42 protein-coding genes and 12 pseudogenes (2 of these 54 only partly in view) are annotated in these 57671 nt (G+C 40.1%); 35 read left to right on the top strand and 19 right to left on the bottom strand.

Annotation, left to right across the window (positions count from 1 at the left end; genetic code table 11):
• A protein-coding gene (locus P4S61_RS18580; RefSeq protein ID WP_220491234.1) for a DUF4826 family protein crosses the window boundary here: on the top strand, window positions 1–111 show its end. Its footprint begins 345 nt before the window's first position; 111 of the gene's 456 nt are visible here — the last part of the coding sequence; the start codon falls outside the window, past its left edge; it ends in the stop codon at window positions 109–111.
• Window positions 112–289: 178 nt separating this feature from the next.
• Here P4S61_RS18580 and P4S61_RS18575 read toward each other — a convergent pair whose 3' ends face one another.
• The 7 genes and pseudogenes from P4S61_RS18575 to P4S61_RS18545 form a co-directional block, all read right to left on the bottom strand.
• Window positions 290–748 (bottom strand): GNAT family N-acetyltransferase, encoded by a 459-nt coding sequence (locus P4S61_RS18575; RefSeq protein WP_145233126.1) that lies wholly within the window; start codon window positions 746–748, stop codon window positions 290–292.
• A 12-nt stretch (window positions 749–760) separates the two neighbouring features.
• Window positions 761–1904, bottom strand: a pseudogene (locus tag P4S61_RS18570) (ribosomal protein uL16 3-hydroxylase).
• Between the two features lie 82 nt (window positions 1905–1986).
• Window positions 1987–3357 carry an adenylosuccinate lyase gene (gene purB / locus P4S61_RS18565; RefSeq protein ID WP_145233128.1) on the bottom strand — a complete coding sequence of 457 codons (1371 nt, stop codon included), beginning with the start codon at window positions 3355–3357 and terminating at the stop codon, window positions 1987–1989.
• A gap of 32 nt (window positions 3358–3389) precedes the next feature.
• On the bottom strand, window positions 3390–3992 hold the full coding sequence (gene hflD / locus P4S61_RS18560; protein ID WP_149982535.1) for a high frequency lysogenization protein HflD: 603 nt from the start codon (window positions 3990–3992) through the stop codon (window positions 3390–3392).
• Window positions 3992–5092 (bottom strand): tRNA 2-thiouridine(34) synthase MnmA, encoded by a 1101-nt coding sequence (mnmA, locus tag P4S61_RS18555; RefSeq protein WP_145233130.1) that lies wholly within the window; start codon window positions 5090–5092, stop codon window positions 3992–3994. The genes hflD and mnmA overlap by 1 nt, the downstream gene beginning before the upstream one ends.
• A 574-nt stretch (window positions 5093–5666) precedes the next feature.
• Window positions 5667–7515 (bottom strand): annotated as a pseudogene (locus tag P4S61_RS18550) (ABC transporter ATP-binding protein).
• A 113-nt stretch (window positions 7516–7628) separates the two neighbouring features.
• A complete protein-coding gene (locus P4S61_RS18545) occupies window positions 7629–7940 on the bottom strand; it encodes a DUF962 domain-containing protein (RefSeq protein WP_149982533.1) in 312 nt (103 codons plus the stop codon).
• A 152-nt stretch (window positions 7941–8092) separates the two neighbouring features.
• On the opposite strand from P4S61_RS18545, the pseudogene P4S61_RS18540 reads away from it, so the two are divergent.
• A pseudogene (locus tag P4S61_RS18540) lies at window positions 8093–10251 on the top strand (prolyl oligopeptidase family serine peptidase).
• A gap of 85 nt (window positions 10252–10336) precedes the next feature.
• Here the strand turns inward: P4S61_RS18540 and P4S61_RS18535 are convergent.
• Window positions 10337–11626 (bottom strand): anti-phage deoxyguanosine triphosphatase, encoded by a 1290-nt coding sequence (locus tag P4S61_RS18535; protein WP_337118856.1) that lies wholly within the window; start codon window positions 11624–11626, stop codon window positions 10337–10339.
• Window positions 11627–11802: 176 nt separating this feature from the next.
• On the opposite strand from P4S61_RS18535, the pseudogene P4S61_RS18530 reads away from it, so the two are divergent.
• The 6 genes and pseudogenes from P4S61_RS18530 to P4S61_RS18505 all read left to right on the top strand — a co-directional run bounded on the left by P4S61_RS18530 (window position 11803) and on the right by P4S61_RS18505 (window position 17243).
• Window positions 11803–12608: pseudogene (locus tag P4S61_RS18530) on the top strand (glucosaminidase domain-containing protein).
• Window positions 12601–13269 (top strand): DUF2987 domain-containing protein, encoded by a 669-nt coding sequence (locus P4S61_RS18525; protein ID WP_337118855.1) that lies wholly within the window; start codon window positions 12601–12603, stop codon window positions 13267–13269. The pseudogene P4S61_RS18530 and the gene P4S61_RS18525 overlap by 8 nt, the downstream one beginning before the upstream one ends.
• A 215-nt stretch (window positions 13270–13484) precedes the next feature.
• On the top strand, window positions 13485–13961 hold the full coding sequence (locus P4S61_RS18520; RefSeq protein ID WP_182757611.1) for a GreA/GreB family elongation factor: 477 nt from the start codon (window positions 13485–13487) through the stop codon (window positions 13959–13961).
• A gap of 256 nt (window positions 13962–14217) precedes the next feature.
• Entirely contained in the window at window positions 14218–15612 is a 1395-nt protein-coding gene (locus P4S61_RS18515) for a RimK family protein (protein ID WP_182819202.1), read from the top strand.
• Window positions 15612–16717: pseudogene (rimI, locus tag P4S61_RS18510) on the top strand (ribosomal protein S18-alanine N-acetyltransferase). Before P4S61_RS18515 ends, rimI begins: the two are co-directional and overlap by 1 nt.
• 10 nt (window positions 16718–16727) lie before the next feature.
• Entirely contained in the window at window positions 16728–17243 is a 516-nt protein-coding gene (locus tag P4S61_RS18505) for an MgtC/SapB family protein (RefSeq protein WP_337118854.1), read from the top strand.
• 11 nt (window positions 17244–17254) lie between these two features.
• Here the strand turns inward: P4S61_RS18505 and P4S61_RS18500 are convergent, their stop codons facing one another.
• Both P4S61_RS18500 and P4S61_RS18495 read right to left on the bottom strand, forming a co-directional pair.
• Window positions 17255–18049, bottom strand: coding sequence for an EAL domain-containing protein (locus tag P4S61_RS18500; protein ID WP_337118853.1), 795 nt, complete (start codon window positions 18047–18049; stop codon window positions 17255–17257).
• Between the two features lie 26 nt (window positions 18050–18075).
• Window positions 18076–18486, bottom strand: a complete 411-nt coding sequence (locus P4S61_RS18495; protein ID WP_259401882.1) for a GAF domain-containing protein — start codon at window positions 18484–18486, stop codon at window positions 18076–18078.
• A 569-nt stretch (window positions 18487–19055) separates the two neighbouring features.
• Here P4S61_RS18495 and P4S61_RS18490 point away from each other — a divergent pair.
• A complete protein-coding gene (locus tag P4S61_RS18490; protein WP_442961581.1) occupies window positions 19056–19667 on the top strand; it encodes a substrate-binding periplasmic protein in 612 nt (203 codons plus the stop codon).
• A 94-nt stretch (window positions 19668–19761) separates the two neighbouring features.
• On the opposite strand, the gene P4S61_RS18485 is transcribed toward P4S61_RS18490, so the two are convergent.
• Window positions 19762–20772, bottom strand: a complete 1011-nt coding sequence (locus P4S61_RS18485; RefSeq protein WP_149982524.1) for a GlxA family transcriptional regulator — start codon at window positions 20770–20772, stop codon at window positions 19762–19764.
• A 126-nt stretch (window positions 20773–20898) separates the two neighbouring features.
• On the opposite strand from P4S61_RS18485, the gene P4S61_RS18480 reads away from it, so the two are divergent.
• The 9 genes and pseudogenes from P4S61_RS18480 (at window position 20899) to P4S61_RS18430 (ending at window position 31906) form a co-directional block, all read left to right on the top strand.
• Window positions 20899–22806 (top strand): beta-ketoacyl synthase, encoded by a 1908-nt coding sequence (locus P4S61_RS18480; RefSeq protein ID WP_149982523.1) that lies wholly within the window; start codon window positions 20899–20901, stop codon window positions 22804–22806.
• Window positions 22807–22991: 185 nt separating this feature from the next.
• Window positions 22992–24795: pseudogene (locus P4S61_RS18475) on the top strand (M14 family metallopeptidase).
• Window positions 24796–24798: 3 nt separating this feature from the next.
• Window positions 24799–25441: pseudogene (locus P4S61_RS18470) on the top strand (MBL fold metallo-hydrolase).
• 89 nt (window positions 25442–25530) lie between these two features.
• On the top strand, window positions 25531–25989 hold the full coding sequence (locus P4S61_RS18465) for an Lrp/AsnC family transcriptional regulator (protein ID WP_016707271.1): 459 nt from the start codon (window positions 25531–25533) through the stop codon (window positions 25987–25989).
• A gap of 123 nt (window positions 25990–26112) precedes the next feature.
• The gene (locus tag P4S61_RS18460; protein ID WP_337118851.1) at window positions 26113–27669 is read left to right on the top strand and encodes a SulP family inorganic anion transporter; all 1557 of its coding nucleotides are present in this window, start codon (window positions 26113–26115) and stop codon (window positions 27667–27669) included.
• 268 nt (window positions 27670–27937) lie between these two features.
• A complete protein-coding gene (locus tag P4S61_RS18455; protein WP_145233148.1) occupies window positions 27938–29551 on the top strand; it encodes an ABC-F family ATPase in 1614 nt (537 codons plus the stop codon).
• Window positions 29552–29875: 324 nt separating this feature from the next.
• Window positions 29876–30393: pseudogene (locus P4S61_RS23030) on the top strand (BCCT family transporter).
• A gap of 121 nt (window positions 30394–30514) precedes the next feature.
• Window positions 30515–31281: pseudogene (locus P4S61_RS23025) on the top strand (BCCT family transporter).
• A gap of 241 nt (window positions 31282–31522) precedes the next feature.
• Complete coding sequence (locus P4S61_RS18430; RefSeq protein ID WP_182757613.1) at window positions 31523–31906, top strand: hypothetical protein; 384 nt, start codon at window positions 31523–31525, stop codon at window positions 31904–31906.
• Here the strand turns inward: P4S61_RS18430 and fghA are convergent.
• Both fghA and P4S61_RS18420 read right to left on the bottom strand, forming a co-directional pair.
• A pseudogene (fghA, locus tag P4S61_RS18425) lies at window positions 31860–32700 on the bottom strand (S-formylglutathione hydrolase). The gene P4S61_RS18430 and the pseudogene fghA overlap by 47 nt on opposite strands.
• Before the next feature lie 59 nt (window positions 32701–32759).
• Window positions 32760–33881 (bottom strand): S-(hydroxymethyl)glutathione dehydrogenase/class III alcohol dehydrogenase, encoded by a 1122-nt coding sequence (locus tag P4S61_RS18420; RefSeq protein ID WP_337118847.1) that lies wholly within the window; start codon window positions 33879–33881, stop codon window positions 32760–32762.
• Between the two features lie 117 nt (window positions 33882–33998).
• Here P4S61_RS18420 and P4S61_RS18415 point away from each other — a divergent pair.
• The 5 genes and pseudogenes from P4S61_RS18415 to P4S61_RS18395 all read left to right on the top strand — a co-directional run bounded on the left by P4S61_RS18415 (window position 33999) and on the right by P4S61_RS18395 (window position 38691).
• Window positions 33999–34868 (top strand): annotated as a pseudogene (locus P4S61_RS18415) (LysR family transcriptional regulator).
• Between the two features lie 137 nt (window positions 34869–35005).
• Window positions 35006–36223 (top strand): lipoprotein-releasing ABC transporter permease subunit, encoded by a 1218-nt coding sequence (locus tag P4S61_RS18410; RefSeq protein WP_145233153.1) that lies wholly within the window; start codon window positions 35006–35008, stop codon window positions 36221–36223.
• Entirely contained in the window at window positions 36216–36914 is a 699-nt protein-coding gene (gene lolD, locus P4S61_RS18405) for a lipoprotein-releasing ABC transporter ATP-binding protein LolD (RefSeq protein ID WP_149982517.1), read from the top strand. The genes P4S61_RS18410 and lolD overlap by 8 nt, the downstream gene beginning before the upstream one ends.
• On the top strand, window positions 36904–38148 hold the full coding sequence (locus P4S61_RS18400; protein ID WP_337118846.1) for a lipoprotein-releasing ABC transporter permease subunit: 1245 nt from the start codon (window positions 36904–36906) through the stop codon (window positions 38146–38148). The genes lolD and P4S61_RS18400 overlap by 11 nt, the downstream gene beginning before the upstream one ends.
• Window positions 38149–38157: 9 nt before the next feature.
• A complete protein-coding gene (locus P4S61_RS18395) occupies window positions 38158–38691 on the top strand; it encodes a DUF924 family protein (RefSeq protein ID WP_337118845.1) in 534 nt (177 codons plus the stop codon).
• Here the strand turns inward: P4S61_RS18395 and P4S61_RS18390 are convergent.
• Window positions 38688–39452 carry a spermidine synthase gene (locus P4S61_RS18390; RefSeq protein ID WP_182730616.1) on the bottom strand — a complete coding sequence of 255 codons (765 nt, stop codon included), beginning with the start codon at window positions 39450–39452 and terminating at the stop codon, window positions 38688–38690. The genes P4S61_RS18395 and P4S61_RS18390 overlap by 4 nt on opposite strands.
• Window positions 39453–39587: 135 nt before the next feature.
• Here P4S61_RS18390 and P4S61_RS18385 point away from each other — a divergent pair, with 135 nt between their 5' ends.
• From P4S61_RS18385 to P4S61_RS18365, 5 genes are all read left to right on the top strand, one after another.
• Window positions 39588–40061, top strand: coding sequence for a DUF1456 family protein (locus P4S61_RS18385; RefSeq protein ID WP_145233406.1), 474 nt, complete (start codon window positions 39588–39590; stop codon window positions 40059–40061).
• Between the two features lie 334 nt (window positions 40062–40395).
• A complete protein-coding gene (gene gdhA / locus P4S61_RS18380; protein ID WP_182757615.1) occupies window positions 40396–41748 on the top strand; it encodes an NADP-specific glutamate dehydrogenase in 1353 nt (450 codons plus the stop codon).
• Between the two features lie 206 nt (window positions 41749–41954).
• Entirely contained in the window at window positions 41955–43352 is a 1398-nt protein-coding gene (locus P4S61_RS18375) for a M28 family peptidase (RefSeq protein ID WP_149982512.1), read from the top strand.
• A gap of 216 nt (window positions 43353–43568) precedes the next feature.
• Window positions 43569–44000, top strand: a complete 432-nt coding sequence (locus P4S61_RS18370; protein ID WP_182717430.1) for a hypothetical protein — start codon at window positions 43569–43571, stop codon at window positions 43998–44000.
• Window positions 44001–44186: 186 nt separating this feature from the next.
• Complete coding sequence (locus P4S61_RS18365) at window positions 44187–44483, top strand: hypothetical protein (RefSeq protein ID WP_337118844.1); 297 nt, start codon at window positions 44187–44189, stop codon at window positions 44481–44483.
• Between the two features lie 147 nt (window positions 44484–44630).
• Here P4S61_RS18365 and P4S61_RS18360 read toward each other — a convergent pair whose 3' ends face one another.
• The 4 genes from P4S61_RS18360 to P4S61_RS18345 all read right to left on the bottom strand — a co-directional run bounded on the left by P4S61_RS18360 (window position 44631) and on the right by P4S61_RS18345 (window position 46732).
• The gene (locus P4S61_RS18360; protein ID WP_337118843.1) at window positions 44631–44801 is read right to left on the bottom strand and encodes a putative zinc-binding metallopeptidase; all 171 of its coding nucleotides are present in this window, start codon (window positions 44799–44801) and stop codon (window positions 44631–44633) included.
• A gap of 65 nt (window positions 44802–44866) precedes the next feature.
• Window positions 44867–45805: a zinc-binding metallopeptidase family protein gene (locus P4S61_RS18355; RefSeq protein ID WP_337118842.1), complete on the bottom strand. Its 939-nt coding sequence runs from the start codon at window positions 45803–45805 to the stop codon at window positions 44867–44869.
• Between the two features lie 128 nt (window positions 45806–45933).
• Window positions 45934–46089: an SHOCT domain-containing protein gene (locus P4S61_RS18350; protein WP_337118841.1), complete on the bottom strand. Its 156-nt coding sequence runs from the start codon at window positions 46087–46089 to the stop codon at window positions 45934–45936.
• Window positions 46090–46279: 190 nt separating this feature from the next.
• Entirely contained in the window at window positions 46280–46732 is a 453-nt protein-coding gene (locus P4S61_RS18345; protein ID WP_337118839.1) for a hypothetical protein, read from the bottom strand.
• Between the two features lie 575 nt (window positions 46733–47307).
• Between P4S61_RS18345 and P4S61_RS18340 the strand changes: the two genes are divergently transcribed.
• From P4S61_RS18340 to P4S61_RS18305, 7 genes and pseudogenes are all read left to right on the top strand, one after another.
• A complete protein-coding gene (locus tag P4S61_RS18340; RefSeq protein ID WP_337118837.1) occupies window positions 47308–47490 on the top strand; it encodes a transglutaminase N-terminal domain-containing protein in 183 nt (60 codons plus the stop codon).
• Window positions 47444–47872 (top strand): transglutaminase N-terminal domain-containing protein, encoded by a 429-nt coding sequence (locus P4S61_RS18335; RefSeq protein ID WP_337118835.1) that lies wholly within the window; start codon window positions 47444–47446, stop codon window positions 47870–47872. The genes P4S61_RS18340 and P4S61_RS18335 overlap by 47 nt, the downstream gene beginning before the upstream one ends.
• Window positions 47866–50617 (top strand): annotated as a pseudogene (locus P4S61_RS23020) (transglutaminase family protein). Before P4S61_RS18335 ends, P4S61_RS23020 begins: the two are co-directional and overlap by 7 nt.
• A gap of 147 nt (window positions 50618–50764) precedes the next feature.
• Window positions 50765–53284 carry a circularly permuted type 2 ATP-grasp protein gene (locus P4S61_RS18320; RefSeq protein WP_145233165.1) on the top strand — a complete coding sequence of 840 codons (2520 nt, stop codon included), beginning with the start codon at window positions 50765–50767 and terminating at the stop codon, window positions 53282–53284.
• Window positions 53281–54159: a transglutaminase family protein gene (locus tag P4S61_RS18315; protein WP_145233166.1), complete on the top strand. Its 879-nt coding sequence runs from the start codon at window positions 53281–53283 to the stop codon at window positions 54157–54159. The genes P4S61_RS18320 and P4S61_RS18315 overlap by 4 nt, the downstream gene beginning before the upstream one ends.
• A gap of 43 nt (window positions 54160–54202) precedes the next feature.
• Complete coding sequence (locus tag P4S61_RS18310) at window positions 54203–55657, top strand: circularly permuted type 2 ATP-grasp protein (RefSeq protein WP_145233167.1); 1455 nt, start codon at window positions 54203–54205, stop codon at window positions 55655–55657.
• Window position 55658: 1 nt separating this feature from the next.
• Window positions 55659–56588, top strand: a complete 930-nt coding sequence (locus P4S61_RS18305) for an alpha-E domain-containing protein (RefSeq protein WP_145233168.1) — start codon at window positions 55659–55661, stop codon at window positions 56586–56588.
• An 82-nt stretch (window positions 56589–56670) separates the two neighbouring features.
• Here the strand turns inward: P4S61_RS18305 and P4S61_RS18300 are convergent, their stop codons facing one another.
• Window positions 56671–57671, bottom strand: partial view of an AMP-binding protein gene (locus P4S61_RS18300; protein WP_182730608.1) — the 3' portion only. It continues 745 nt past the right edge of the window; 1001 of the gene's 1746 nt are visible here — the last part of the coding sequence; the start codon falls outside the window, past its right edge; its stop codon occupies window positions 56671–56673.

The raw sequence follows: 57671 nt of genomic DNA, 5'->3' as shown, positions 1-57671 counted from the left end.
GGTGGACACGATAAAACTAAAGTTGATTTTGCAAACCTACTAATTAATCGTGCGCATGGTATTTATGAAATGTACGAAAAAGAACAGCTGTGGGCAAACGAAGTTAATTGACCTGAAAGCTTATTTATAATTTTAACTTAAAGATTTTAATATAAAGAACAGCTTTAAAAATTAAAAAAGCGAACGTGTTATGTGGAGTTACACATTAATATGTTCGCTTTTTTAATGCCCATTGCGTTAAATTGGTGGTTTTTAACTCGCTAGGATGGCCATTTTTAATAAATTTTTATCAATGCACCAGTGTAAATGGTTTCGTATTGAATTTATTAATGGGGCATTGCATACGAAGCCGTGGAATACCTGCTTCCATAAACACACAACCTTGTTGTTCAAAGCCATTACGTTTAAATCGTTCTACCTCATTTAAAATACAATTAATGCTGACGCAATCACAACCCTGCTGTTGTGCAAGCTCAACAATATAATTCAGCAATGAACGATAGACGGAGCGATTACGGTGCTCTGGCAGCACCGCAATACGGCCAATAAGGCCATCGCTACATAATCGGCCTGTTGCAACTGGGCCTTGGCTGTCATCTGTTACCAGTATATGATGAGCATATCTATCAAGATTATCAAACTCGATATGTTTGGGAATATGTAGTTCACATACAAATACCCGCTCTCTGATCTGTTGTAGTAACTCCTTGCCTATATCCCATTCTACCTTGTTGATATGATAGCCCATACAAACACACTCCTAGCAAAACCAAATCCCCTCATTAATTAGTGTAGTAAAGGTTTGTATAAAAACTAAACTATTTTTTGAACTATTTAGTTGCTCTGCTGTCACCATAGTATGGTCAGTGAGTAATTTAACCGCAGTTAAGTCACTAACAGGGAGTGGGTAGTTTTCACCATTTACGCTGAGAAGTATTTCATTTTCAAAAACTTGATACAATGCACGGGTGCCACCGAGGCGCTCAAAAATCACATCATCATCATTCAATAGCTCAGCTATTTGTTCACTATTAAATAAATCTTCTGGCGGCATTAAATCCATTTCATGCTTAGGTTGACTAAGTGTATTACCTAACCAAGATTTAAGTAATGCGTCGTCATTTAGGGCCGCTTGCATTAATAGTTTAATGTTTTCGACTTCGCAAGCTTGGATCTCACCTTTAGAATCGCGCAGTGTTATTGCAGGGTCTTGATAACGGCTATTTCCCGCTTCTTTATCAATAATGTGATCAGCAAAGTTTGATAATAGATCGCGTTGATTTGGTGCACGAAATCCGATCGAGTAGTTTAATGCGTTTTCTACAGCATAACCTTCATGTGGGCAGCCCGGCGGGATGTATAAAATATCGCCTGGTTCTAGGATGCAATCAATCACGGCTGGAAATTGTTCAACTTGTAATAAACTTTTATTTTGTGCAAATTGTTTTAGTTTATTATCTGGCATACCGACACGCCAATGACGCTTGCCTTCACCTTGAATAATAAATACGTCATATTGATCTAAATGCGGACCGACTCCACCCCCAGGCGTTGAAAAGCTGATCATTAGGTCATCAATACGCCAATTAGGAATAAACCGAAATGGTTCCAGCAGCTGCGCAGCATTAGGATGCCAATGATCGACTGCTTGTACGAGTAGGGTAGAATGTTGCTCGGTTAGTAATTCAAAATCTTCAAATGGGCCATGATGCGCTTGCCAGTCATTATCATGATTAGTGATAATACGCGATTCAATGCTCTCTTCCATGGCAAGACCGGCAAGCTCATTAGCATCAAGCGGGTCGGCAAAGTCTGTAAACCCTTGCTTGATCAAGAGCGGTTTTTTGCCAATACTGTGTTAGAAAGTCTTGCTCGGATAAGTCGTTAATCGTTAATTGATACATGCTGCGCCCATTAAAATGAAAAAAGCGAAAGGCAAGAGCCTTTCGCTTTATAGTGTATATAAAATAAGTTGTCGCAGAAAGCTTAAACTAGGTTGTCGATAAACTCGACAGCACGACCAATATAGTTAGCCGGTGTTAGTTTTTTCATTTCTACTTTTGCTTCTTCCGGTAACTCTAAACCATCGATGAAGTCAGCCATGATCTCTTGATTTACACGTTTACCACGGGTTAAATCTTTTAGCTTTTCGTATGGTTTTTCGATGCCGTATTTACGCATTACCGTCTGAATTGGCTCTGCTAGCAGTTCCCAGTTCTGATCCAACTCGTCAAGTAATCGTTGCTCGTTTACTTCTAACTTGCTTACACCTTTTAGGGTTGACTGGTATGCAATTAGCGCATAACCCATACCAACACCTAAGTTACGCAGTACTGTTGAGTCAGTAAGGTCACGTTGCCAGCGAGATACCGGCAGCTTTTGCGCTAGATGAGCGAAAATAGCATTTGCTAGACCTAAGTTACCTTCTGAGTTTTCAAAATCAATCGGGTTAACTTTATGTGGCATAGTTGATGAACCAATTTCACCCGCAATGGTTTTTTGTTTAAAGTGATTTAGCGCTATATAGCCCCATGCATCACGGTCAAAATCTAATAAGATAGTGTTAAAGCGAGCAATCGCATCAAATAACTCGGCAATGTAGTCATGCGGTTCAATTTGCGTTGTAAATGGGTTGAATGTTAACCCTAGGCTAGTTACAAATTGCTCAGCATGATTGTGCCAATCGTAATCAGGGTAGGCACTGAGGTGAGCATTGTAGTTACCTACAGCACCGTTGATTTTACCTAGCATTTCAACTTGTGCAATTTGGTCACGTTGACGCTTTAAACGCATATATACGTTGGCAAATTCTTTGCCCATAGTTGAAGGTGTTGCAGGTTGACCGTGAGTACGTGTCATCATTGGTACTGCTTTGTACTCAATGGCTTTTTCTTTAATTGCATTAAGTAGTTGATCACAGTAAGGAAGTAATACTTCGTTACGTGCTTCAGTGAGCATTAAACCGTGAGACAGGTTATTGATGTCTTCTGATGTACATGCAAAGTGAATAAATTCATTAATTGCATGTAACTCGGCGTTGTCAGCTACTTTTTCTTTTAATAAGTATTCAACGGCTTTAACATCGTGGTTTGTAGTACGCTCGATATCTTTTACACGTTGCGCATCGGCTTCGCTGAAGTTATCAACAATCGCGTTAAGTAAAGCATTGGCTTCGTCGCTAAATGCCGGTACTTCTTTGATCGCATCAGCTGCTGCAAGGGCTTGTAACCAACGAACTTCGACTGTTACACGGTATTTTATCAAGCCAAATTCGCTGAAAATACTGCGTAGTTCAGTGGTTTTGCTGCCGTAGCGACCATCCACCGGAGAGATAGCTGTTAACGCTGAAAGCTCCATAATAACTCCTAAATTTTAGTTTTGAACGATAATTAAATATGGTTTTTAGCAATGGCGATAATTCTTCTTTTCGCAAAGAAAAAGTGACGGCGTTTACCGCCCATTTGTCGCCATAATACTGCACTGCGAATACCTGCTAATAATAATGCACGTATTTTGTGTTGTACTAATTGCTGTTTTAGTAAGTCAGGCTTGCCATAAACCTGAATTCGGTGCCCTAGGGGGCTAAGCACCTTTGAATAAATATCGGCAAGAGCCGTAATAACAGTGTCATCAGTAATAGCAAAGTGATCAAGACGTCGCTTGATATCATCAATGCTTTTACCAAGCTCTGCTAAGCTACTTGCTTTTGCGCTCAGTGCACGCTCAAGTTGCATTAAACCGCCAACGTATTTGACGATTTCAACATCTTTCTTTTCACCTGCACTGAGTTGATCAAGTAAGATTTTATAACCATCTCTTAGATTCTCAGTGCCTTGATACACATCACTGGGTGAATCAGGGGAGGTTTGTACAATACTGGTTAATAGTTTTTCTAATTCGTAATCGTTGCTACTGCCGTACTGCGCTATTTTTTGAACTTGTTTAGCAACTTGGCACATGGCTGCTAATGCCATGACTTGGTGTTCATTCATTATTTGATCACCGAATCAATAATACCGCCACCTAAACATATTTCGTTGGCATAAAATACCGCAGATTGTCCTGGGGTTACTGCTTTTTGTGGTTCATCAAATAATACTCGGGCAAAACCATCATCGCCAACGAGCAGCGTACAGTTTAGGTCTTCTTGACGGTAGCGAGTTTTTACCGTGCAGCGGGTGGTACCTTTTGGTCCAACACGATCAACCCAGTGTAATTGGTTGGCATTTAGTCCATTGCTGTAAAGACGCGGATGGTCTTTACCTTGACCAACAATCAATACGTTGCGTTCTAAGTCTTTATCTACTACATACCATGGTTCGCCAGAGCCTTCTTTCATGCCACCAATTAGCAAACCTTTACGTTGACCGAGAGTGTGATACATCAAGCCTTCGTGTTCACCAACGTTGTTACCGTCTGTGTCTTCAATAACACCCGGTTGTGCAGGTAAGAATTTTTGTAGGAAGTCTTTAAACTTACGCTCACCGATAAAGCAAATACCGGTACTGTCTTTTTTATCGTGGGTAATTAAGTCTTGTTCTTCAGCAATGCGGCGCACTTCAGGTTTGGCAATATCACCAACTGGGAACAGCGTTTGTGCAATATGTTCATGACTTAATGTGTATAAAAAGTAGCTTTGATCTTTGTTATCATCAAGACCACGACACATAACGTATTTATCATCGCGTAATTCACGGCGTACATAATGGCCCGTGGCTATAAAGTCAGCGCCAAGCGCCGTTGCTGCAAATTCTAAAAAAGCTTTGAATTTGATTTCTTTATTACACATGATGTCAGGATTTGGCGTACGGCCTGCTTTATATTCAGCAAGAAAGTACTCAAATACGTTATCCCAATATTCTGCGGCAAAATTAACTGTGTGTAGTTCAATCCCCAGCTTGTCACAGACTGCTTGCGCGTCTTTTAAATCGTCGGCAGCAGCGCAATATTCATCATTATCATCTTCTTCCCAGTTTTTCATAAACAGGCCTTCAACTTGATAGCCTTGTTGTTTTAATAAATAAGCTGATACAGAAGAATCAACACCGCCGGACATGCCAACGATGACTTTAATGTGACTATTTTCGCTCATGGATAATTTCGCTTATACAGGTTGCTGTCATTTAAACTACTAGCGCATACGCGTATTATAGAGCTAAAAGGAGACACTCTGACAAATTACGCAGGCTATGAAAGGCCGCGATTATAGCAGTATACCCAAACCACCTCAAGGTGCAGAATTCAGCGTTTCACAGGGGCTTAATATCAAGGCGTTACTTTGCAACAATGGCAGTCCCTTTTAAGAAGTAACAACGCTGAGAGTAAGTGCCTGTGAAACTCCCAACAGGTTGGTTTAAAGCGATTTATACTGCGTTATTGATTTTAACAATAGAACCACTATTCCTTGCAAGCAATGCCTTGCCTAAATCGCTTTTAATTCCAACGACGCTCGCATCTTGAGGTGGTTTGGGTATAAAGAGACGGCCAAGCCACCCAAAATATGAGTTTTGTAGGGAACAGTTTCATAGCCAAATTGGCAGGGAAGGTATGGTTTTTAAGTTGTATTAAAACGATAAAAATTTTCGTAATGACACTTGGCTGGTTAAGTTTCAAAAAACAGCGCTTGGATTTTGAAACTTAACTAAGGCGTTATGGCTAGGTAAAAATTATTCTACACCAATAAACCCGCCGGTTTGGTGTGTCCACAACGCGGCATAAATACCATTTTGTGCCAGCAGTTCTTCATGGCTACCTAGCTCTACAATGCCGCCCTCATCAAGTACGATGAGCCGATCCATTTGTGCAATAGTGGATAGTCGATGCGCGATGGCAATGACGGTTTTACCGGTCATTAAATCATCAAGACTAGCTTGAATAGCCGCTTCAACTTCAGAATCGAGCGCGCTGGTGGCTTCATCTAAAATTAATATCGGGGCGTTTTTCAGCAGCACCCGAGCTATGGCTATACGTTGGCGTTGACCTCCAGAGAGTTTTACGCCGCGCTCACCCACTTGAGCTGCAAAACCTTTGTTGCCTTTGCTATCTTCAAGGTCATCAATAAACTCTAGCGCTTTGGCTTGTTTAGCCGCTTTCATCATTTCTTCATCGCTGGCATCTGGGCGGCCATAAAGGATATTTTCTTTGACTGTCCGATGCAGTAAAGAAGTATCTTGGGTAACCATCGCAATGTACTTACGCAGGCTTTCTTGACTCACTTTTGAGATATCTTGGCCGTCGATGTTGATACTACCGCTATCAATATCGTAAAAACGTAGCAACAAATTAACGAGTGTTGACTTACCAGCGCCAGAGCGACCAACAAGACCTATTTTCTCTCCGGCCTTGATGTTGAGATTTAAGCCATTGATAACAGCGCCGCGATTCGTTTCGTTTGCGGCTTTACCGTAGTTAAAATGCACATTATTAAAGTCAATTGCACCTGTGGTTACACTTAATGTGCTGGCATCAGGCAGATCATCGACTTCAATTGGGTTTGATAACGTTTTCATACCATCAGCGACAGTGCCGATGTTTTCAAACAAGCCACTAATTTCCCACATGATCCACTGTGCCATGCCATTTAAACGCAGTGCTAAGCTTACCGCAATTGCAATTGCGCCGGCACTAATGGCGCTCAGAGTCCATAAATACAAAGATAATGCCGCAACACTAAATACTAAAAAGTAGTTAAGCGTTTGAATGGCAAAATTTAAACTGGTAACTAAGCGCATTTGCTTATACACAGGTTGTAAAAAAACATCCATGCTGTCTTTTGCGTACTGCTCTTCACGTTGGGTATATGAGAACAATTTAATAGTCGAAATATTAGTGTAACTGTCGACTATTCGGCCGGTCATCTCAGAGCGAGCGTCTGCTTGCGAAGCTAGCCACTTTTTTGAGCTTAGGTACATAGTACATTTGGATCAAAATATACAGAGCTAACCATACAAGCAAAGGAAGCATTAAGCGCCAATCGGCTTCGGCTACTAAAAACACCATAGCGCCAAAATAAACCACGATATACATTAATACATCAAGTAGTTTCATCACGGTTTCACGCACCGCGAGGGATGTTTGCATTACTTTGGTGGCGATGCGCCCTGCAAATTCATTTTGGTAAAAGCTCACACTTTGGCGAAGCAAATAGCGATGTGCTAACCAACGAATTGACATCGGGTAATTACCTAACAAGGCTTGGTGCAATATCGCAGAATGAAAAAACACCACGATAGGTAGGACAACAAGTAGCACTATCGCCATTTTTATGAGTTCAGATTTTTGCTCAACAAATAATGTTTCAGGGGTGTAGATACTTAGCCAATCAACAAGCTGGCCCATATAGCTAAACAGTGATACTTCTAAAATCGCGAGCAATGCTGCGCTTAGCGACATAAAAAATAGCGAGACTTCCATACCTTTAGTGTAGTGACGACAAAATGCAAATAGCGTCGCAGGAGGCTGGGTTGGCTTTTGTTCGGGAAACGGCTTGATCATCCGCTCAAATAATCGATACATTTTAATATCTTGAATAGCAAAAATGGCGTTAACTATATCACTGAAAAGCGACAAAAACAGGTTTGCATAATGATCTTTTTGCTTGTTTGTCGGTTATTACAAAACAACAGTGACTACCATTTTATTTTGCCAATCAGCATATCTTTAAACATCACCCAGTCTGCCCATAAGCTATAAAACGGGTATTTGAACGTAGCAGGGCGGTTTTTCTCAAAGAAGAAATGACCAACCCAGGCAAAACCATAACCAATAATGGGTAGCAACCACAACAGCATAAATTGTTGGCTATACAGCACATACAAAACGATAATAAGCACCAAAGAGCTACCAAAAAAATGTAACCGTTTGCAGGTAATATTTTTATGTTCTTGTAAGTAGTATGGGTAAAACTTTTTAAAGCTAGTAAATTCTGGTGTACTTTTCATATCACATATCTTGTTAATGCTATTGACTGGTTTTAAATATTTAGTTTTACATTTCTTTACAGATATTAGGCGCTTTGATCTCATACTACTAGACATACTTACGACAAATTTATACCGTTATGAGTCTAACAAATAATTAAAAGATCATAATCATGTTAAAAAAAGCCATTACTTGCGCGGTGTTAGTTGCGCTTTGGGGTTGTTCTGAATCGACATCAATATCAACAAACAATCAAAATAATGCAGCAGCACCGATAACTGCTAACCAATCTATCACTTACCCAGAAACAAAAAAAGGGACTGTGGTTGATCAGTACTTTGACGAGAAAGTGGCTGATCCATACCGTTGGTTAGAAGATGATATGAGCAGTGATACGGCTAAGTGGGTTAAAACACAAAATGAACTGACTTTTTCATATCTTGAAAATATCCCGTACCAGGATAAATTAAAAGCCAGCCTTGAAAAGCTAATGAATTACGAAAAAGTAACGGCTCCATTTACTGAAGGTGAATACACCTACTTTTATAAAAATGATGGCCTACAGAACCAATATGTACTTTATCGTAGTAAAGGCAAGGGCGAAGCAGAGGTTTTCCTCGATCCAAATAAGTTTAGCGAAGATGGTACAACTTCAATGTCTGGTCTGACTTTCTCTGAAGATGGTTCGCTAGCAGCTTATCAGATCTCTGAAGGTGGCAGTGATTGGCGTAAAGTCATTATTATTGATACGCAAAGTAAAGAGCAAATTGAAAGTGCATTAATCGATATAAAGTTCAGTGGTATTGCTTGGGTTGGCAACGATGGTTTTTATTACTCAAGCTACGATAAACCTAAAGGCAGTGAACTCTCGGCAAAAACTGATCAACACAAAGTGTATTACCATAAATTAGGAACTGCACAAACAACCGATGAACTTATATATGGTGGCTCTGAGGAACAAAAACATCGCTATATTGGTGCCTCGGTAACGCGTGATAATCGCTACTTATTGATTTCTGCTAGTGTTTCAACATCTGGTAATAAACTGTTTATTAAAGATTTAACCAAGCCAGACAGCAAACTTGTCACAGTGCTTGATAATACAGATTCAGACACTTACGTTTTAGATAACGACGGCAGTAAGTTATTTTTAGTAACAAACTTAAATGCGCCGAATAAGAAAGTAGTGACGGTAGACGCCGCAAACCCAACTGTTGAGTATTGGCAAGATTTGATCCCAGAAACAGATAATGTATTGAGTATGTCTAAAGGGGGATTTCTTTTGCAAAATACATGGTTGATGCCATTTCTAAAGTGCAACAATATGACAAAGCTGGCAAGTTAGTTCGTGAAATTAGTTTACCCGGTGTGGGTACCGCTCGTGGTTTCAGTGGTAAAAAAGAAAGTAGTACGCTTTATTATTCATTCGCTAATTACACAACGCCGGGCAATACCTATGCGTTTGATGTAAATACTGGTAACTCAGACGTTTACCGTAAATCTGGGGCGCAGTTTGATTCTGCGGCATATACTTCTGAACAAGTATTTTATAGTTCCAAAGATGGCACTAAAGTACCGATGATCATCTCCTATAGAAAAGATTTAAAACGTGATGGTACTAACCCAACTATTCTATATGGTTATGGCGGTTTTAATGCCAGCATGACGCCAAGCTTTAGTTCAACCATTGCTGCTTGGCTTGAGCAAGGGGGTGTCTACGCCGTGGCTAATATTCGTGGTGGCGGTGAATACGGTAAACAGTGGCATGATGCGGGTACACAACTTAAAAAGCAAAATGTATTTGATGATTTTATAGCTGCTGCTGAGTATTTAAACGCAGAGAAATACACATCAAGTGATTACCTAGCCGTTCGCGGTGGTTCAAATGGCGGTTTATTAGTTGGCGCGGTCATGACTCAGCGCCCTGAGTTATTTAAAGTCGCACTACCTGCAGTAGGCGTACTTGATATGTTACGGTATCACACTTTTACCGCCGGAGCTGGCTGGGCATATGACTATGGTACGAGTGAGCAAAGTAAAGAAATGTTTGATTACTTAAAAGGCTACTCGCCAGTTCATAATGTAAAAGCTGGGGTTAAATACCCAGCGACCTTGATCACCACAGGCGATCACGATGACCGTGTGGTGCCAGCTCACTCTTATAAGTTTGCAGCGGAGCTACAAGCCAAAGGTGCAGGGAACAATCCATACCTTATCCGTATTGAAACTAATGCGGGTCATGGTGCAGGTACACCAACCAGTAAAATTATTGATCAATATGCAGATATTTACGGTTTCACCCTTTATAACATGGGTATCAAATCACTGTAATTGAATAATATAAATAAAACACCGAAGCGATTTTTTCGGTGTTTTTAAGGTTGCGCAGTGGGACTTTGCAACGCAAGAGTATTAATTAGCTATTACTTGAAAAAAGGCGTTGGTGTGTTTTAAACGCATATTCGTCAGTCATACCACTTAAATAATCACAAATTACTCTGTGTGTATTACCATTTTGTTGTTGTGCTAGGCGAAACACATTTGCTGTGGTTTCAGGTAATAGTCGTAATGGTTCGCAGGCAAATGCTTCAAATAATTCAATAATTAATTTTTGTCCTTTAAACTCAATTTGCTGCATATGTGAAGCACGAATGAGTCGTTGATAAATAAATGACTTTAACGTCTCAAGTAAATGCTGATAACTGTGCGGTAATTCAACGGTGTAATTTAAAATTGGATTTTCAAACTCAAGTTCTGTGTGCACAATGGATGATTGAGTAATAAATAAGTTTACTAATTCCCCAATCACATCTTTACGTTGTGCTTCGCTACCTAAAAATAGCCGCTCGGTTAAGTTACTGTCGCTAAGCCACTCACATTGCACAAGCTCAAGTGCGGGTAAGGCATGATTTTGCCACTCTTTTAGGGTGATTTGCTCTGTTGCAATTGCGTCTTCAAGGTCATGTACGGCATAAGCGATATCGTCGGCAAGTTCCATAATGGCCGCATCAAGGGATTTAAAACTGGTTTTAGATCTAAACTCATCGACGGCCTTAAAATCGCCTAAGCGTTGTTTATCAGCGTCAGATAAAGGCGCTACAATCCAGTCAAAGGTCGCTTTATCATCCTTGTATAAACCTTTTGCTGGGCGCCAGTCGTCAGCTTTTATAAATGCACGTTGCGGATCATGATGTGGGATGGTGTGCCACAAGTCATCAATAAAAGCCAGGTATTTTATAAAGCCAAGCAAAGTACGGCGCGTTAAGTTCATACCATGACCATCACTGTATGGTTCAAGTCTTGAAACAATGCGCAGTGTTTGTGCATTGCCTTCAAAACCACCATGTTCACGCATCATGTAGTTAAGGGCAATTTCACCGCCATGACCATAAGGAGGATGGCCTATATCATGGGCCAAACAAAGCGTCTCAAGCAAACTAGGGTCGGGAAAATGTGTGAAGTCAGGGTGTTGTTTCTCTAAATGACGAAGTAAACCACTGCCAATTTGCGATACCTCTAAAGAATGGGTTAATCGTGTACGATGAAAATCATTTAGGCCAATCCCCATTATCTGAGTTTTAGCTTGTAAACGTCTAAATGCAGCTGCATGGATTATCCGGGAGCGGTCTACTTGCCATGCTGAGCGATTGTCATTAGGGCGAAACTTGTTTTGATTTATTATGCGGCTTTGCCAGTCTAATTTCATTAATGGGTATCCGGTAACTTCTTTAGCGTTTTTATGCGCTTAATTGTAGCCGATTTTTATAGATTATAAATCCTTCAAATGGGTATATTCGCCTTTATTGGAGTGCTTAGGTATAATGAATGGTCAGATGCGTGTGGATATACCATGCATAAACATTAGTTTTTTTGAGAGAATACATGCTTAAGTATCTATTTCGTTTAATCGTTAGCCTATTTTTTATTTGGGCATTGAGTTACCCATTTATAGAAAGGTCGAATTCAACTATTGAGGGCGAAACAGCCTTAATCAAGCCACCAGTCAAAAAGAAAGAAAAGCCATTACATAACGTTAAGCTTCCTGATTTTAACGGCTTTAGTGATGTAAAAGAAAAAAACATGCTTTTTTTAACTTTATTCGGCCGCATGTTGAGGCTGAAAATAAAAAAATCCTGCAGCAACGGGCAACGCTGGAGATTGCATTGATGATGGTGCAATACGATGAGCCATTAAGTCGCACGCAAACTAAGCAAGTTAAAACGATTTTAAACAGCTATAAATTACCAGAAACGATTGATAGTTTGTCTTTGCGTCAGGCATTACGTCGAGTTGATATTATTCCTAAAGAGCTAGCGCTGATGCAAGCGGCAAACGAATCAGCATGGGGAACGTCTCGATTTGCTCGAATAGGATTAAACTTTTTTGGTCAGTGGTGTTATAGCAAAGGCTGCGGTATGGTGCCTAATCGTCGTAATACTGGTGCAGACCATGAAGTGGCGGCATTTAAATCTGTGCGAGCAGCCGTGACTTCTTATTTTAAAAATATTAATACCCATGCAGCTTATAAAGAGTTACGTAGTATCCGCGCCGATTTGCGTTTACAAGAAAAGCCAATTTCAGCGACTAAGCTAAGTTACGGATTAATCTCCTATTCCGAGCGTGGTGAAGCGTATATCGAAGAATTAAATCAAATGATCAACCAAAATAGAGCTTACTTTGATGAATAACCCAGTACGTAGTATCAGTCATATTATGGCATTAGCCGTTGTACTAATAGCAACGTTTACTGTGCAAGCAAAAGAGTTTGTGGTTTCCTATGATGGCTTTTATGATCGTTTAAAAGTCGTCAATAAAGGTGATTTTCAATTTGCTCAGGTCAATTTTTACATCACCGACATTGCCAGTAATGACGAATGTTTAATTAAAACCAGGCGCATTATTACTGAGCGAGAGGAATTTTCACTTAATTATACTGAGCATGCTCAGCTTTTACTTCCTTTTGATAAACAACTTGATACAAATAAAGCTGTGGTGGTTATCGAGCCTCAAAATGAAAACCATGATTGCCAGTTAAAACTGCAAATTGAGGCGCGTGAGTTCAATAATAGTAATTTAAATAAACACCAGTTGTATCAGCTTAATGATGAGTTTGATGAATTATTATCGGATCTGTCGGGATTTTTTGTTAGCAAACTGATGAGCTTTTTATTGCCTGAACAACAAGGTGTGGTGCTGACTTTTGCAGAGCCAGTGACGATTGCCGATCCTGCTTTTGATTGCCAAGGAGCAATTTGTCATGTCAGTGTTACTGAGCAGTGGGAAGACGATAAAACAGCATTTACTGTGCCGGTGCCATTACTAAAAGTAACGCCATGGATTGCTAAGTAGTAAAAAACAGTTGAGTAAGCGCTGTTAACAGCAGCGCTTGATTTATGTTATTACTAATCAAGAGTAATCAAGAGTAATCAAGAGTAATTAAAAAATATCCTTCCATATTTACTAATCAATGCCTATGAATAACCTTGTTTTTAGCCAATTGAGTTACACGCAGCCCAAAGCACGTTAAAATACAGTCATTATAGATTTAAAATAATTCCTTAGATATGAATAAAACCCATGTGATTGAATGCCTGCGTTTTGCTTTAGAGGCGCAACTTAGTACCGCGCAGGCTGCTGCAAAGACAGCCCATGACACCGCCACTCATGAAGAAAATATTGCTGAAAATAAATACGATACATTAGGCCTAGAAGCTGCCTATTTAGCGCAAGGGCAAGCACAGCGTGTGAATGACTGCCATTTGAGTATTATCGAGTTTGAAAAGGCATTTAAAATCGCTGTATCAAGTAAAGTTTCCATTGGTTCGCTGGTCTGTATCTGCGATGAAGACGAAAATCTAAAATGGTATTTTTTAGGGCCACTTTCTGGTGGTTTAAGCATTAAAATAAAAGACACTACAGTGTATGTTCTCACACCACTGTCACCATTAGGTCAATTACTGATGGATAAGCAACAAGGTGATGAGTTTAGTTTTACAATAGCGAATAAATCCACGTTATTAGAAATTATTTCAATAAGTTAGTGATGCTGAAAGGAGCTTTAACCAGCTTTTTTGATCTTACTGTGGTTGATTAAATTTACTTATCTTAACGCTAAAAATTACTCGTTGGAAAGGTAGCGAAAAACCCTTTATAAATCACCTGTAGATTAAGCAGTAGCTGAATCTAAAGCACCCATCCTGTTAAGTACACGTGTTGCACAACGATGACTTAGCAGTATGGGTGTTTCTATTTATATTCACTCTTACATTTGTATTTTGACTTATTTTAGGAAAAGTCGTGTTTAAAACCTTGATTGTGGTTGATAACAACGAGCAGGCACTTGCTCACTCATTCGAAAACGTAATTACCTTCAATACCTACTTACGAGATTATCCAAAGCATAATGAGCCAAAAACGCGCATTATTAATCTATGCGACTCAAGCCAATACTTGAGTAAAGGCTATTATTGCTCATTACTTGCTGAGGCACGTAAACATCAAGTATTGCCAAGCGTAAAAACGATTAATGCGCTACGTAATGGCCAAACTTTGATGCTTAATGTTGGCCATCTCGATGATGCCTTATACTTTGGGCATGCAGTAAATGAACTACAAAACAAAGCAGCAAAAGCGGTATTTAAACAATATCCAGCGCCTATTTTATTTGTAGATGAAGCCGGGCTGTTACAGCAAGGTTCATTAGCGTCGCTTAATACTCAGCAGCATCAAGACTTTGTTGCTAAATTAACTGAGTTTACGCAAACACAGTGGCGTATAAGCAGTTCGCAAAAACGTTACCGCTGGGATATGGCTATTTTAGTTGATCACAATGAAAAAGTGCCACCAAGCGATAAAGATGCAATAGCCCGTTTTATTAAAGCGGCAGCTAAACATGGTATCTATGCTCAAGCGCTCAGTTTTGAAGAAATAGATAATATCGCTCAGTTTGATGCGCTATTTATTCGCCAAACAACTGCAATTGACCACCCAACTTACCGTCTGGCAAGTAAGGCGCAGAGCCTAGGGTTAGTGGTGATTGATGATGCTGAGTCTATTTTACGCTGTTGTAATAAAGTGTATTTACATGATGCGTTTAATTATCAAAAAGTACCGAGCTTAAAAACCTTGGTAGTAGCTGATCAAAGTGATGAAACCATCAGTCAGCTTGAAGAGGCATTTACTTACCCATTAGTGCTTAAAATGCCTGAAGGGTCGTTTTCAAAAGGTGTCTACAAAGTAACTGAACGCAATGAGCTGGCAGCAAAATTGGCTGAGTTATTTGAATTTAGCGCTTTAGTTCTAGCCCAAGAATATATGTACACAGAATACGATTGGCGAGTAGGAGTTTTAAATGGTCGTGCTATCTATGCATGCCGTTATTTAATGGCGCGTAATCATTGGCAAATTTATAATCATGATGCAAAACGGTTTTTCTCTGGTGGTTTTGAAACACTGCCTACTTTTGAGTTGCCAAAAGCAGTTTTAGATGCGGCATTAAAAGCATGTAAAACTGTGGGCAAAGGACTCTATGGTGTGGATGTTAAAGAACACCAAGGCCGTGCATATGTGCTTGAAGTAAACGATAACCCAAGTATTGACCATAAAGTAGAAGATGGTTACTTAGGTGATGAACTTTATATGATCATTATGGAAGAATTTAAACAACGCCTCGAAGCACGAGGTCGAAGTTAATGACCGAGCATAGTGTGGCAGTTCGCGCTGCCACAGATAGCGATTTAAAAGCGTTACTTGAGATAGAGCAGCAAAGTTTTAATCAAGATAGATTAAGTGCGCGTAGCTTTAAGCGCTGGATTGCAGCCAAGCATGGTATTTTAATGGTTGCAGAGTCAGAACAACAGTTACTCGGCTATGGCTTAGTGTGGTGTCATAAAGGCACTCGTTTAGCACGTTTATATTCGCTAGCAGTTGCACCAAATGCACAAGGAAAAGGCGTTGCTCAGCAGCTTTTGAAAGCACTAGAAAGAGCAACGGCTGAACGCGGACGGTTATTTATGCGTCTTGAAGTGGCGGTAAATAATAAAGCTGCAATCGCACTTTATGAAAAGCTTGGCTATCGGGTATTTGGGCAATACAGTGACTATTATGATGATCATAGTGATGCCTTGCGGATGCAAAAAACATTCGTAAAACCAATGAGCTTGAGTTTTCGCGTGAAACGCCTTGGTATCAGCAAACTACCGAATTTACTTGCGGGCCAGCGGCATTATTAATGGCAATGTCATCAATAAAAAAAGCGATTATTTCACAAGTGAATGAGCTTGATATTTGGCGTGAAGCAACCACTATTTTTATGACCTCTGGTCATGGTGGTTGTCATCCATTAGGACTTGCTTTAGCTGCCAATAAACGCGGTTTTACAGCCGATGTGATTATTAATACACGTGATACATTGTTTGTTGATGGCGTAAGAAGTGATAAGAAGAAAGCAATTTTACACACGGTTCATAATCAATTTGTGGTTGAGGCAATTAATCACAAACTAGATGTGAAGTATCAAGACTTAACCCTTGAGCACATAGAGCGCTGGTTAGCAGCCAAAATGGCCGTGGTGCTATTGATCAGTACGTATCGCTTTGATGGTAAAAAGTCACCGCATTGGGTGTGTGTAACGCATTTAGATGAGCATTGTCTATATGTCCATGACCCTTTTTGTGAAAGCGATAAACAGCTGGCGATTGATTGTCAACACGTACCCATCGCTAAGAGTGACTTTTTAAAAATGGCCAGTTTCGGTAGTTCTCGTTTGAGTACGGCACTGGCTATACACATGCAGTAATTTTAGGATTTTGAGTGACTTTTTTGAATTAGTAGATATCGCCCCCTATTCGTGGTCGGCAATAGGCAGTGCTGCATTTTGTGGTGCTTTGATTGGTATGGAACGCCAGTTACGGGGCAAACCAGTAGGAATAAGAACCTCAGTACTGATTATATTAGGTACTTATTTGTTTTTAGCCACGGCGTTTATGCTCCATGGTGATGTGATTGACCACTCGCGCGTGGTTGGTCAAATTATTACTGGCATCGGCTTTTTAGGTGCTGGAGTGATGCTCGCTAAAGATGGCGCTGTGGTTGGGGTAACATCTGCGGCAACTATCTGGGTTTTGGCATCTATTGGTGTAGTGATTGCAACCGATAATTTATTGGCAGCTATTAAACTATCCATTTTGGTGGTGGGCATTTTATATGGTGTAGATGTCCTTGAAGCTAAGTTTAAAAGCTTAAGTAAAGGTGTACACGCTAAAGTTAAAAGTTATCACAAACGATACTATCGAAAAGAAATTAACGAATCAGAACGCCACTAAGAGTGGCGTTTTTATGTTGATAAAGTCATGCTTTGATAGCTCAATGCATCTTCAATAGGAGCTGGGCGGCCAATAAAGTAACCTTGCACATTATCAACATTTAATTTTCTTAATGCGTTAAGCTCTGCTTGCGTTTCAATGCCTTCGGCAACAATCGAACAGTCTATTGCTTTAGCAAAGCCACACAGTGCCTTGGCCAGTAAAAACTTACGATTGTCTTTATTTATATTTTGAGTAAGGCTGATATCTAATTTAATAATGTCGGCTTCCAGTTCTAAAATATGTTGAAACGACGAAAAGCCAGCACCTACATCATCAATAGCCAAACGTAGCCCTTTTTTTCGCAGTGGCGCTAATGCAGCTCGCATTACTGTATAGTCTGATATTGGTGAATGTTCAGTTATTTCTAATACCAACCTTGAACAATCGGCTCCTTGCAGAGTATATTCAAGTGCACCCGAGAGTATATGGGATGGTGAACAATTAATGGCGATATAAGTGGTGTCATTAAATTGCGCAATATAGGCGAGGCTGTTTTTTATCGCCAGCATTTCCAGAGATTCACCTAGGCCCACATCTGTTGCCTCTTTAAACCAGAGATCAGGTGTTTTATAAGGTTTGGTAAAAAAGCGCGACAGTGATTCAAAGCCCGCAATTTCATTACTAAATAGATTAAAAATAGGCTGAAAATAAATACTTATACTGTTGCTTGCAATAACCTCATCAATTGCTAATTTGGTTTGGCTATGCAATGCAGTGTTATGCAGGTTTTTTTCAATTAATCCAGTTGCAATTTCAGAGATCATGTTTAAAAAGACAAGTCCCGCTCGTTTTAGCTTTCATCATGATGCGATTTGTAACAACAAAACGTACCATATAATTTACCATTTGAAAGATTGATAGGCACACCAATATAAGCGCCTATGTTTAACTTGTCGGTTACTGGCATTATTTGAGTAATTGGATTTATTTTTGAATTGGTAATAATAGGGCTAAGCTGTTTCTCAGTGATTTTATGGCAATATGTTTCATTAATAGGATCGGAATTGCCCACTTTAACCGTTTTATTTGCTGATGGATTATCGACAACTTTGAAAACGCGTTCATCGTTAATAAACTCTGAAATAAAAGCAACATCCATATTTAAATGTTTGCGCACTAATCCCAGCAAATTTGTCAATTTAGCATCGATTGACGAATTATCTTTTTGATCCAAAAGCACATCGCTAAAATTTGCCGTCATGGCGCCTCCATGTGATTTTTTAGCACTTTTAATGCTATTACTATAATTTATATAGATATAAACGTCTAATTAGCGTTTGATTTTATTTGCTGCTTAGTTCAGTTTTCTCTATCTATAATTCAGGGAGGGACTAGCTCGTTTATAGATTTGCAGTCCTGCGCGATTAAATCGGTCGTTAATGGCCTAGAAAGTCCGGCACTTAGATGGTCCTTGTCGTACGCTTATCGTAATAATAAGAGTAAGCCTTATGCTTTTGTTATTTTAGCGTTTCAGTAGGTATAATATTTGGGGATGGTAAGATTTGTAAAAAATATGAATCTGACTGCGCTAATAACCAGTGATTATTTATTTAGGTGTTGTTTAATGGAATCGAGTTGGCAAATAATACAGTGGAATGGGCCGAAAAGAATTGTATTTCTGCTGTTTGCTTTCTTTTTTACAATACAGGTAGTGGCCAAACCAAGCTATCGTGTTGTGATATTAGTCGATGATAGTTATCCCCATATTCTTACCTTAAAGACGGTGAGTTAGTGGGTTTATATGTTGATGTAGTTCGTCAAGCTGCCGATTTGATCAGTGAAAAATATATTATAGAGTTGCAACCAGTACCTTGGAAGCGCGGTGTTGACGCACTTAGACGAGGAGAGGACTTTGCCTTACTACCTCCTTATAAAAATGTGCAAGGGCGCAGTTTTATTTGGCCTTACTCAGAGCCGCTGCATGAAGAAGTAATACAAGCTTTTTGTAATCCAAACTCAAGCTTACTCAAGATTGAAAACACAGAATATCCATTAAAGCCGATTAATGTTGGTATCAATGCTGGGTATCTTTTATTCGATCAAGCATTGAACACTGCCATGGAGCAAAACAAAATAAAAATATGGGAAAATAAAGATACATTATCAAATATTTTGAAGCTGGCTAAAAATAGAATCGACTGTTATATCAACGACAAGTGGGCCATTTTATCAGGCATTAAAGCACTTAAGCAAAGCCATCCTTTTGTTAATTTGAGTCAACTTCAGCAAGACAGAATTATTTTCAAGCGAACTGCTCACATTGGTTATTTGAAAGCACCATCAGAAAAATTTCCATTTAAGGATGACTTTATTAAAGAAATGGACGCAGCATTAAAGTTAGTATTTGAAAGGCGTACTCAAATCGACAGCGATGATAAATGATACGCGTTAAACGTCGATACTCATGTTTAACCCGCACTGTATATTTTGCTATCTAAAAGGTTTAACTGTTTAAAAATAACACCCCGCCAACTTATTAACCAAATAACTTTCTTCTAACCACTTTTCGATACTCGCTAGGCGTTTGCGAGAGCACTTTCTTAAACACGCGGGTTAAATGACCTTGATCATTGTAACCCACCTCTAAAGCAACCTCCTGAATTGATAAGTTAGATGATGCAAGTAGCTCTTTGGCTGTTTGTACGCGTAATTGCTGCCAATATTCAATGGGGCTTTGGTTGGTCGCAATGCGAAAACGGCGGGTAAAAGAGCGGTAACTCAAACTAAATAGTTGAGCGACCTCTGTTAAACTTTGTTCTGTGGTTAAGTTGTTTTTTAACCAAAATTGAATTTGCGCGATGAGTTCATCTGGATGCCGATCAACGGCGCCTTCAAGGTAGCGCTGATCTTCGTAAGGTTTCCTAATTTCGTGAGAAAAGTTGCGCTCAACATGCTGAGCGGCGGCCTGTCCGTAGTATTGGCTAATAATATGCACGATCACATCTGCTAAGGCATTTAGACTTGCCACACTGTATAAGCGCTCAGATTGAGTGATAAAAAAATCAGGCTTGAGCAGCACTTGTGGGTAGTCGCGTTTAAATTGTTCTGCATAATGCCAATGAGTGGTAGCGGGGTGACCATTTAATAACTTAGCTTCAGCGACTAAGCAATTGCCAGTACCCACGCCAATGATTGAGCTACCCGTTTGCCAGCTGCTGGCAAGCCACTGAACTAACCCAGAGTTTGCTCTGACAACAGGGCGAGGATTGCGCCAAATACCAGGCACAATAATCAAGTCACTGTAAGGTGCTGTGCCGTAAGTGTGATCCGGTAATATTGCTAAGCCGCTGCGATTTTTGATAGGTTCGCTGTCCTCAGCGATTAAATTAATCGTTAATGGCCGAAAAGTTCCGCTGTTTATATGCCCTTTGGCGTACGCCTCACCGGCTCTGAGCATTTCAATTGGCAAGGTGACACTGGTGATCAATAAGTGCTGGTATACCAAAATACTTATTTGCAAAGGGCTAAGTACCAAGTTGTTGTCCATTTAATTGCTCCGACCAGTTTGATTTGGCCTCATAGGCTCATTATTTGGCTATTTAAGCACAATGTTGATAATTAAATCCATCTAAACTGCAAGCTTCTCCTATAACACGTTTTCTCAAGGTAAATTATGACAGCATTACCCGTTATTATCGGCATGGGTGGAATTAACGCCGCAGGCCGTACTTCTTTTCATCAAGGTTATCGTCGTATCGTGTTAAATAACTTAGATACTCAAGCCCGCCAAGAAACATTTTTAGGCCTCGCCACGTTAATGAATTTAGTGAGTCTTGTGAATGGGCAACTGCAAGATTTACAAGGCAATACTGTTGAGCAAAGCGACATAGAAGCACGCTTTGGTGAGCAAATTATTGCCGGTACGTTAATTCGTAAAATTGAAAAAGAGCATTTTGATGTCGATGCAACACCGTGGCAGCAAAAAATGACGTTAACCGCGTCAGATGAAAGCGCTATTGTGTTTGAAACACGTCGTAAAGATTTACCTTCGCCGGTCCCTACAAGTTGGCAAGTAGAAGAGCTTGAAAATAAAAAAGTAAAAGTAACCATTGCGGCTCAGTTTGATATTAAACATGATTCTACTCGCGATAATCCGATTAAATCGGCTGGGCAACTACCAACAGGGTTTGATCCGTCTATTATGTACAACAGTCGCTACCAGCCACGTGGTTTACAAGCCACTATATTTGCTGCTACTGACGCGATTAAATCAACCGGACTCGATTGGCAACACATTATGAATAGTGTTGAGCCTGATAAAATTGGCACTTATTCAGCGTCGGTTATTGGTCAAATGGATGACAAGGGCTTAGGTGGTTTAGTAAAAGCGCGCCAGCAAGGTGATCGCGTCAGCACCAAGCAGTTAGCGCTTGGCTTAAATACAATGTCGACCGATTTTATTAATGCCTATGTGACGGGCAATGTAGGCACTACGTTTTCAACTTCAGGCGCGTGTGCAACATTTTTATATAACTTGCGCGCTGCAGTAAACGATATACAAGCAGGGCGTACACGTGTTGCTATTGTGGCAAGTGTGGAATGCGCAATTACCCCTGAAGTTGTTGAAGGCTTTGGTAATATGAGTGCGCTGGCGAATATTGAAGGTTTACGCCGCTTGGATAACTTAAGCAATGATGATGAGCCTGATTATCGTAAAAGTAGCCGCCCATTTGGCGAAAATTGTGGCTTTACTTTAGGTGAAGGCGCACAAGTAGCGATTCTAATGGATGATGCGTTAGCACTGGAGTTGGGGGCAGACATTCTAGGCTGCGTGCCTGATGTATTTGTAAATGCTGATGGCGTTAAAAAATCAATTACATCACCGGGACCGGGTAATTATATAACCATGGCGAAGTCGGCGGCATTAGCCACGAGCTTATTAGGTAAAGAAGCATTACAACAACGTAGCTTTATTTTAGCGCATGGTTCAAGCACACCGCAAAACCGCGTAACAGAGTCATTAATTTATCATAAGGTGGCACAAACGTTTGCCATTGATAATTGGAAAGTAGCAGCACCAAAAGCGTATGTAGGGCACACAATTGCGCCAGCTAGTGGCGACCAATTAGCGATGGCGCTGGGTGTATTTGCACATAATATTATGCCGGGTATTACCACCATAGATAAAGTGGCCAAGGATGTGCATAACCAGTATTTAGATATTCGTACTGAGCATTATCAATGCGAAGACATGGATATTGCTTTTATTAATTCAAAAGGCTTTGGCGGAAATAATGCCACCGCCACTGTTTTGTCACCCATGGTGACCATGAAAATGTTAGCAAAACGCCATGGTAGTGCGGTGATGGATGCATATGCATTGAGCAATCAAACCGTTACAGCTGCTCAGACTAATTATCAGCAACAAGCTGACTTAGGACAATATGAGCTAATCTATCGCTTTGGTGATGGCATGATTGATGAAGATGAAATTGTCATTTCTGATACCGACATGCATATTCCTGGTTTTGATAAAGCCATTGCATTTAGTAAAACGAATCCTTATCAAGATATGTTTTAAGCACATTATTCTTGAGTGGCAAGGCGCTTTTATAGCGCCTTTTTTAATGCGTGAAAATTAGCCCTATAAAGTTTTTAAATTGTCATTGGCTGCATTTTTTTGTTGAATCACCGCAGTTTACGCGATCTGTCATTTATCCTTGTTATAATTTCAAGCTATTAAAGAGGCCAACGTTTGAGAGTCCTATGATCGCCAGTTTATTATTGTTAAGTGCCAGTGTTACATTAGATAGCCATTTACCGCCATTGTTGCCATGGCAAGGTCAAAGTTTGGCACTGATACAACAAAAAGGCCCATTAACCACTGATTTCGAACTAAGCGAAGGGCTAAAGTCACCAAATTATCAGCAAACTATGGCCTTTGTAGATCGTCTTGTTGCAGCAAACCCTACCCAATTCCAAGTGCAAACTATTGCACATAGTGCCAGTGGCCGTGCGATCAACATGATGGTAGCAAGCGAAGATGGTGCATTTACACCTTCGCAGTTAATGCAAAACGCCAAGCCGACTATTTTTATTCAAGCGGGAATTCATGCCGGCGAAATTGACGGTAAAGATGCGATGTTTATGTTGCTACGCGATATTGCAACCGGTAAACGTCGAGATATTTTAAGCCAAGTGAACATCTTATTTATTCCTATTTTAAATGTTGATGGCCATGAGCGTAGTAGTCAGTTTAATCGCATAAACCAGCGTGGGCCAGTTGAAATGGGCTTTAGAACCAATGCCAATAATTTAAATTTAAATCGTGATTTCACCAAACTAGATACGCCTGAAATACGTGGTGTATTAAAAGGTGATCAAGCAGTTTAACCCAGATTTATATATCGATGTGCATGTGACTGACGGTGCAGATTATCAATACGATGTAACTTACGGGTACAACCCCGTATTTGCCAGTGAATCGCCAAGTGTGTCAGATGCGCTCAATAATTATTTTAAACCTATCATCGACACAAAATTACAAGAGCAAGGCCATATACCTGGGCCGCTTGTATTTGTAATGGATAAGCGCGAGTTTAAAAAAGGCTTAGCGGGTTGGGTTGCCACGCCTCGTTATTCGAATGGTTGGGGGGATTTAAGATCGTTACCCACAATTCTTGTCGAAAATCATTCATTAAAACCGTATAAACAACGTGTACTTGGCACCTATGTATTTTTAGATGGGGCTATTTCAGCATTGGCGCAACATCATCATCAATTAACCGAAGCGGTTGAAAAAGAACGAGCTTTTGTGCCAAGCCAGCTTATTGTTGAACGCAGTTATGCAAAAGAGCCAAACACTATCGCATTTGCAGGGATCAAATATTCGCGCAGTAAAAGCGCCTTGAGTGGCCAGATGGAAGTAAAGTATTTAGGCGAAAAACAGCACTATGATGCGTTGCCTATTTACTGGCAGAAGGACGCAAAAACCGTGATCACCGTACCAAGTACATTTTATATTCCACCTGCGTATCCAGACATTGTCGAAAAACTCAAATTACATGGTATTACAGTAGAAAACGTGAGCAGTGATGAGCTGGTAACTAATTTAAAAGTCGCGGTAGTAACAAAGCATGAATTTGATAAAGCGCCGTTTGAAGGACGCTTTCGAGTAAACGCAGATTTTGATTTTGTCGATGTACCAGAAAAGTCTCTGATCGGTTGGTCTAAAGTTGAAACTGCTCAACCTTTCGGTGAGTTAGTTGCCCATCTTTTACACCCCAAAGCACCGGATTCATTTTTTGCGTGGGGTGAGTTTAATACGATTTTTCAACGTACTGAGTACATGGAAAACTATGCATTAGCGCCGTATGCTCGCCATATGCTCAAAGATAAACCGGCACTTGCACTTGAGTTTGATAAAAAAATTCGTGAGGATGCCGCTTTTGCTAAAGATGCACAAGCACGATTAAACTGGCTCTATGAGCATACGCCATTTTATGATCAAGCTTATTTAAAGTATCCTGTGCTGATGACATTTGACACTAAACCGCAAATAAAGAATTAACATATGGAAATAATTACCGTACCGGTGACCGCTTTTGCACAAAATTGCCGAGTGGTTATTTGTAAACAAACACGCCACGCAGCGGTTATCGACCCAGGTGGCGACGCTGATAAAATCATTACTGAGCTTGCCAAGCATCAGTTAAGCTTGCAGTGTATTTTACTCACCCATGGCCATCTTGATCATGTCGGTGCGGCAAAAGTACTTGCTGAGCATTTTTCTGTTGATATTGTCGGGCCACAAAAAGACGAATTGTTTTGGTTTGATGCATTACCTATGCAAGCGCAAATGTTTGGCTTTGCACCAATTGCGCCTTTTCATCCTCAGCATTGGTTAAGTCATGGTGATACGTTTACATTGGGTCAATTGCGATTTGACATTCGTCATTGTCCGGAGCCACACGCCTGGGCATATTGTATTTTATGAAGCAACACATCAGTTAGTGATAGTGGGTGATGTTATTTTTAAAGGCTCAGTAGGGCGTACAGACTTCCCTAAAGGGGATGCCCAGCAGTTACTTGACTCGATTAAAAATCAAATTTTGACACTGCCTGATGAAACGCGAATTCTATCTGGGCATGGACCTGACACTAAAGTGCTGACTGAGCGCATATCGAATCCATTTATAAGTGGTAAATTTGGTTAGTTGCGCATAATAAATGCATAAAAGTACAAGACTCAACCTATAAACCAATGTATAATTTAACCAATTTAGTAAAATAAATAAGAAATAAAATGTCTCTAAATCATGTTGACCGCCAAATTTTGGCACTGTTACAGCAAGATGCAAGTCTTTCGACCGCTGATATTGCTGATAAAGTCGGTTTATCTCAATCACCTTGTTGGCGTCGTATTGCTAAGCTTGAGCAAGATGGTTACATCAAAGGCAAAGTTGCCTTATTGGATGAGAAAAAGCTCGGCTTTGATATGCTAGTGTACGCTCATGTTCGTTTATCAAATCATGGCCGTACAAATTTAGCTGAGTTTGAACGACTTATCCTAAGTTATGATGAAGTAACAGAATGTTACAGTATGGCTGGCACTATGGACTTTATGTTGCGGATCATTTCTAAAGGCATTGAAGGCTATGAACAGTTTGTTCGTGATAATTTATTGAATCTTGAATTTGTTCAAGAAGTTCACTCAAACGTCACTATGACTTGTGTCAAACGCAGTACATCGCTGCCACTTTAATCGTATCTAATCATGCTAGCGCTATAAAGGCGTTAGCTTGTTCCTCTTACTGCAATTGTTAACCTTAGCTTAATTTGTTAGAATTCAGCGCTTTTTTGATCCCACACCCCGAAGAGGAATTCAATGTTTAACTTATTAAGCAAGGCGCCGAGCTCTGCTAAAAACGATATCTTATCAGGTATAACGGTTGCCCTAGCGCTCGTTCCTGAAGCTGTTGCATTTGCGTTTGTTGCAAATGTAGAGCCTTTAGTTGGTTTATATGCAGCATTTATTGTTGGCTTGATCACCGCTATTTTTGGCGGCCGCCCGGGTATGATCTCCGGTGCAACCGGTGCACTTACCGTTGTTATGGTAAGTTTAGTGCTAGATCATGGGGTTGAGTATCTCTTTGCGACTGTATTACTGATGGGGATACTGCAAATACTAGCAGGGGTGTTTAAGCTCGGTAAGTTTATTCGTATGGTTCCGCATCCGGTGATGCTCGGGTTTGTAAATGGTTTAGCGATTGTTATCTTCTTAGCGCAACTAGGGCAATTTAAGGTGTCCGATGGTCAAGGTGGCATGCAGTGGATGACCGGCACGCCGATGATGATCATGCTAGGATTAGTCGCCTTAACGATGGCTATTATTCACTTTTTGCCAAAGTTGACTACAGCTGTGCCATCAACATTAGTCGCTATTGTTACTGTAACCGCCATTGTTATCGGATTTGATTTAGAAGCGCGTACAGTACTTGATTTCTTAAAAGATATGACCGGTGACAGTGCGGCAACTATTGCTGGTGGTTTACCACAATTTCACATTCCAATGGTGCCATTTACCTTTGAAACACTGAAAATTATTTTACCTTATGCACTTATTTTAGCGGCAATTGGTTTGATTGAATCATTATTAACCCTTAGCCTAATTGATGAAATCACAGAAACCCGTGGTCACAGCAATAAAGAATGCATTGGTCAAGGCGCTGCAAACGTTACCTGTGGTTTCTTTGGTGCGATGGGGGGCTGCGCGATGATTGGTCAATCAATGATCAACATTAACTCAGGTGGTCGTTCGCGTTTATCTGGTATTACAGCAGCATTAATGCTCCTAGCATTCATTATTTTTGCCGCCAGTTTGATTGAAATGGTGCCGCTGGCAGCATTGGTTGGCGTGATGTTTATGGTGGTATTAGGCACCTTTGAATGGGCGAGTTTCAAAATGATGAAACGCGTCCCAAAATCAGATGCTTTTGTCATTGTATTAGTATCGGGTGTAACGGTGATAACTGACTTAGCAATTGCAGTATGTGTGGGTGTGATTGTGTCAGCCTTAGTATTTGCATGGCAACATGCTAAACATATTTTTACTACAAACTACATTGATGAAGAAGGTTCTAAAGTCTACGAACTACACGGCCCATTATTTTTTGGCTCAGTGAAAAAGTTCGCGGAGTTGTTTGATGTTAAAAATGACCCTAAAGACGTTATCATCGAATTTAAATACAGCCGAGTGGCAGATCACAGTGCCATTGAAGCAATTGATACTTTAGCTGATAAATACACCAAGGCAGGTAAGCAGTTGCATTTACGCCACTTGAGCCCAGACTGTATACAGTTATTACATAAAGCGCGCGACTTAGTAGAAGTTAATGTAATAGAAGATCCAACTTATAAAGTTGCTTCAGACAAACTTGCTTAAACGAGACGTTTGATAAAAAAGCGAAGGCACTGCCTTCGCTTTTTTGTTGCTATCGAACAAATCATTGGCTGAAACCGTAGATGACATTAAAATTTATTTAAGTCACATAAAAACCAGTGCTCGGTGAGTCAATTATTGAGACTAAGCTCGACTAGTGCAGCTAGTGCCTGTATAATTCGCGGCCTCTTTATACCGTCTTATTGCCTGTATTAACTTTTCCTTATTCAGCGAACAGTGTACTTGTCAGTATTTGCTTAGGAAATTCATTTTGATCTCTACCGCTAATATCACCATGCAGTTTGGTGCCGAACCCTTGTTCGAAAATATCTCCGCTAAATTTAGTAACGGTAATCGTTATGGCTTAATTGGCGCCAATGGATGCGGTAAGTCAACCTTCATGAAAATCCTCAATGGCTCATTAGTGCCAACATCAGGTAACGTATCAATTGGCCCAGGACTGAAAGTCGGTAACTTAAGCCAAGATCAGTTTGCATTTGAGCAATACTCAGTGGTTGATACTGTGATCATGGGTGACGTTGCATTATGGAAAATAAAGCAAGAACGTGAACGTATTTATTCACTGCCAGAAATGAGTGAAGAAGATGGTATGAAAGTCGCTGAGCTTGAAAGCGTTTTTGCTGAAATGGATGGTTACAGTGCAGAAAGCCGCGCGGGTGATATTTTATTAAAAGCGGGTATTGAAGAAGAATTTCATTTTGGTCTAATGTCACAAGTAGCCCCAGGCTGGAAGCTGCGCGTCTTACTTGCGCAAGCCTTGTTTGCTAACCCTGATATTTTATTACTAGATGAGCCAACCAATAACTTGGATATTCATACCATTAGCTGGTTAGAGCACGAACTTAACCAGCGTAAATGTACCATGATCATTATTTCTCATGACCGCTATTTTCTTAATGCGGTATGTACTCATATGGCTGATATTGATTACGGTGAGCTGCGTATTTACCCAGGTAACTACGAAAAATACATTGAAGCATCAACACTTATTCGTGATCAATTACTTGCTGGTAATGCTAAAAAGCAATCTGAAATTGAAGAGTTACAAGATTTCGTTAACCGCTTTGGTGCTAATGCGTCAAAAGCAAAACAAGCGAGTTCACGTGCTAAACGCATGGATAAAATCAGCTTAGATGAAGTGAAGTCGTCAAGCCGAATGGCGCCGTCATTGTATTTTGATGAAGGTAAAAAGATGCACCGCCAAGCATTGATCTTAGAAGACTTTGGCCATGGTTTTGACGGTGAAGTATTGTTTGAAGGCGGCGAGCTGATTTTAGAAGCGGGTTCAAAACTTGCGATTATTGGTGAAAACGGTGTTGGTAAATCAACCTTTATTCGCTGTTTAGTGGGTGAACTTGAAGCTAATCACGGTGTTGTAAAATGGTCAGAAAATGCATCGATTGGCTATTGTCCGCAAGATAGTAGTAAAGACTTTGATAACGATTTAACCTTGTTTGATTGGATGTCACAGTGGCGTACAGCCAAGCATAACGATTTAATGGTGCGTGGCATGTTAGGTCGGTTATTGTTTACTGCGGATGATGCGAATAAAAAAGCTAAAAACTGCTCAGGTGGTGAGAAAAATCGCCTATTGTTTGGCAAATTAATGATGCAAGACGTAAATGTTTTGGTGATGGACGAACCGACAAACCACATGGATATGGAAGCCATTGAAGCGCTTAATAATGCATTAAAAGGCTTTGAAGGTACGCTGATTTTTGTCAGCCATGACCGTGAGTTTGTTTCATCATTGGCAACTCGTATTATTGATATTCGTGACAAAGAAGTGGTTAATTTCCACGGCACCTTTAACGAATTTATGGCAAGCCAACAAGAGCAAGCGAAGCTTTTGGCTGCAAAGTAAAGTTTATTGATCTCAGTTTTATTAAATGCATGATTATGCAAGCGAGTTCAAGAGCTCTGTAAATCAATATAATTGCTATTAAGTATCAGAAAACCGGCTGCGGCCGGTTTTTTTGTGTCTAAATTATGTAAAATTAAAAAGTTGCTTTGGCGTAGCTTTAAAGCGTCGTAACGTTAGCGCTGATAAAACCGATTTAATTAGTATAATTTTTAAGGTATCTATGTGGTAATTAAAGCTCGTATTCCTAAATTAGAGTCGAATCTTGAAAAACTAGCGCTCATCTTGTGTGTGCTATTTGTTAGCGGGGCTCTATTATTTCCTGATATGCTCACCGCGCATATTCAACCACTGATCATTAATGCATTATCAGTGTTGGGTGGACCATTTTTTCTGTTAGTTAATTTTTTATTGATAAGCGTTATTGTGCTGGCTATTAGCCCTCTCGGACAACGTAAAATAGGTGGAGAGCATACATCTATCGAGTTTTCAACTTTTGGTTGGTTGTCAATGTTATTTGCTGCAGGAATGGGATCGGGTTTAATTTTTGGGGCGTAGCTGAGCCAGCCATGCACGTATTGCAACCGCCATTAAAGCAAAGTCTTTACCCTGATAGACAAGGTGCTGCATTGGCTATTACGTTAGTAAACTGGGGCGCTCATGCATGGGCACTCTACGCAATATTTGGCTTAGTCTTAGGTGGTTTGAGCCATAACAGTGGCAAAGCGGGAGATATAAGTGCTCCGGTGTTGAGTGTAACAACTTCATTTTTAAGTCGCGCAGGGCAGCTAAAGTGTAAATACGTGATCCAGTTAGTGGCCATTTTAGCTATTTTTTTGGTGTAGTTGGCACGATTGCAAATTCAACATTATTACTACGAAAAGGGATTGAGCTTGAGCTTGGCATTAACTCGCCTTGGTTAGTTGGTTTGATTATTATTATGTTATTAGCGCTGTTGTTTAGCTTATCTGCGCGCTTAGGATTAAAAAAGGTATTCAAACACTCAGTCAATTTAATGTTTTTTTAGCATTTGGAGTACTTATTTGGCTCATCATGATGGTACCACTACAACCGATTATAGATGTGGCGATCAGTGGCGTTAAATTTTATAGCCACTTATTAGTGACAGGGACATGGCAATTATCAAGTCAACTAAATGATCCTGCTTGGGCTAATAGTTGGACGTATAATTATTATTTTTGGTGGCTAGCGTGGGGACCTTTTGTTGGGGTTTTTTTAGCTAAAATAAGTCAAGGTCGGCCAGTTTGGCAATACATTGTTGGCGTAGTAATTGTGCCAACTTTCGTTACTTTAATTTGGTTTAGTGTTTTTTCGGGATCTGCTATTGCTTGGGATAGCGGCCATAGTAGTGGCATTATGGCCGCTATTAAAACTGATTATACACAAGGCTTATTTGTATTTTTAAGCAGTTAGGTTGGCAAGGAGGTGTGCTTATTTGGTCGAGCTTATTATTATTACTGATCTTTGTTGCTACTTCGGCAGATTCTGCAATTTTAGTGATCCGTAATTTAGCGGGGACAAAAAGCAGTCATCGATTTAGTTTGTATGTGTGGTCTTTTACTTTAGCTCTAAGTAGCTGGGTATTGTTAATACAAAATAATGAATTACTTAACCGAAGTATTGCAATTATTGGTGCAGTGCCATTTTTGTTTATTTTTATTTTGCAGCTGATAGGATTTGTAAAAGAGTTTATGAAGGAGTTACAAGTGTAGTTAAACCTATTACTGTTGCTATGCTCGAGCTAGTTTATAGTTTATAGTTTATAGTTTAAACGTTTAATTACTTTATTGTCATTCACTTACAGTTTTTTACAGTGTTTTATACTCGTTCGTTTATAGTGAGTATTACAGATACAACCACTAAGCAATACTAATGCTATTAAAAACTGGCTCATTCGAGGTAGTTAAATAATAACTTACGCATTTAAGCAATGGGATATAAAGGATTAAATTTATGTTCAAGCACTTTATTACTGTTTTACTTGTCAGCCAATTACTAAGCGCATGCACTGTAGCGGGTGTATTAGTTGATGGAGTTATTTATTCAAAAGCGGATACAAATTATGATGCTGATTTAGCGCAGGCCCCCGCACATGTATCGCCTCAAGATAATACTTACTTTAGTCATGAACAGACTTTGTCATTTGCGGACTTAGGCATCGAAGTAGATCGTTTTTTAGTGGGGTTAGTGCAAGATAGCTCAGAGCCTACTCTGGTCTGCAAAAGAATAACTAAATCAATACAACAATGTGAGGAAGTAACGACTGACAACCTCACAGTAGAGAATACAATTAACGCTGAAGATACAGTTGATGAAATGATAAGTGTTCGTCGATAAAGCTGCTGATAAAAAAGTAACTATGATCGTAGCCTGCGTGCATATTCAACGTTAGCGGGTAATTAACTTGCTTTGCCACTGCAGTTAGATTGTCTGGTTTTAGTTGCTCGACTAAAAAATTATCGGCATCACCTTGGTCAATACGCATTGGTAAAAATTCGTTACTGTGTGCTTTTTTCATTAGTTCACAGCTATCGTAATTGGCCCATTGTGATTGATCATCTCCTAAGTACTGACTAAACGCTTTTTGCCCCCAAGGACAGTCAATAGGGTTGGTGATTGGGCTAAAAGCAGAAACACTGGTGTAACTTTTTGGATTGCGCAATGCAATCATCAACGCACCGTGCCCCCCATAGAATGCCCGCTAATCGCTTTTTTATCAGTCACGGGAAAGTGCTGTTCAATTAGCGAAGGCAATTCATTTACCACATAGTCATACATATTATAGTGCGTGTTATAGGGGCTTGGGTGGCGTTTAAATAAAACCCCGCGCCTTGGCCAAAATCATAACTGTCTTGGTCTGGCACAGTGTCGCCACGAGGACTAGTATCAGGTGCAACGATAGCAATACCAAGCGCTGCCGCTTTTTTAAATGCACCTGCTTTTTGCATAAAATTTTCATCCGTACAGGTTAAGCCTGATAACCAATACAGCACCGGTACTTTATTAGTTTGGCTGGCACCGGGTGGCAAGAAAATAGCAAACCGCATTTTGCAATGGGTGCTTGTAGATGTATGGCTGTATTGCTTGTGCCAGCCACCGCTAACTTTTGTGGCGCTTAAATTATCTAACATAGATTCCTCGCTAAAATACCACATAGCTTACACGCTATGCGGTATCTGTATTTTTAATATTAGTAGTGGATCACAATACGAATACTTTTGCCTTCATGCATTAAATCAAACGCGTCGTTTATGTCTTCAAGACCCATGGTATGAGTGATAAAGTCATTTAATGCAAATTCGCCAGCCATGTAACGTTCAACAATCTCAGGTAGTTGTGAACGACCTTTAACCCCACCAAATGCGCTACCACGCCAGACACGGCCAGTGACTAGCTGGAATGGGCGAGTTGAAATTTCTTGTCCTGCGCCAGCAACACCAATGATCACCGATTCCCCCCAACCTTTATGACAACATTCAAGGGCTGAGCGCATGACATCAACATTACCTATACACTCAAATGAGAAATCAACGCCACCATCGGTCATCTCGACAATAACTTCTTGAATAGGCTTGTCGAAATCTTTTGGATTGATCAAGTCTGTGGCACCTAATTTAGTGGCTAGATCAAACTTAGATGTGTTGATATCAATACCGATAATTCGCGAGGCACCAGCCATTTTCGCGCCGATAATTGCTGACAAACCAATACCACCTAAACCAAAGATAGCAACGGTATCGCCTGCTTGAACTTTTGCAGTGTTTGTGACCGCGCCCATACCAGTTGTAACACCACAGCCCAGTAAGCAAATTTCTTCAAGTGATGCTGCTTTGTTTACTTTAGCCAGTGAGATCTCTGGCAGTACCGTATATTCAGAAAAGGTTGATGTGCCCATGTAGTGATAAATTGGTTGGCCATCTTTGAAAAAGCGAGTCGTGCCGTCTGGCATTAGGCCTTTACCTTGCGTTTCACGTACAGCGGAACACAAGTTTGTTTTGCCTGAAGTACACATTTTACATACACCGCATTCTGCAGTATATAAAGGAATAACATGATCGCCCACAGCAACACTGGTTACGCCTTCGCCGATAGCATAAACAACACCAGCGCCTTCATGCCCTAAAATGGCTGGGAAAATCCCTTCAGGATCGGCACCTGATAATGTAAATGCATCGGTGTGACATACGCCAGTAGCAGTAATTTTTACCATTACCTCGCCTTTTTTAGGCATCATTACATCCACTTCTTCTACAGATAGTGGTTGATTTGGACCCCAAGCAATTGCGGCTTTTGATTTTATAAATTCAGACATAGTAACTCTCTTGCTGGTTAAATACGAAGATGACTTGAAAACAATAACGCTATTTTATTTGTTTCTCAAACAATGTTAATCTTCATTTTAATAAAACACTTTTACAGTATGGTAATAATGAGTCGTTGGTTAGGCATAGACGAATTTATCGCAGTCGGTGAAGAAGGCAGCTTTACCCGCGCTGCAACCGCATTAGGGGTATCTGTTGCACACATAAGCCGCCATGTAACGCAATTAGAGCAGCGCTTAAATACCCAATTATTAACGCGTACTACCCGTAAAGTTGTACTGACTAAAGAAGGCGAAGTCTTTTTACATCAAACAAAACATTTACAGCATGCAATGGACGACGCCACCGCGTTGATTAGCACAACAGCAAAATGCTCCTAAAGGTAAAATTAAACTCACAGCTCCGGTTATGTATGGCGAAAGCTTCGTGATGCCAGCAGTGCATACTTTTATGCAACTGCACCTGATGTAGAAGTGGTGATGGCGCTGAGCAATGAACAAGAAAATTTACTTGAGGGCGGCTTTGACTTAGCTATTCGCCTTGGTCATTTAAAAGACTCTAGCTTAAAAGCACGACGTTTAAGTGCACGTCATTTTGTAATTTGCTGCTCAAAAGCCTATTTAGCCCGTTTTGGCGAACCTCACACATTAGCTGAATTACAGCACCATCAATGCTTAGTCGGCAACAGCAGTTATTGGCGGGTGTGCGAGCAAGGGCGTGATAAACATATCAAAATTGCGGGGCGGTTACAGTGTAATAGTGGCTGGGCCTTAGCTGATGCAGCTAAAAAGGGTCTTGGCATCATACAAGTGCCAAACTATTACATTGAGAGTGATTTAGCTACGGGTGAGTTAGTGCCTATTTTAACCAATAATCAGCCAAAACCAGAAGGTGTATGGGGAGTGTATCCTCCGCGACAATTTGTTGCGACCAATGTCAGAGCATTACTCGATCACCTTATTAAATCTCTAAACTAAAAGTTTAAATAAAGCGGCTTAATTTTGATACAGCAGTTGATTTGTCATGAATTTTTACACTTTTGCGCATACCCAATGGCGCTTTATTTATGCTAGTATGAGCGCTGAATTGGCATTAAATGTGACCATAAATAATTATGTTTCAACCTGTTAGCCTGTTTATCGGGCTGAGATACAGTCGCTCCTCGAAAGGGAACGCATTTATCTCTTTTATTTCGTTTTTCTCCATTGCCGGTATCGCCATTGGTTTAATGGCATTATTTACTGTCAGCTCAGTGATGAATGGTTTTGAAAATAACCTTAAAACCAATATGTTGGGCCTCATTCCTCATGTTGAAATTGCGTCTGATGGACAAACTCAAGCACAAATGATCCAGCTGCAAGATACCATTGTTGCGTCCAAATTTGTGAAAAGAGCGAGTTTGTATCGCCATGGTGAAGCCATTTTACAAACCAATCGCGATTTACATGGCGTGCTATTGCAAGGTTTGTACGACGATAACGCATCGCTTTATAAAATCAGCGATAAAGTTATTCAAGGCAACTGGCAAACAGTCATGACATCACGCTATCACATTGCGGTTAGTCGTTATTTAACACGTAAACTGGGAATTGGTTTAGGTGATAAAGTGCGCGTGATCATGCCTAATGCGTCAACCTATACACCTTTAGGTCGCGTACCAAGCCAACGTTTGTTCACCGTTGCTGCCATTTATGAAACAGGTTCTGAAATTGATATGGGACTTGCTTTTACTAGCGGCGAATCGCTACAACGGGTATTAAAGTTGCCACAAACTAGTGCTCCTAATTTGAGTATTTCACTGAACGATCCTTTTCAACTAGATGCCTTTAGCGCTTCAGCTAGTGCAATTTTAAGTCAACATACAGTCACCGATTGGCGCCAGTCACAAGGTACTTTGTTTGCAGCAGTTGCAATGGAAAAACGCATTATGTCGATGCTGCTGGCGCTGATTGTATTAGTTGCGGTATTTAATATTGTCTCTGCGTTGACCATGATGGTGAGCGAAAAACAAAGTGAAGTGGCTATTTTACAAACGCTTGGCTTAACGCCGGCTCAAGTGCAGCAAGTATTTATGATCCAAGGTTTGTACAATGGTTTGATTGGCACCAGTATCGGTGCAGCCCTTGGCTTATTACTCAGTGCTTATATCAACGAAGTGCTGGCAGGCATAGGTTTAAACTTGTTAACAGGGATTGCCTTACCAGTAAAATTTGACGTAATGAGCTTATCGCTGATTGCCGTAGGCAGTATTACCATGAGCTTTTTAGCCACTTTATATCCGGCGCGTAAAGCTGCCAATGTTAGCCCAGCAGAGGTATTGCGCTATGAATGATTTAGTTATCCAATGTGAACAGTTAAGTAAAGTGTATCAAGATGGTGAAAATCACGTTGAGGTTTTAAAAGGGGTTGATTTAACCTTACAACAAGGTGAGATGCTGGCTATCGTTGGCAGCTCTGGTTCTGGTAAAAGTACTTTACTGCACATTTTGGGGACTTTGGATTCACAAAGTGCCGGTGTGGCAAAAATTAAAGGTCAACAAGTTGCTAAGCTATCACGTGCTGAGCAAGCAAAATTTCGTAATGAGCATTTAGGGTTTATTTATCAGTTCCATCATTTATTAATGGAGTTTAACGCGTTAGAAAATGTTGCGATGCCGCTTTTGATCAAAGGTCTCAGCGCTAAAAAAGCCAATGCTAAAGCCCTCGTAATGCTCGATAAAGTAGGGCTATCGCACCGTAGTAGCCATAAACCATCAATGCTCTCTGGTGGAGAGCGTCAACGTGTGGCAATTGCGCGGGCATTGGTGAGCGAACCTGATTTAGTATTGGCCGATGAGCCAACAGGTAACTTAGACAAACAAAATGCGATTAAAATTTACGATTTGATCAAAGAGCTTAATAGCAGTTTGAATACCAGTTTTGTAGTGGTGACGCACGACTTAGAATTAGCCTATAAGCTGGGTAAAATTGCTTACCTTGATGATGGGAAATTGGCAATTAAAGAGGCCAGCCATGTTGCTTAGTGCCTATTTAAGTAAACGTTTTAGAGCAAGCTCCGGCAGCAGCGATGAAAAAAATGGCTTTGTTAGTTTTATTGCCAAAGCGTCAACCATTGGTATTTTACTCGGCGTTGCAGTGTTAATTGTTGCTTTGTCGGTGATCAATGGCTTTGAACAACAACTAGTACATCGCTTATTAAGCGTTGTGCCACAAGTTGAATATGTTGCGCCTAATCGTCCAATTGATAACTGGCCGGATAAAGTTCAAAAGCTCTCAGAGCAACGTGGCGTAACCGGTGCAGCACCTTTTATTAGTGTCAATGGCATGGCGCAATACAAAAGTGAACTAAAAGCGGTTGAAGTGCGAGGGGTTGATCCTGCTCTAGAAAGTGACGTATCGGCGGTTAATCAGTTTACTCATGGCAAGTTGGTCAGCCAAATAAGCGAAGACGAAATTATTTTAGGCCAACAAATTGTTAAACAATTAGGTGTTAAGCAAGGGGAGTTAATTACCTTATTGATCCCGCAAGTTAATGAGATAAGTACTGAGATTTTAGCACCCAAAAGGGTCACTTTAACCCTTGCGGGTATTATTGAAATGGGTGGCCCTATTGATAGTTCTGCTGCCTTCATCAATATCAGTAAGGCGCAATCAGTACTTGGTTATGAACCACTGCAAGTAACAGGGCTTCGCTTAGCAGTAACCGATGTTTTTCAAGCGCACCAAATTGCGCTACGGGTTGGCCAAACAATTGATGATTATGTTTATATCTCTAGCTGGTTTAGAACCCAAGGTAGCTTATACCAAGATATACAAATGGTCAGAACCATTGTTTATATTGTGGTGTTTTTAATCATTGCGGTGGCAAGTTTTAATATTGTTTCGTCATTAGTGATGGAAGTACGTGAAAAACAGGCCAACATAGCGATATTAAAAACCATGGGCGCTAAAGACAGTACGATATTAGCGACCTTTATTTTACAAGGACTTAGCCAAGCATTTATTGGCGTGGTACTGGGCTCATTTATAGGTGTGATACTGGCGCTGAACATCAGTGAGCTTTTTACCCTACTGAGTCAGTTGTTAGGCTCAAACCCGCTGGAAGGGGTGTATTTTATTGAGTTTTTACCCAGTAAGCTGGTATGGCAAGATATTGTGATCACTGTTATTGTAACTTTTGTGTTGGCAGTATTAGCCACTATTTACCCTGCATGGCAGGCAACAAGAGTGGATCCAGCCAAGGTATTAGGCAACTAAGGGAAATTTATGTTTAGTTATCAAGTAGTAATTGATTATTGGTTTGATGAACTTGGTCCATCTGGTTGGTATAAAAAATCTGATGCTACAGATATTAAGATACGAGATACATTTAGTGATCTGTTGATAGCTATTACAAAAGGCGAGTATGCGTCTTGGCGAGTGACTGCCTTAGGTGCATTAGCTGAAGTGATTGTGCTTGATCAGTTTTCTCGTAATATTTACCAGGATACCCCTCACGCGTTTAGTCAAGATCCGCAAGCGTTAACATTGGCACAGTTGGCAATCGAAAAAGGCTTTGATCAATTATTACCTGTTGAGCAGCGGGTGTTTTTTTATATGCCGTTTATGCACAGCGAATCGAGCTTTATACACCAACAGGCGATGGTATTATTTAAAGGTTTGAGTAATGAAGATTATGAACTTGCCCATAAAAATATTATCGATCAGTTTGGTCGCTACCCACACCGAAATGCTATTTTAGGGCGTCAGTCCAGCGCCGAGGAAGTTGCGTTTTTAGCTCAACCAGGCTCGCATTTTTAATCAAGCTTAGGTATATGAAATAATTGTTTAATTTCAGCAGCTAAATCAGGCGAGCTAAAATTGTTGTGCTGTTTTATCTGTTCAATATTAATAGCATCAAGGCGTTGCTCACTGGCGATCAGCACAATATTTTTATATTGGTTAAATTCAATCACCACAATATGACTGAATAGACTTCGAAGTGTCGTTAGTAGAGCGATTAATTGTTGTTTATTTTTTGCAGTAAAGTTGATGCAGATCTTACCGTATGTGCTAAGTCGAGCATGACAGTCGCACAAAAATGCCTGCTTTTGTAAAAACGCTGGCTGCGATTTACCACTAAAAACATCAATTAAAATCACATCAAATTTGCGGCTACTTTGAGCAATAAATTGTTCAGCACATTGCGCTACAATATGATTGTTGTCATTGAGGAAAAAATACTGCTTAGCTGCTTTAATTACATTCGGATTAATTTCGACAGTCGTTAATTCAAATCCGGCTTTATTAGTCACTGCTCGTTCAAAACAACCGCTGCCTAAACCTAAATTTAATATCTGTGAGGAGGGTTCGCTACAAAGCAAAAATAGCAGCATAGCTTGATTTACCGGATTACATACTTGCTGCGGTTGTGATTTTTCCATTACACCTTGTAAAGTTAGCTTATCCCCGAGTGTAAGCCAACGATAATCAGCATTTTCAAAAATCTTTAGCGTGTCTTGCTTACTTTGGATTGTTGCTACTAGGTATGCATCGGTAGTAAATGGCGTTAAATCAATCATGCCGTTCCTTCATAATGGGGATGTTGAGCAAAACAAAAAATCAATAGGGTGGCCTTGTTAACTCTGCTAAACTGTATGGCTACTCATAAGCCAGCAATACCTGCTTGGTTGTCTTATCTTACTCTGGAATTTACTTTGACTAATAATGATATTTTACGCCGCCTTCGCTATACCTTTAATTTAGCTGATACTACCATGATTGAAATTTTTGCTGCAGCAGATCATGACGTGACTCAACAACAAGTGATTGGTTGGCTAACCAGAGAAGGGGAAGAGGGTTACGTAGATCCAAGTGATACTGAGTTTGCCATTTTTCTAAATGGTTTTATTAATACAAAGCGCGGTAAGCGCGACGGTGAGCAACCAGCGCCAGAAAGTAAATTAAATAATAATATCATTTTAATGAAATTACGTATCGCATTAAATATGAAAACGGAAGACGTGATCGATGTCCTTGCCTTAACTGATTTTAGTTTGAGTAAGCATGAGTTAAGTGCATTTTCTCGCAAAGCCGATAACAAGCATTATCGTGTATGTAATGACCAAATATTACGTAACTTTTTAACTGGTTTACAGCTACAACTTCGTCCAGAGGCAAGCGGCGAATAATTTACGTGTTCATATCCGTATTTATATCGTACGGATATGATTTTTAACCCCACTTTAAGTATCGGTGTTTTAAGCTGCTCTCTGCGTTAGTATTTAAATCTTTATTTATTCACATTTCATAAATTTATATTCTTTTTTAATGAGCGTTAATTGTTGCTCTTGCGTATCAACTCAAAAATAATTCACGTTATCGAACGTTAAATATATAGGTTTATCATGTTACAGTGTTAAAAATATTACAATTTTTAAGGCTCTTAACTAGATGACCCATAAACTTGATCACGTCTATTTTAACATCTGAGACAAGCATAACTTTTAACACGGAAGAATAATTATGAATTATATCCATGATACCATTGCACATTTAAAACAAACTAGCCCAGCACAATGCGAATTTTATCAAGCCGTTGAAGAAGTGCTTGAATCACTTGAACCTATTCTTGAAAACTCAGCCGACTATCAAAAAAATGCGATTATTCAACGTCTAGTTGAACCTGAACGTCAAATTATGTTTAGAGTCCCTTGGGTTGATGATGACGGTAACATTCATGTCAATAAAGGCTATCGAATTGAATTTAACTCAAGCTTAGGTCCATACAAAGGTGGTTTACGTTTCCATCCAAGTGTAAATGCCAGCATCATAAAATTTTTAGGGTTTGAGCAAATTTTTAAAAATGCGTTAACTGGCTTACCGATTGGTGGTGGTAAAGGCGGCGCAAACTTTGATCCTAAGGGCCGCTCTGACAGCGAAATAATGCGTTTTTGCCAATCATTTATCAACGAGCTGTATCGTCATATCGGCCCAACCACCGATGTGCCTGCGGGTGATATTGGCGTTGGGGCACGCGAAATAGGCTATATGTTTGGTCAATATAAACGGTTGACCGGACGTTACGACGGTGCTTTTACCGGCAAAAGTTTATTGTGGGGTGGATCATTGGCTCGAAAAGAAGCGACAGGATATGGCGCTGTTTATTTTGCCAATTACATGTTGCAAGACAATGATGACTCACTTAAAGGTAAGCGCTGTTTAGTTTCTGGCGCCGGGAACGTGGCAATTTACGCGATGGAAAAACTTTATCAATTAGAGGCAACACCTATCACTTGCAGTGATTCAAGCGGTACGCTGTATCATGAATCAGGTATTGATGTTGCACTTGTTAAAAAGCTTAAAGAAGGTGCGCGTGAAGGTTTAGCTGTCTATTTAGAAACCCACAGCGATGCGAAGTATATTACTTGTGCAGATTACCCAAGTGATGGACATGCGGTATGGCGTTTTGTTGCTGATGCTGCTTTTCCCTGTGCGACGCAAAATGAGTTAACTGAAGCTGATGCGCGAACGTTAATAAGCAATGGCTGTATATTAGTTTGTGAAGGCGCAAATATGCCAAGTACTAAAGAAGCGGTCGATGTGTTGCTTGCTGCTAAAATAGCCTATGGCCCTGGCAAAGCAGCTAATGCGGGTGGTGTTGCGACGAGCCAATTAGAAATGGCGCAAAATGCCAGTATGCAAATGTGGACATTCGAAGAGGTCGATACTAAGCTGCAACAAATAATGAAAAATATCTTTGATACTGCAAGTAATACAGCCGCTGAATTTGATCAACCTGGTAATTTAGTGTTAGGTGCTAATATTGCTGCTTTTCGTCGTGTAGCAGATGCTATGATTGAGCAAGGTGTTGTTTAACAAACGATAGTCTTAATGTACATGAGCCCACTATATTGGTGGTGGGTTTTTTATTGACGTATATTTGTTCATATCGCGATTATTATCCCGTTTATCTAACCAATCAGTGATTGAACGAGTTAAACAGGTGTTGGTCTCAAAATTATTTGCAGCAGGTAACTGCTCACGTATTGTATATTTATCAAATAATAAAGAGCATCAACACTATGTCTGATCATAAAACCTATCAGCTATCGACCCTCAAGCCCGCAATTTTAATAACTACATTGTTTATTTCAACAAGCACCTTGGCCGCTGAGCTAAATTATCAAGATCAAACCAAGCTTCATGATATTGCCGCTGATGTTTCAGCAACACGTATTGGCAGTGATATTCAAACACTTGTTGATTTTGGCACTCGTCATACGTTATCAGATACAAAATCAAACACCCGAGGAATTGGTGCAGCTCGGCGTTGGATCAAGGCTGAGTTTGAGAAAATTTCTCAGCAATGCGGTGGCTGTTTAGAAGTAATAGAAGTTAAAGATACCATTTCTGGCGAAAAGCGTATTCCAAATCCTGTTGAAGTGGTGAATATTATTGCTATTCAACGCGGTACTGATCAGCCAAACCGGATGGTGATGATGTCGGGCGATATTGATTCACGGGTCAGCGATGTAATGGATTTTACCAGCGACGCACCAGGGGCGAATGATAATGCATCGGGTGTTGCTGGGGTGATTGAATCAGCTCGCGTGTTATCTAAATATAAATTTAATGGCTCAATTGTTTATGCCGCGCTTTCAGGCGAAGAGCAAGGACTGTTTGGTGGTAAAATTTTAGCCGACTATGCACAAAAGCAAGGCTGGCAAGTACACGGTGTACTCAATAATGACATGATTGGTAATATTACTGGTATTAATGGCGTTACTGATAACACGACTGCACGTATTTTCTCTGAAGGTACGCGGGTTATCGAAACCAAAGAGCAAGCGCATAAACGCCGTTTTACCGGTGGCGAGGTCGATTCAGCTAGTCGTAATTTAGCCCGTTATATCGATACCATTGCCGATCGCTATATTCCCAATCTTGACACATTGTTAGTTTATCGACTCGATCGCTTTGGTCGAGGAGGGCATCATCGCCCGTTTAACGACATGGGTTATGCTGCTGTAAGGGTAATGGAAACGAACGAAAATTATAACCATCAACATCAAGACTTACGCACTGAGGATGGTATTGTTTATGGTGATACCATTGATGGCGTTGATTTTGATTATACCGCAAAATTAACAGCGCTTAATGCGGTAAGTTTAGCGTCAATGGCATGGGCACCGGCACCACCTAATAACGTTGAAATATCAGGTGCTGTGCAACCTAGTACGACCTTAAAATGGCAAAAAAATAATGATAAAACGACCACGGGGTACAGACTCTATTGGCGTTATACCAGTGAACCACAATGGCAGTTTAGCCGCTATGTGGGTGATGTAAGTGAAGCGACTCTTAAAAATGTAGTCATTGATAATTATTATTTTGGGGTTGCTGCGGTTAATAAAGACGGTATTGAATCACCGGTGGTTTTCCCTGGCGATGTAGGTGCGTTTGAGCAAACACTAAAGTAATGTGTAGCGTCTGATATTCAAGCGTAATTACAGTTGCGCTTGAATATCAGGCAAGACAATTTAGTAGCGGACTTCGCAATTGAACAGCAATAGTTGTATTTTATGTTGACCTTAGTTTATGAATGTACGCTTTTCATACAATAATTTCAGTGAATACTTGAAGTTAATAGCTTTTTCGTATTATGGTGGAGTTAAATGTGAATTAGTTGACAGTGTATGAACCTATTTTTGCTGATTGCAGGCAGCTTAAGTGCTTTAGCCGCACTCGCTCACCTTGGTTGTATTGTTTTTGGTGCGCCGTGGTATCGCTTTTTCGGTGCTGGTGAGCACATGGCAATGCTCGCAGAGCAGGGTAAGTTGACGCCTTCGCTGATCACTTTCTTCATCGCTTTTGTATTAAGCGTTTGGTCGTTATATGCTTTTTCAGCCGCGGGTTTGTTCAAACAGCTACCTTTCATACGCTTTGTGTTAGTTGTGGTAACTGCGATTTATTTATTTCGCGGTATTGCAGGATTATATTTAATGACTAATCCGCTAGGACGCAGTGAGATGTTTTGGCTTTGGAGCTCGATCATTTGTTTACTGATTGGCGGCTTTCATTTTATAGGATTAAAACAACAATGGCTGGTTTTATCAGTTAAATATTAGCAAGGAAGGAAGCAATGTCTTTATTTGTATCGACGGATTTTAACCCCCAGAAGCGCTGCAAACAACTGCGTTTTATTTTACTCCATTAAATGAGCAGGTAGTTGAGCTTGATTTTACTGCTGTAATGTCAAGTGTGCCGCAGCTAAAAGGTATATTCGCCCCAAGCCTGATTGGCCAAAAGCCGATATGACCCTTGAAGAGAATCGTCAAAGCTTAGCTCAACATGCCGCAGAGTTTAACGAAAAAAAAGCATTTGCTTATGCGATATTAAACTCGAAAAAAACACGCTGCCTAGGCTCAGTGTATATTGATCCTGGGGTGAACAATGAATTCGATAGTGAGATTACTTTTTGGCTACGTAATGATAGTCAGGAATTAAATAATACCTTACGGTTATGCATCTTACATTGGCTCGCTGAGCATTGGCCATTTGAACGAGTACGATTAATTTCAACTAAGTATCAGGCAAGCTTTAGTTTGTAATACCAAAAGTTTATAACGCAATACAGGTCATACTCATTAGCGGATGTGTTGTGTTAGCTGGCTGATAACGTACTGCGGTTTGTTATCTGTGTCAGTGCTGTTAATCCGGATAGAGCATTTGCCGAAATTACATTATCAAAGCTGTTGTTATGTGTTCTCAGCTGTTGTATTTAAATCAGGCATAAGGTTAAGTCTGTTATGGATCGCGTGATGAACAAACGAAAGCTTAGTGCGTACCGCCTGTGTTAAAACAAATGGATAAGCATCAGCTAAGCCCATGCTGCGATTTAACGAATTTAAAATAATCGAAAATTCCATCCAGCTATCCAACATTACTGAGATTGATGTTTGGCTATTAAAGTAATACGAGTTTTGCGGTAGCCTTAACTCATCAGTGTCCTCAACTTCAAATTCATTACCGAGTGTAGAACCGGTAATAGAGAAATTTTTGCTGTCTCTAAAGTATCAATAATATGCATGTAGTGCGCCCAAGTTTCTGCCCAGTCTTCAAAAGGGTGCATGGTGGCGTATTCACTAATATAGTTTTCATGCCAATTAGCAGGAGCGCCATTTTTATAATGGGCATCAATCGCTTGTTGGTAATCTAAAGAATCATCGCCAAAATATTGTTTACATAAAGCATGTTTTTGCGGTGAATTTGCAATTAACTGGTCAAAATAATAATGCCCTAACTCATGACGAAAATGACCAAGCAAAGTGCGATAGCGCTCACCCATAGCATGCTTTGTTTGTGAGCGAGCGACATCATCAGCTTCAGCCAAATTAATTGTAATATGGCCGCAGTTATGGCCAGTAAAAACATTTTCTTGACCTGCTAATTTAGTCACGAAATGGTCATTAACACTGCGGTCGGTTATAAAATCAAAACTAAGGCCACCTTCGGCATCTTGGCTGAGGTTATTTAATGGTAAAGAAAGCGCTTTAAGTGTATACAATGCTCGGCGTTTTGCTGTTTCCATTTTGGTCCAAAGTGGAATGTGTTGATTAATACTTAGATCTGGGATTGTTTCATTAAACCGACATGCGAAACACAGCACTTCTTCTGTGTCTGGCGCTGGTACAAAACTGTCGATATCAACCATGCCATTGCATGCCTTATAGTGTGCATTGTTATCACATTTTTGATAGGGCACATCAGGGGCTGACGCTTTGTAATATAAGCCCGTTGTGTCATTAAATTCGTAGGGTTCTACAAGGTTAAAATTGTCATCAATACCAACAGTTTTGCCACAGGCAAGGCAGTGACTACTTTCAAAAAACAATATTTGATTATCTTTGCAGTTACATTTAAACGTTTTCATATTTTTTACCGTATCCGTTGATAAATACAATGACAAATTATTCAGTGAACAGACTTACATTAGCTATATTGCTAACAAATTATAAAGTTAGCAAATTATAAAATTAATAAGCCTGAGATTACTTGCCGTTAAATTCGTTGCAATAAATCTGATTTTTTCTCATTAAACTCAGCATCAGTGAGTGCGCCTAAATCACGTAATTGTGCTAATTTTTCAATAATGTCGAGGGTTTCATTCACTGAGTATTGCGAAGCATTAATAGCTGTCGACTCGCTACTCATCATTTTATCATTTGAGCCTGTCTCAGGGGGGATTGCTGTTGTTTTGCAAAGTCTGTTGATTGGGCAAAGTTGGTATTGTGACTTGAATGTGTCTGAGTGAAGCTATCATCAGCAATCACTGGCAAACTATTTACGCTAATGTTTCCCCACTGGCTACTAAAGGTAAGCGATATATCGTTGCCTTGTTGCTGGCTTACTCCCCGATCTGGTGATCGAGCGTATCATAGAGTGTGACCTGACCATTTTTTTCAATGGCTAAGCGATTAGGAAAAACAGCATAACGGGTGTTGTTTTGTGAACCGGTACTCGATGGATTACCTAAATTAACTGGCCACCACTGGTTGCTACCTAAAGTACCGGCAGGAATGACGGGGAAAACTTGGTTGTTTGCTAAAATAGTGGCAAGTTCGTTACATAAGTTATCAACGGTGTTTTTCAAGCCATTATTGAACATGTCTCCTACCATTGTCATTCCACCGCGCATCCATTGACCTGAGCCGCCAAGCTCTGGGCAATTAAACTGCGCCATTGAACCGCCGCCATTATTTACTGCAACTAACATATGTACTACTGCCTCATAACTTAAACCATAGCGGGCAGATATTCCTTTAACCAAGTTGTCACCAATGTTTGTTAATGTTTGCATAAATAGAGTCCTTAATATGAAGATAGGCGGGATGTGTATTACGTCATGATCTAACTGTGAACAATCTACCTTAAGCATTGATGCTAATAATAAATTAGCAAAATAAAATGCCAACATTGCTTGTTTAAAGACACTAAGCTTGCTAGTTTGGCTTTCAGGGCGATTAAAAATCAAACTACTATAACACTGTTAAGAAGCTTAATCGTGGTTTTATTGTGAACTATTTTTTAAGTTCGTTTTAGCGAAGCATTTAACTGGTGTTGTGATTAATTGGGACTTTTTTCTATTTAATCGCTAGAAAAAACAGGCATGCTTTATTGGTGAATTACATAAAATAATAAGCGCTGTGTGATTTTTAATACTTAGCTTTGTACTAATTTGGTGCGAATGTCGCACCAAATAATTCTTCACAGCGCTCGCTCTTTGATTCTAAACAGTCAATAGTGACCAATATATAGGCTAACAGCCTAATTTTATTATGTAATCTATATGGAATGTATATTGCTTAAATAGCAGGCAGGTAGTAGTAAGTTATACTTAAATGGCTATACAAAAAATTAAAGAGGGATTAATCGATGACAATTACTGTTGGTATAGCGCACCATACTCAATACAAGTACGACCGCCCAGTAAATATGGGGCCGCATATTTTCCGCTTACGTCCAGCACCGCATAGCCGAACTAAAATTAAAAAGCTACTCATTAAAAATAGTGCCGGAAGATCATTACATCAATTGGCAGCAAGACCCTTTTGGTAATTATCAGGCAAGAGTGGTATTTAATAGCCCCACAACTGAGTTTAGTTTTACTGTTGATTTAGTGGCCGAAATGACGGTAATTAATCCGTTTGATTTCTTTTTAGAAGAATATGCTGAAGAGTTTCCATTTGAATACGATAAAGTCGCAAAGGCTGAGCTTAATCCCTATTTAAAAAAACGTAAGGCGAGTCCTAAGTTTTTAGAATTGATTGATTCGTTACGTCCGGAAAAACCAATCAGAAGTGTTGATTTTTTAGTTGCGGTCAATCAGTCAATTTATAATCTTGTTGGCTACGGCATTCGTTTAGAGCCTGGAGTTCAAACGGCGAACGAAACCATCACAAAAAAACCGGTTCATGTCGAGATTCTGCGTGGTTGTTAGTACAACTGTTTCGTCATTTAGGTTTGGCTGCTCGTTTTGTATCTGGTTATTTAATCCAACTTACATCAGATCAAAAATCACTTGATGGCCCAAGTGGTCCTGATGAAGATTTTACTGATTTACACGCATGGACTGAAGTATATATTCCAGGCGCAGGTTGGATCGGGCTTGATCCTACCTCCGGCTTATTTGCTGGCGAAGGCCATATTCCGCTTGCGTGCACACCTGAACCTAGCTCAGCAGCACCTGTCTCTGGTGGCATAGATAAGTGCGAATCAGAATTTAGTTTTTATAACAAAGTAACGCGCGTACATGAAGACCCTCGCGTTACAAAGCCATATTCAGAAACACAATGGGCTGCAATAAACCGCTTGGGTCAGCAAGTTGATGATGTATATGTTAAGGAAGGTGTTCATTTAACAATGGGCGGTGAGCCGACGTTTATTTCTATTGATGATATGGAACATCCCCAATGGAACACAGAAGCCGACGGTAAAGAAAAACGAGTGTTAGCACAAAGCTTATTTATTGCGATGAACAAAGCATATACCAAAGGTGGCTTTACACATTATGGGCAAGGTAAATGGTATCCGGGAGAGTCACTGCCTCGCTGGCAATATGCATGTTATTGGCGAAAAGACGGTGAAGCTTTGTGGCAAGATGCCAGTTTATTAGCTGATCCGAATAAAGATTATAAATTAGACCACACAGATACCAAGCGTTTTACAGAACAGCTATGTGCAGAAATAGGCCTTGAAACCAAGGCTATCACTACAGCCTATGAAGATATTTTATATCATTTATGGCAAGAGGCATCGTTACCCAAAGAGGTGGGGCCTAAACAGCCTGAACTTCTTAGTGCAATGAGCCGTAAAGGCTTTTTAGCTAAAATGGAACAAGGTATTGAAAAGCCTGTTGGTTATGCATTGCCGCTGCAGTTTAATCAAGCGAAACATTGCTGGCAGTCATGCAAATGGGAATTTAAACGCGAATACTGTTTTTTATTACCAGGTGAATCACCCCTTGGTTATAGATTACCGCTTGATAGCCTTGAGTGGACAAGCAACATTATTGAGCGAGATCCGTTTGATATTCCAGATAACTTTACAAAAGCTAAAAAACTGCAAAAAGGCTTTATTGGTCAACAGATGATCAAAACCGCAATGGCATTGGAAGTAAGAGAAGGGCGGTTGTACATCTTTATGCCCCCAACGAGCCATTTTGAACATTATATGTCGCTATTAAATGCGATTGAAAGCACCGCAAAAACCCTGCAAATCCTGGTTGTTATTGAAGGCTATAGCCCGCCTAAAGATAGTCGTGTAGAAAAATACGCCGTGACACCTGATCCAGGTGTCATTGAAGTGAACATCCACCCATCTTCGTCATGGCAGCAATTGGTAGATAGAACAACGACACTTTACGATCTAGCCAAACAAGCACGTTTAGGAACAGATAAGTTTATGGCGGACGGTCGTCATACCGGCACCGGGGGGTAATCATGTCACTTTAGGTGGTGAAACGCCACAGCAAAGCCCGTTCTTACGACGCCCAGATATTTTAAGAAGTTTTATTACTTATTGGCAGCACCATCCTGGATTATCTTATTTATTTTCAGGTTTATTTATCGGCCCTACAAGCCAAGCACCTCGTGTGGATGAAGCACGTGATGAGTTGCTCTATGAGCTTGAAATCGCATTTTCACATATGCCTGAAGGGGAAGTGCCTGAGCCATGGCTCGTTGATCGTTTGTTACGCAACTTACTTGTTGATTTAACAGGTAATACACACAGGGCGGAGTTTTGTATTGATAAGCTATATTCACCCGATTCAGCAACAGGACGACTAGGTATTGTCGAGTTTAGGGGGTTTGAAATGCCACCTCACTCACAAATGAGTTTAGTGCAAATGTTGTTATTACGGACTTTATTGGCTTGGTTTTGGAAAAAGCCTTATCACAAACCGTTGATCCGTTGGGGCACCGAATTACATGATAAATTTTTATTACCTCAGTATGTTGAAAATGATTTAGCTGAGGTTGTTAGAGATCTGCAGCAAGCTGGTTTTGCATTCCAAGTAAGTTGGCTAAACCCATTTTTTGAGTTTAGGTTCCCTGTTTGCGGCACCCGAGAACTCGATGATGTGACGTTAGAGCTTAGAACCGCGATTGAACCGTGGCATGTACTAGGTGAAGAAGCCAGTGCATCTGGTACTGCTCGGTATGTTGATTCGTCATTAGAGCGCGTGCAAATCAAAGTAATTGGCACAATGAGTGACCGCTATATCGTTACATGTAATGGCCGACGCGTGCCGCTTAAAATTGTTAAAGGCAAAGCGAAAGATGAAATGGTTGCCGGGATCCGTTACCGTGCATGGCAGCCACCAACAGCGCTGCATCCTACAATTGGTGTACATGCACCGTTAGTATTTGATCTGATCGATACCTGGGAAGGCCGCTCAATGGGTGGTTTTGTCTACCATGTTAGTCATGCTGGTGGGCGAAATCCAGAAACATTACCCGTTAATGCATTTGAAGCTGAAGGGCGAAGGGTTGCACGATTTTGGGAGCATGGTCACACACCATCATTATTAGCATCTGATCAGCCTAGTTGGAGCCCATCGGCTGCGACACGAAGCTTTGAATCAGCACAATCGGTGAGTGAATTTGTTGTTCCCGATGAAGAAAATACTAATTCAGATTACCCTAATACGCTCGATTTAAGGAGACAACCTAAGTTCAAATAAATCATCTTTTTGGGTTGTTCATTGTATGACTCCACTTTGACATTACGCAAAGTAGAGTCATTATTTAACAGACGCTTTTGTTAATACAATTACCAACAAATTGAACTAGAATGATAGTTTACTTTCTATAGCGGAGCGCTTTTTAGCTTGTACATTAATAATAATACGATGCCAGAGCTGCCTAATTGGTTGTCTTTATACCTTGATAAACGCCACGGTCATGATGAATTGGCGGATCACAGTGGCTTAAACCCTGAGCATTGGGATACTTTATTTAATCGTTTAGCAAGTTTAACCGCTGAAGATGTAAGTAGTCGTGCCATTGAAATTACGCAACTTTTGCAAAATGGCAATATTAAAAGTGAGAGTAATCAACAGTGGCACTTCGATCCACTGCCTTTTATGTTTTCTCGAGCAGATTGGAATACGTTAGAGCAAGGCATAAAACAGCGAACTTTATTACTTAATAAGATCCAACAAGATGTTTATTCTGAGCAAAAGCTACTTTTGAGTGGGCAAATATCACCGCAGCAGCTGTACCAAGATAGTCATTACTTACGTGAAGGATTTAGCTTACCAAGTGATGAGCTAAAACTGTTTTTTACAGCGGTTGATGTGTATCGCGCACCATCGGGTGAATTTAAAGTCTTAGCTGATCATTGCCAATGTCCGTTAGGTCTAGGGCTATTGCTTAAAAACCGCATTATAGCTAGGCGCGTTATGGCTGAAGAGTTTGCTGAATGCAACGTGCAACAAATTAAAGAGTTTTTAAATTTGTTTCAAGAAGGCATTAACGAGTTTATTCATTATATGGATGATCCTCGTATTGTTATTTTAACTCAAGGGATCGATGATCCAAATTATAACGAGCATGCGTTTCTATCTACTTACTTTGGCTATACTTTAGTGCAAAGCGCTGATTTAACAGTGCGTAATGGCGAAGTGTGTTTAAAGTCATTACAAGGGTTGGGGAAAATCAATGTGATTTTACGTTGGATCCCAGATCAAAGTATCGATTCACTTGAACAAACACAATACTCGTTACATGGTATTCCAGGCTTATTACAAGCTGTACGTGAGGGCTCAGTAAAAGTATTAAATCCTTTTGGTAGCGGGGTACTCTCATCACCAGCAATACAATGTAATTTAGCCCAGCTATCAGAGCAACTTTTACAACAACCATTATTACTAGATTGCCCTAAGTACCACAGCATTGAAGATGTTAAATCATCGGATTGGTCACAGTTAGTGTTTGGTAGTTATAAAGATCCTAAACTAACACTTGATGGCCATTTAGACGCTGATAAAATTAAACAACTTATAACTAAGCAACCTAGCGATTATTATTTTCAAGATAAACCCGCATTTAGTAGCGCACCATTTTGGGATGACGGTAAGTTAATTGCAAAACCTGTGGTATTTAGGTGTTATGTATTAACCACAGAAAATGGCATCGAAGTGCTGCCATCGGCACTGTGTTTCTCTTATCAAAATAGTGCTAACGCTAAGGGCGCTGGTTGGCTCAAAGATACTTGGATAAATACCAGTAAAGATATTGATTTAACTGAGCAAAGTGTACCAACACCAATTAAAAAAAGAATGGATGTAAGCTTACTTGAAGGGGTTATATCAAGTCGTACTGCAGAACATTTATTTTGGCTCGGTCGTTATTTAGAGCGCTGTGAAAATACCATAAGAATATTACGTATCTTTATTGATCGTTACACTGAGTTGGCTATTTATCCAGATTTAATACGCCGCAGTACTGTTGCTCGTTTGTTGGCTGCTATCAGCGCTCAGCATATTGTTTACCCTTATGTAGAGCAAGCAATCAAGCTTGAAGAATTTGATAGCGCAGTGTCTAAGCAAACAGCGTTTGCTTTACTCGCTGATGAGCTACGCGCGGGTAGTATAATAAATACGTTAAATTATTTAGCGAATGCATCAGTACAGGTCCAAGAATTATTGTCTCATGATAGTCGTCGTATTATTGATGAAATCAATGAGCAAGTTAAAGTGCTAAAGCATATCAATATCAACATTTCATCACGTGCGATGCAAAGTATTTTAGATAAAGTGATTGGTTTGATCATGGCCTTTAATGGCTCGTTAGTGGATTGTATGCCAAACAGCAATGGCTGGTTTTTACTTGAGATGGGTCGCAGGATTGAGCGCAGCTTACAAATCACCTCATTAACAGGGGCTTTATTAACGCAAGAACTCGAGCAAGCTGAAGAGCTTGGTTTACTCGAAGCGGTTTTGAGTAGTCAAGTTAGCTTAGTGACCCATAAACGTCGCTATAGAATGTATCAAAGTATAGGTACTGGGCTTGAGCTATTATTACTGGATGCAGAATACCCTCGCTCATTACTTTTTCAGTTAGAGCAAATAAACCAGTTATGTAAGCATTTACCGACTAAACGCAGACAGGGAGTGATAGCAGCACATGAAAAAGCAATTTTACTTTCTAAAACGAGTTGCTATGTCACAGAAAAAGACTACCTGCAAAGGACGGACGCTGGAGTTCGTAAACAGTTAATCGAGTTTAACCATAATATTCGCCTGAACTTAAATACCTTTTGTGATGTATTATTATTGCAGTATTTTTCTCATACACAAACGGCGAATAAATTGAATTGGACTAATATTGAGCAAGCTCAATCGTGAAATATAAAATAAAGCATTCCACAACCTACAGTTATGCCGATTTTGTTAGCTTGTGTCAAAACCAAGCACGGTTAACACCAAAAACAAATCGTGCTCAGATATGCCACAGTAGTCGCATAGATATTGAGCCGCCGGCAAATTATCTACAAGAATTTACGGATTATTTTGATAATAAAGTGACCGCGTTTGAAATAGCCACTCAGCATAAAAAACTGAAAGTGACTATGACCAGTGAAGTGGAACTTTTATTAAGTGCAAATATTAACCTCGTCGACACTGATATGCCTTGGCAAGAGGCTCGCGATATCGTCGCAAAGCCAAATACATATCAGCTGTTAAAAACATCGGAGTTTATTTTGCCATCTCAATATACTCCTTTTGTACAGGGTATAAAGGAATACGCTTTAACGTCGTTTTTAGCTGATATTAGCTTGATTTGTGGCTGTAAAGATCTCATGGCACGGATTTTTCATGAGTTTCAGTATGATCCTGGTTTTACTACGATTAGTACGCCTTTGAGTGTTGTTTTTGCACAAAAAAGGGGCGTTTGCCAAGATTTTGCACATTTTGCGATAGCGTGCTTACGCAGTATTGGTTTAGCAGCACGTTATGTTAGCGGGTATATAGAAACAATGCCTCCCGAGGGGGAAGAAAAGTTAGCAGGTGCAGATGCGACCCATGCATGGTTTTCTGTGTTTGTGCCAAGGTTTGGTTGGGTAGACTTTGATCCAACAAACAATGTTATGCCTAATGAGCAGCATATAACACTTGCTGTTGGCCGTGATTTTTCTGATGTCACTCCTTTGAAAGGCGTGGTTTTTGGTGGCGGTACACAATTGCTTGATGTAGCGGTTGATATGATTCGATTGGAGTGATTAAAACAACTCAATATTAATAATGGATAAGGCGGAAGGATGTATGAAAATTGACTGGAAAGCATATCAAACAAATGGCTTTTTTGATGAATTAATAGACGCACAAGGAAATATTCGAACGCACGGTAAACAGTTAGCACAGTTTTTTTCTAGCTTATCAAAAGAAGAATTAGTTAAAGCCAGAGCTGTTGCAGATCTTGCCATAAAAGAAATGGGCATTACGTTTACAGTTTATAATGAAGGCAATATGATCGATAGAGCGTGGCCGTTTGACATTATTCCGCGCACTATTGGTAAAAAAGAATGGCAAACTATTGAGGTAGGTTTAAAACAGCGTGTTGAAGCGTTGAATCTGTTTATAAATGATTTATACCATGATCAAAAAATAATAAAAGACGGTATTTTTCCAAAAGGCTTACTCGAAAAATCAGTTAACTTTCGCTCTCAATGTGTTGGAATTACTCCGCCAAATAATATATGGGCGCATATCTGCGGCTCCGATTTAGTGCGCGATGGAAATGGCACTATGTTTGTACTCGAAGATAACTTACGCGTGCCGTCTGGGGTGTCTTATATGCTTGAGAACCGCTCTGTGATGAAACGTGTTTTCCCTGAGTTATTCGAACAAGTGTCGATTTTACCAGTTGATGATTATCCTTCACAACTGTTTGATATGTTGGCAGCAATGTCACCTCGTCCAGACGATAAGCCTGAAGTAGTGGTATTAACACCTGGTGTATTTAACTCCGCCTATTTTGAACATTGTTACCTTGCTCAAGAGATGGGCTGTGAATTAGTAGAGGGGCGTGATTTAGTAGTCGAAAAAGACGACTGTGTCTATATGCGCACAATTACAGGCTTGCAACGCGTTGATGTAATTTATCGACGCATCGACGATTTATTCTTAGATCCCGAAGCTTTTTTACCTGAATCACAATTAGGTGTACCTGGTTTAATGCGAGCATGGTCGAAAGGTAATGTGGCGTTAGTCAATGCACCCGGTGCAGGGGTTGCGGATGATAAGGTGGTTTATGCCTATGTACCTGACATCATAAAATATTACTTGGATGAAGAACCCAAGATAGAAAATGTGCCAACCTATAAGTGTTTAGATCCTAAAGAATGTGATTATGTTATTAAAAATATCGATAAACTAGTTGTCAAACCTGCAAACGAGTCGGGTGGCTATGGTTTATTGATTGGTCCTAAATCGACTAAAAAAGAGCAACAAGCAACCATTGCACAAATAAAAGCCGATCCACGGAATTGGGTAGCGCAACCAACTCTTGATTTGTCTACGGTTCCCACCCTTGACGGGACAGAGCCTGATGGACGTCACGTTGACTTGAGACCGTTTATATTATCGTCAGGTAAAGACACACAGATCACTACTGGTGGCCTTACTCGTGTTGCGATGGTGAAAGGTTCATTAGTGGTAAATTCATCTCAAGGCGGTGGTAGTAAAGATACCTGGATTGTTGACGAAGAGGCTAAATAATATGTTATCAAGAGTAGGTGAAACTTTATATTGGGTAGCTCGTTACGTTGAACGTGCAGAAAATGTTGCACGGTTAATTAATGTCAACAACATGCTGATGTTGGATTTACCTAAAGGCGTATGTACAGGCTGGGAGCCATTAATAGATATTATTGGCGCACGTCAGGCGTATGAAGATAAACACGCTGATTACACAGAGCAAAAAGCGCTGCGTTATTTACTTGTAGGTAGTGATAATGGCTCGTCTATTTTAAATTCTATTATCTATGCTAGAGAGAGCGCTCGGACGATCCGAGACGTAATGCCTCGCGATGTATGGGAAGAAATTAACTCCCTTTATTACTATGTAAAAGATAATCAAAAAGAAGGGCTTGCTAAGCGTGGCCGATTTGCTTATCTAAAGAAAATCATCGAATCAGCCCATCAAATATTTGGTGCTTTAGATGCGACTATTAACCATGATCATGGTTTTACGTTTATCCGCTTTGGGTCGTTAATAGAACGTGCTGATATGACGTCACGGATATTAGACATTCGTTCAGAGACGTTGATCACCAGCGATGAAGCAAAACCTTATGAAAATATTCAGTGGATCAGCTTATTGCGCTCGCTTAGTGCTTATCAAATGTATCGACAAGAGATGAGCGTACGGGTGCAACGTGCTGATGTATTAGAATTCGTGATGCACAGTGAAGTATTTCCACGGTCAATTTTGTTTTGCTTAATAGAGCTGAAAACGCTGATTTCACCTTTGCCAAACTCTACAGAGATTATAAATTTAATTGATGCAGTGGTAAAACAATTGAAAGCTGAAGATGTAAGAGCGCTTAAAAATGGCCACTTACACAATTATATGGATCAAATCCAAATTGAATTAGCGGGCATTCATAATGCATTAGCGCAAACGTATTTTTTAAAACCGCCAGAATAGGCCTGTTAAGCTATTAATCTTATAATACGCCCAAGGTTTTAAATTACATTGGGCGTTATTAACTAACGTGAGCTTTGGCTAATTATGAAAACGCGTTGTCTTTTAATTGTGCTTGCATTTGTTCGCGCATTTTAAACTTTTGTAGTTTTCCGGTAACCGTCATAGGGTAACTTTCAACAAATTGAATATGTTTTGGTATTTTAAAATAAGCTAATTTATCTTTTAAGAAGCTGCGAATTTCTTGCTCTGTTAACACGGCATCATCTTTAGGCTGCACCCAAGCACATACTTCTTCGCCGTACTTGTCGTCACTGATGCCAAAAATAGCAGCATCTTGCACGCCAGGGTAAGTGTAAAGTACTTCTTCAATTTCGCGCGGGTAGATATTTTCGCCACCACGAATGATCATATCTTTAATTCTGCCCACTATTGCAACAAAACCTTCCGCATCCATTACACCTAAATCACCAGAGTGTAGCCAGCCTTCTTTATCGATAGTTGCGGCGGTTTTTTCTTCATCATTCCAATAGCAACGCATAATACCCGCACCACGGCTGCATACTTCGCCAGCAAGCCCTATTTTTTGTATATTACCCACTTCGTCAATAATTTTTACTTCTGTATGCGCCAGCGCGCGGCCGACGGTAGTAACTTGTTTTTCAATGGATGAGTCAATCTCCGTGGCATTATTAATGGGACTACATTCCGTTTGGCCGTAACCGATAACAACTTCATTCATATGCATCAGCGATTGTACTTTACGCATTACTTGCTCAGGACACGTCGAGCCTGCCATGATGCCCGTACGTAAACTGGATAAGTCAAAACGAGCAAAATCTTTTAGTTCCAGTTCAGCAATAAACATCGTAGGTACGCCATGCAGTGCAGTACAGCGTTCTTTTTCAACTACCTCAAGCGTGATTGTTGGATCAAAAGAATCTCCTGGAAATACTGCCGTAGCTCCTTTACTTATACATACTAAATTACCTAATACCATTCCAAAACAGTGATATAACGGCACTGGAATACACAGCTTATCATCTGCAGTTAAGCGCATTGCATTAGCCATAAGAAAACCATTAT

Origin of the sequence: Pseudoalteromonas sp. B160, assembly GCF_037162485.1 — a bacterium.
Classification (GTDB): domain Bacteria; phylum Pseudomonadota; class Gammaproteobacteria; order Enterobacterales; family Alteromonadaceae; genus Pseudoalteromonas; species Pseudoalteromonas rhizosphaerae.
This window is presented reverse-complemented; position numbering and strand designations above follow the sequence as displayed.

What these genes read in the sequence shown, in the direction of transcription:
- P4S61_RS18500 (WP_337118853.1), bottom strand. Translation starts at nt 18,049, where the DNA reads ATGATCTCTGAAATTGCAACTGGATTAATTGAAAAAAACCTGCATAAC.
- P4S61_RS18375 (WP_149982512.1), top strand. Translation starts at nt 41,955, where the DNA reads ATGTCTGATCATAAAACCTATCAGCTATCGACCCTCAAGCCCGCAATT.
- P4S61_RS18390 (WP_182730616.1), bottom strand. Translation starts at nt 39,452, where the DNA reads ATGATTGATTTAACGCCATTTACTACCGATGCATACCTAGTAGCAACA.
- gdhA (WP_182757615.1), top strand. Translation starts at nt 40,396, where the DNA reads ATGAATTATATCCATGATACCATTGCACATTTAAAACAAACTAGCCCA.
- P4S61_RS18465 (WP_016707271.1), top strand. Translation starts at nt 25,531, where the DNA reads ATGTCTCTAAATCATGTTGACCGCCAAATTTTGGCACTGTTACAGCAA.
- lolD (WP_149982517.1), top strand. Translation starts at nt 36,216, where the DNA reads ATGAATGATTTAGTTATCCAATGTGAACAGTTAAGTAAAGTGTATCAA.
- P4S61_RS18355 (WP_337118842.1), bottom strand. Translation starts at nt 45,805, where the DNA reads ATGAAAACGTTTAAATGTAACTGCAAAGATAATCAAATATTGTTTTTT.
- P4S61_RS18430 (WP_182757613.1), top strand. Translation starts at nt 31,523, where the DNA reads ATGTTCAAGCACTTTATTACTGTTTTACTTGTCAGCCAATTACTAAGC.
- P4S61_RS18535 (WP_337118856.1), bottom strand. Translation starts at nt 11,626, where the DNA reads ATGAAATTAGACTGGCAAAGCCGCATAATAAATCAAAACAAGTTTCGC.
- P4S61_RS18575 (WP_145233126.1), bottom strand. Translation starts at nt 748, where the DNA reads ATGGGCTATCATATCAACAAGGTAGAATGGGATATAGGCAAGGAGTTA.
- P4S61_RS18525 (WP_337118855.1), top strand. Translation starts at nt 12,601, where the DNA reads ATGAATAACCCAGTACGTAGTATCAGTCATATTATGGCATTAGCCGTT.
- P4S61_RS18420 (WP_337118847.1), bottom strand. Translation starts at nt 33,881, where the DNA reads ATGTCTGAATTTATAAAATCAAAAGCCGCAATTGCTTGGGGTCCAAAT.
- P4S61_RS18395 (WP_337118845.1), top strand. Translation starts at nt 38,158, where the DNA reads ATGTTTAGTTATCAAGTAGTAATTGATTATTGGTTTGATGAACTTGGT.
- P4S61_RS18460 (WP_337118851.1), top strand. Translation starts at nt 26,113, where the DNA reads ATGTTTAACTTATTAAGCAAGGCGCCGAGCTCTGCTAAAAACGATATC.
- hflD (WP_149982535.1), bottom strand. Translation starts at nt 3,992, where the DNA reads ATGAATGAACACCAAGTCATGGCATTAGCAGCCATGTGCCAAGTTGCT.
- P4S61_RS18480 (WP_149982523.1), top strand. Translation starts at nt 20,899, where the DNA reads ATGACAGCATTACCCGTTATTATCGGCATGGGTGGAATTAACGCCGCA.
- P4S61_RS18485 (WP_149982524.1), bottom strand. Translation starts at nt 20,772, where the DNA reads ATGGACAACAACTTGGTACTTAGCCCTTTGCAAATAAGTATTTTGGTA.
- mnmA (WP_145233130.1), bottom strand. Translation starts at nt 5,092, where the DNA reads ATGAGCGAAAATAGTCACATTAAAGTCATCGTTGGCATGTCCGGCGGT.
- P4S61_RS18370 (WP_182717430.1), top strand. Translation starts at nt 43,569, where the DNA reads ATGAACCTATTTTTGCTGATTGCAGGCAGCTTAAGTGCTTTAGCCGCA.
- P4S61_RS18340 (WP_337118837.1), top strand. Translation starts at nt 47,308, where the DNA reads ATGACAATTACTGTTGGTATAGCGCACCATACTCAATACAAGTACGAC.
- P4S61_RS18310 (WP_145233167.1), top strand. Translation starts at nt 54,203, where the DNA reads ATGAAAATTGACTGGAAAGCATATCAAACAAATGGCTTTTTTGATGAA.
- P4S61_RS18495 (WP_259401882.1), bottom strand. Translation starts at nt 18,486, where the DNA reads ATGACGGCAAATTTTAGCGATGTGCTTTTGGATCAAAAAGATAATTCG.
- purB (WP_145233128.1), bottom strand. Translation starts at nt 3,357, where the DNA reads ATGGAGCTTTCAGCGTTAACAGCTATCTCTCCGGTGGATGGTCGCTAC.
- P4S61_RS18360 (WP_337118843.1), bottom strand. Translation starts at nt 44,801, where the DNA reads ATGGAATTTTCGATTATTTTAAATTCGTTAAATCGCAGCATGGGCTTA.
- P4S61_RS18400 (WP_337118846.1), top strand. Translation starts at nt 36,904, where the DNA reads ATGTTGCTTAGTGCCTATTTAAGTAAACGTTTTAGAGCAAGCTCCGGC.
- P4S61_RS18545 (WP_149982533.1), bottom strand. Translation starts at nt 7,940, where the DNA reads ATGAAAAGTACACCAGAATTTACTAGCTTTAAAAAGTTTTACCCATAC.
- P4S61_RS18365 (WP_337118844.1), top strand. Translation starts at nt 44,187, where the DNA reads ATGACCCTTGAAGAGAATCGTCAAAGCTTAGCTCAACATGCCGCAGAG.
- P4S61_RS18350 (WP_337118841.1), bottom strand. Translation starts at nt 46,089, where the DNA reads ATGATGAGTAGCGAGTCGACAGCTATTAATGCTTCGCAATACTCAGTG.
- P4S61_RS18410 (WP_145233153.1), top strand. Translation starts at nt 35,006, where the DNA reads ATGTTTCAACCTGTTAGCCTGTTTATCGGGCTGAGATACAGTCGCTCC.
- P4S61_RS18345 (WP_337118839.1), bottom strand. Translation starts at nt 46,732, where the DNA reads ATGCAAACATTAACAAACATTGGTGACAACTTGGTTAAAGGAATATCT.
- P4S61_RS18305 (WP_145233168.1), top strand. Translation starts at nt 55,659, where the DNA reads ATGTTATCAAGAGTAGGTGAAACTTTATATTGGGTAGCTCGTTACGTT.
- P4S61_RS18520 (WP_182757611.1), top strand. Translation starts at nt 13,485, where the DNA reads ATGAATAAAACCCATGTGATTGAATGCCTGCGTTTTGCTTTAGAGGCG.